Genomic DNA, 57,671 nt, shown 5'->3' with positions numbered 1-57,671 from the left:
TTGGAAAGTTCGATTTCAATGTTTATAATTTTCTGAATTAACTTATTGACACCATGTCATATTCTTTGGTACGATTCTCCTAGAATTATTAAAATACTAATATAGGAGGATGATTATGGTTTCTGAATATACATTGGATCACGCTAAACAAATGGATGAGAATGATACGCTTAAAGGTTTTCGAGAAGAGTTTTATTTAAAGCCGGATTCCATCTATATGGATGGAAACTCATTGGGGCTTCTTTCGAAAAGGGCTGAACGCACTCTTCTGGAGTCTTTGGAAGATTGGAAAGAGCATGGGATCGATGGATGGACGCAAGGGAATCACCCATGGTTTTTCATGGCTGAGAAATTGGGCACGAAGATGTCCCAATTGGTCGGAGCTTCTCCCGAGGAAGTTATTGTAACCGGCTCGACAACCGTGAATCTGCATCAGCTTGTAGCTACTTTTTATAAGCCTGAAGGAATGCGCACAAAAATTTTGGCAGATGAATTAACCTTTCCGACTGATATTTATGCTCTTCAAAGTCAGCTGCGTACACATGGATACGATCCGGAAACCGATCTCATCCGCGTCAAAAGCCGCGATGGCAGATTTCTTGAAGAAGATGACATTATCCAAGCAATGACCGATGACATCGCTTTAATCATCTTACCAACGGTCCTGTATCGCAGCGGTCAAATATTGGATATGAAACGATTGACTGATGAGGCTCATAAAAGAGGAATTGTAATCGGATTTGACGGATGCCATTCCATCGGTGCCATCCCGCATTCATTCAGCGAATGGGATGTGGATTTTGCGTATTGGTGCAATTATAAACATTTAAATGGCGGTCCTGGCGGTGTTGGCGGTTTATATGTAAATCGAAAACATTTTGGAACGATGCCTGGATTGGCTGGATGGTTCGGCTCCAAAAAAGATAAACAATTCGATATGGAACATACCTTAACACCAGCTGAATCAGCAGGAGCGTATCAAATTGGCACGCCCCATGTGTTAAGTTGTGCGCCTTTAATTGGGTCTTTGGACATTTTTATAGAAGCGGGAATTGAGAATATTCGCGAAAAATCCCTGAAAATCAATCAATATTTAATGGATTTAGTCGAATTCGAATTGGAAGACATGGGATTTTTCATTGGAACTCCTAGAGAAGACATACGCCGCGGAGGTCATGTAAGCCTCGAGCATAAAGAAGCTGCACGGATATGCAAGGCATTGAAAGAGAACGGTGTCATTCCAGATTTCCGGGCACCTAACATCATTCGTCTCGCTCCGGTTGCACTATATACTTCCTACGCAGAAGTTTGGGAAGTTGTACAAATACTCAAGAAAATCATGTCAGAAAAACAATATGAAAAATTCAAGAATGAGCGTGAAGTGGTCGCATAACATGGAATTCCGCCAAATGGGGCTCATCCCTCAAATGGTTAGTTAATTACGTCATGCTAAAATCATTTTTGATAAAAAGGGGATGAACTATGGAGAACAAAAATACTCAATTGAACTTTAAAGATGAGCCAGAAAAAGGATTAAAACGTGAGCTGAAAACAAATCAGCTTTCCATGATCGCGATGGGCTGTGCCATCGGGACAGGGCTATTCCTTGGCAGCGGGCTTGCGATTCAAGCGGCAGGGCCAAGTGTATTGCTCAGTTATGCTCTTGGGGCGTTCATTGTTTTACTGTTGATGGGCTGTTTAGCCGAAATGACGGTTGCCCATCCTACTTCCGGATCTTTTGGAGCCATTGCGGAAAAGTACATGACTCCTATGGCAGGCTATCTTGTCCGCTATTCTTATTGGATTGGCAATGTTTTGGCTGTTGGGGTTGAAGTAAGTGCAGTCAGCGTATATATGAATTATTGGTTTCCGAGCGTTCCGGGAATCGTATGGATTTTGCTGTTTGCAGGGGTCCTGATTTATGTAAATGCTACCAGCGTGAATACATTCGCGACATTTGAGTATTGGTTCTCCTTTATTAAAATAAGTGCCATTGTTGGTTTTATCCTTCTTGGAGCCTATGTACTATTCGGTTCATCCGAACAGCCACATATAGGACCGGAAAACTTCGTGAATGAAGGCGGTTTTTTCCCATTTGGTTTGAAGGGGATGTGGATAGCCGTATTTATTTCTTTATTCAGCTTTCTTGGAACTGAATTGATAGCGGTTACATCAGGGGAAGCAAAAGATCCAGATGCAGCTGTCCCAAAAGCATTAAAAGCAACCGTGTTCCGTTTATCCACTTTCTATGTGCTGACAATCGGCATCATGCTGATGATCGTTCCTTGGAAAACGGCTGGGATCGAGGTAAGTCCATTCGTAAAAGTGATGGAAATATTGAACATTCCAGGTGCATCCGGGATCATGAACTTCATTATTTTAACGGCTGCCATATCTGCCATGAACGCTCAGCTTTATGCTTCAACACGGATGATGTTTTCATTGGCACGTGGGAAAAATGCACCTAGCTTTTTAGGAAAGTTAAACAAAAGGGGTGTTCCTACAAAAGCACTTGCAGTCTCTTCAACGGGAATTTTCATCGCTGCAGGCGTTCATGCGTTACTTCCTGGTTCATCCTATGCCTTCATGATGGGGATTTCCATGTTCGGTGCCATGTTCACATGGCTCATGATCTTCATTTCCCATTTGTTTTTCAGGGTTACATGGGATAAAACAGGCGGACGCAAGTTACCGGTAAGGATGATTGGTTTTCCCTATTTAACGATACTAGGAGCCGTTCTTCTATTTAGTTTGATGATTACGTCATGGTTTACGGATTTCAAAATCATGCTTCAATTCGGGATTCCTTGGTTACTATTTTTAGCTGTTGCTTATTTTATTTCAAAAAGAAGAAATATTAACCATAATGTAATGGAAGAATCTCTGGAAAAGAAGATAGAATAGAATGACGAAATAAATAGTTTTTTGCATATGGAAAAGTGAGGAGATTGCGGAATGAAAAATGTGGATAACAATGAAAAAACAATAACGGGTCTAGAGAAAGAAATTCAAACCGACTTTCAAAAATCGATGTCTTACGGAGATTATCTCCACCTTGATAAGATTTTAACCAGTCAACATAGATGTTCCGATCATCATGATGAAATGCTATTTATCATTATCCACCAAGCGAGTGAGCTATGGATGAAGCTCATTTTACATGAGTTGACAGCAGCGACTGAGTCTATCCGCCAAAACAAGCTGGAACCTTCGTTTAAAATGCTGTCTCGCGTTTCAAGGATCCAGCAGCAATTGATTCAGTCATGGAATGTCCTTTCAACTTTAACGCCGGCTGAATACATGGAGTTCAGGGATAAACTGGGACAATCTTCCGGATTCCAATCTTATCAGAATCGTTTGATTGAATTTGCATTAGGAAACAAAAATGTCCATACGCTATCAGTCTATCAGCACCAAACAGAGTTATACGAGCAAATGCAGCAGGCCCTTCATGAGCCAAGTATTTATGACGCGGCGATTAATGCTCTTGTAGCCCGTGGATTACCTATTGATCAAGGAGCCATCAGCAGGGATTGGTCACAAAGATATGAACCAAATGCCAGTGTAGAAGAGGCATGGCTGACTGTTTATCGCGATGTTGAGCAATATTGGGACTTATACGAGCTGGGCGAAAAGTTAGTGGACATTGGCCACCAACAGCAATTATGGCGTTTTAATCATATGACCACAGTGGAAAGGATTATTGGTAATAAGCAAGGTACTGGCGGATCATCAGGTGTAACGTATTTAAAAAGAGCACTTGATCAACACTTTTTCCCAGAACTATGGAGTTTAAGAACGAAGCTATGATGTAATAAGCAGCAAAGAAACAGCCAGCAGAGATGGAGGTAAATGCATGGGGACATGGATTGATATTTCACAACGTCTGGATGATAACGTTGCAGTTTGGCCTGGAGATACACCTTTCTCTTATAAAGTAAATTGGAGTAAAGAAGAAAGTGGATCTGTCAATGTTGGTCAAATCAATATGAGTATCCATACCGGTACCCATATTGATGCACCTTTTCATTTTGATGACGATGGAAAAAGAGTGATTGATTTGGATCTCGACTTATATATGGGAATTGCCCGAGTTATCCATTTAGCAAACAAGACAAGCATCGGAGTCGATGAATTATCCAGTATAGATCTAACTGGCGTTACCCGTCTGTTAATACGGACAGATGCATGGCAGGATCGAAGTGTGTTTCCACAAACGATTCCTCCTATCCAGCCAGAATTAGCGGCATATCTTTCAGAAATGGGCGTCCGTCTTATTGGTCTTGATTTACCATCAGTAGATCCACTGGATAGTAAAGAACTGTCTGCCCACCATGAACTTGCCGGTCATGGAATTCACATTTTGGAAGGACTTGTATTAGACGATATAGGACCGGGTAATTATGAGCTGGCAGCCCTCCCTCTTCCTTTAGTTGAAGCAGATGGAAGTCCGGTACGTGCTGTGTTGAAAAAGTTACCCTAACAAAATTTTTCAAAAAAGCGAGCCAGATCAAAAAATGATTTGGCTTGTTTTTTTATTTCCTCCCTTTCTATTGAGGTAACCATTAACTATCAAATTTATCTCCCTAAACCAAGTGTATTTATGTTATAATTTTCAGAATTCATCACTAAGAGTGGAGGTCCGAATATGGAAAACTTTTATTTGTTCATCATCATGTGCATTCTTCTCATCATCTTACCCGGTCCAGATACAGCAATAGCCACAAGGAACACCGTTACCGTGGGGACGTCGGGAGGTTTTAAAACGATGTTCGGCACGTGCTGTGCCCTGCTTATTCATACATCAGCTGCCGTGTTCGGACTTTCGGCAATCATTGTGAAATCCGCTTTACTATTTTCCATCTTCAAATATGTCGGTGCCGTTTACTTAGTATATCTAGGCTTCAAGACCCTATGGGGATTAAGGAATAAACAAGTGGCCGCAGCGGCGGAAACATCAGTCAAAAGTAAGTACGAAAACCAGTCTTGCTTTAAGCAAGGCTTCCTTACCAATCTGCTGAACCCTAAAGTGGCCGTCTTCTTTTTAACGTTCCTGCCTCAGTTCGTGAACCCGGGAAATGATACGTTTTTACCGTTCCTGATCATGGGCATGACGTACACCGTTTTAACTGCGTTGTGGTTTGTATTTTATATCTATCTGCTGAACCAGATCAGTGCTTTCATGAAAAAGCCTAGAACCCAAGCGATTTTCGAGGGTATAACCGGGACGGTCTTGATTGGTTTCGGGTTAAAGCTAGCTCTGGAAAAAGCTCATAATTAATCTGAACTGCACCCTAATTGTTAGAAACACCTAACAATCAGAGGTGCAGTTTTTTGCAGAAACAGGGATTAAGGTACTTGCTGAGTTAGTGTCACAATAAATGAAACGATAATGTTTTCAAAAGAGAATCATATGTTCACTTCACTATTTCCCCCCCGTCACCGAACAACAGAATGTACAGTTTACCAGTTTTCCAATCTTCGCTTGCAGGGATTAAAAACAATGCACAAATACTTACTAAAGATAATCTTAGTAAAAGTTTCATTTCCATCCCCCTATTATTGTTTTTCTGCACTTTACCATAAACTACCACAAATAACGCTTTTGAACACAGTATATACGATACAAATATTATGAACTCCCCTAAGGGAGCCTTACATGCTTCTGAAAATTGGATTTTTTTAAATTCTTTGGTCATTCAACTTTTTGTTTAGGGTTGTCCAAACATCTTGAGGAATTTCTGCATTTATTATCATGTGGCAATTATAAAAAAAAGGATGAACGCTGTGTCAAAGAAAAAAGATGAGAAAATCAGTAAGAATAACAATGGTCAGAGTACTCGGTATACGACCGATGTTTGTGTTTTCATTTTAGGTAACGCTGCTGAAGTAAGAGAAGAAGATATAAGAACACAATTTAAATACGCCAGTGACATATGGGGAATTGATTTTCGGCCTAATATTTGTGATTTAAGAACTAAAGAAGGAGCACGGAAGTGTGGTTTGAAAACTGATGCCACTATAGCAAGGATCTCCGTACCTTTGCGGATGAGACAACGGGAGAAAGTTTTTAGAGCCTTAAGAAAAGGTAATCGTGGCCGTCAAACTGGACTTGCTGTGTTTTACATTAATGCACAAGACCTTAAAGATGGAAAGGCTATTGCTAACGTCAGCTGGGATAATAAAGGAACACTGGGTAATATCGTCATGACATATGATACATTCCAACAAAAAAATATGGATATCTTGGCTCATGAATTCGGACATGCCTTGTTAGTCAATGCACGTCATTTAAATGATAAAAACAACATTATGTATCCCTCAGGGACAGTAATCGTACCACCAATCTCACAAAGACAACTAAGGGCTATGACTACCTCCAAGCAAAGAGCAAAAGCCTATAAAAGACCTTATGTTTACAGAATTTGAAGCCCGATAGAAATGATGAATCCTCCCTCGTGATACATGTACAAGCTATATAAAAGTTATATTAAACGGGACCAGAAATAAGGCTATGAATGTTACAATATAAAAAACATATTTTGTTATTTTTATACAGGGAGAATAGAAATGAAAACTATTGAAGTTAGGAAAACAAAGGATATCGGATTAGGTTCCCTTTCTTTTGCACTATGTTTAATCGGAATATTGTTTACCTTTCAATTTGGCGATAAACCTTGCATAGGAGATGATATTTTAAATAATATCGGACTAAGCGCATGGTCAAATGGAGATTCAGGTATTCATTATACAATGTTCTATTCGGCTATATTTTTCATCCCTTCCTTTATCATTGGTCATATTTATCCCGATAACAGAGGAGCAAAAGCAGGGAAAATCATATCAGGTTTCCTATCAATTCTTATTGTTTCAGTACTATTAACTATTATTATCGATTTGGTGTGGGTACCTTGAATGAGCCTTTGAGAACTAAGGCCAAATTAAAGGGTATGAGCCCAGTATTACCGACCTCATACCCAAAGCCACCCCTATGGTCTTCAATCACTCAAAGTAACCATTCACGAAAAATCCAATTGTTTCACGTTCGTCCTCAGTTAGATCCCGCTTTAGTTCTTTAGCCAGTTCCTGCTCCATTAAAGCTCGGTTTCCCCGATGTTCGACCACCGCTCTGGCACATTCTTTCATTAGCTTAAGCTCCGCCTCCATTTCCAGTCTCGTGCAAGGCTTATCATGATGGGAGAGTATGTAGGTTTCGGCATCATAGGCTTCAATTTTCTTAATGAGCAGCGAAGCCTGTTCAGGCGTATAATTCCATTTTTCAGCATAAAGATTGGCATAAAGGCAGTCTCCCAGAAATAATGTTTTTTCCTCCCGTACATAGATGATGCAGGAATCTTTAGCATGATCGCCCCCTACATGCTCAATGACACAGGTTATATTGCCGAGATCGATCGTCATCGTTCTTTCAAAGATGATATCGGGCAGAGGAAAGGAAATCTCTCTATTCGTCCCATGCTCCAATTTGATTGCATCGGCGCAAAAGGTAATCTCCGTCCCTTCTTCGACCCGTTGATCAAGGGCCCGATCTTCCCATGAAAGCTGCTGCATATCTTTAATGTTGGTGTATGTTTTTTCCTGACAAATCACTGGAATCCCGATATTCTCCAGTCCGAAAACATGGTCCCAGTGTGAATGGGTAAGAACGAGGAAATTCCCGCTAATATCATTCCGAAGCAATTCGTCCTTAAAGAGCTGTGCATGCCTGACTGAGTTACCGGCATCGATGATAAGCGTTTTCTTGTTTCCCGTCACGGCGGCAAGAACCGGGCGATCCGTTTCCTGAACTGGCGGCAGGTAGACAATACGTTTCGATAGGTGTTGTAATGTTTGCATGTTTCTGTTCTCCTTACGATTGTTGTTGTGATTAGCTTGCTCAAGTATAGCAAATTACACATGTATTCATAACATAATCTCCGCTAAAGGCAAAAAAGACAACAATCTCCGTGATTGCTGTCTTTTTCGTCATCATTCAAATGAACCTATTCCAATATACCGTGATTTTCGAGAGGGCATTTAAAAAGGTGGCTTTAAAAAAAGACTCTTCCTTCTTCTGATCTTCAGGCGGTTGTATATATTTTTTATTGTCCGCAATGAGTGTACTTTTTGTGATTTTCGAATCGATGGCACCTATCAACTGCGTTGCAAATGCTTCACTATCGATGACCACCATCGATTCTGTATTCAAAAAGGCAGATCGGGAATCCAAATTATAGGAGCCCACTGCACTTAATCGTCGATCATAGACAACTGATTTACCATGCAAAGAATAAGGCTTTGAATATTCATAAAGCCTTGCCCCCGTCTCAACGACGCTATCCCTAAGCGCCAAATAACCGGAAAAGGCGATAACATTCGGTGTTGATGCCACCGAATTGGTAAGTATTGTCCAATCAGCCTTTGGATCCATTTGCCTCGTTACATAATCCTTCAAGGCATCCGCAGGAACAATATAGGGACTTTGGATGTATACCGATTGATTGGCGTTCGCAGCAATATCCAATAGGGATCTCCACACAATAGGGTGTTTGTTGAAACGTTCGATTGGATTATGAATGAAGGACACTTTCTTTGTAGGTGTTGTAGCCTTGTTCCAATCGACGACTGGATTAACGAAATCAGCTTCAGTTTGCAATGCTTTGCTATATTGTTTCGCTAATGCATCTCTTTCACGTTTTCCTTTTTTCGTTTGCCTTTTCGAGAGGTCCGAAAAAACATCGCTCGTATACGGATGATTCCATAATTGATTCAAATAGTCCTTCATTTCAACGATTACACTATCTTTCTCCTCTTTAGCATTGAAAATGAGTACATCCCTGTCATAGACAAAGTTCCTCGGCGGCTTGCTTGCTAAGTACTTATCTGCAATATTTCTCCCGCCGATGATGCCTAACTTTCCATCTACAGTGATAATCTTGTCATGAAGGCGATTATGCCAGGTCCACGGCTTAAATGGCTTAAAGGTTTCGTAATATCTTAATTCAATGTTTTCATGCGAGGCCAATGCATAACGGGCACTGCTTAATTGACCTCTGAGTCCATGAGATATTCCATCCAGAAGGATTCGGACTTTGACACCTCGGTCAGCCGCATCAATCAAGGCTCCAAGAAAAAGCTCTGTTGATTTGCCTTTTCCAAAAGCATAGTAGGCGATATCGATTGAATGCTGGGCTTCCTGGATCATTCGCATTCTGGCGAGTCCCGACTCATAACCGTCTTCGAAAAGCAGGACACGATCCACGGTGGCTTCCTTCTCTCCCATATATTCACTTACTTGTCTAATCGGCCTGTTTTCTTCTTTTTCTGCTTTGGGGAAAAGAACAACAGCCGTCACCACTACATAAAGGACATATAATAGAAGAACAAGCAAAAATCCTTTAATTGCCGTTTTTACAGACATTGAGCACTCCCCCCTTTAAGCGATATTTTATTACTATTCGTAATATGCAAAGACTCTATTCAAAATCTGCAGGCTTGATAAATCTGACTACCATCGAGCGATGCCATTTACCCATCTGCTTGATCCTGGGTGGAACTTGGAACATTTATTTTCCTTTTAAATGTGACAAAGTGGTGAACATGAAAGCAGTTGCATAATATGATATAGAAGGAGGGATTTCATGCTTAAACAACCTGATAGAATAAGTATCTTCAATTATTGTTTTGCATTAGGGGTATCTGAAGTTTTCTTTTTATCCAGCTTTTATCTTTCCATTCTTGACGTTTCATTATTTGCGATCGCTTTACCATTTTCCGCTTTATTTCTAATGTTCTCCTTGTACCTATTCCTTCGAACGCACAAAGCAGTAAAGACCTTACCGAACCAAGATGAAAAAAGAAGGGAAATTCATGCCTTCTATCATCAATCTTTCGGGATTTTCACGATCATTTTTTTCACTTTACTTTTTGTTGCTTTAGCCTATATTCCCTTGCTGGACAACGGAGGGCATTTCTATCTTCTTTATTGTTTACCGATGGCCTTGCTTTGTATGATTCCTTCAATTGTTTCTTATAAAGGAATGAAATTATTCAAACTGGATACCGGCAGGGATTTAACGAAAATCTAATTGATTTTACCAAAGACTTCGTTAAGCAATATCTCACCCATGTTTTTTAGTTGAATGTATAGGCAAAATGAGGATATAATATTGATAACTAATAAATAAAAAAAGACACTGGTTTAACCAGCGTCTTAATGAACAGCAAACTGCATAAAGAGCAGCGGCTTTCTGTGGTAAGTCAGTTGCTACTCGATCATGAAAGTAACCCTTTTCCTACATACATCTGGCCGGATGGTATGGAGGGGGTTACTTTTTTAATGTAACCGCGATTACTGCGACGATTAAAGAGGCGAATGAAATCATTAGCATCAGTCCGTCCATAATAGAAATCACCAGCGACACCCCCTTTCTGAAAAGGAGTGACCGCTGCCCACTATACCAAATTGCTGTCCATTTACTATTATATCTATATTTACTTGTTATTTATAGCCAAAAATAGATGTATTTAGTCTACTTTAATATCCATAAAAAAAATCCCACTTAAAGTGAGAACATTTTTTGCATGTATATCCCTTTATTGTTCGACTACACGGCCATCTTTATAAATGTAAAACCACCCAATCGTTCCTGTGCCGCCTTGATCGATCCAATCTTTATTAGCTGCTTTATAATTGTAATATGATTTTCCTTTGCCATCTTTCAGCAATCTGCCATCACCGCTGAATACGATGTTGTTACCCAGCTTCTTCTTACCTAACGCGATCGCGTCTTTCTCCGTGAACTGTCTTCTTTCCACCTTATTTTCATCTAAAGCAGCCCATGTCTTCGGTCCGACGATACCATCCGAACTCAAGTTATGATCCACTTGAAACTCCCTTACCACATTTTGTGTTTGGGTACCGAAAATCCCATCAACACCTACATTATATTTAACATCTTTAAGGCTTTGCTGTAAGTCTCTTACATAACTCGAACGTGAGCCTTTCCTGAGGGTCAGGCGTGTTTCCGCCTTCGTTTCGAATTTCTGGATTTCACTGCCCTTTGATGCTGCGTGGGTAATTGAAGTAACCGTTCCTAGAGGGGCCAACATCAAGGCAACTGTTGGAATCATGACCAATAATTTTTTCTTCAACACATATAACCTCCATTCATATGATCACTCCTGCAGGTTTCTGACACTTCCCTTGGAGCCCATTCATTATAACGTATGGAGTTATCTCATTGGTTATTTATTACTTTAATTATAAAAAATGGTAAATACGATCCATAGTGTCATTTTCAAAAGCCAGCATATGACGGAAGTCCCGTTTCTTGAATAAAAACAAAAGGGGGTTTACCTATAACTTCAAAACATAGTTAATTGGGCGGGTGTACGAGACTCTTGCGGGAAAAGCGAGTCGAGGGGCCAAGAGCACCGAGGAGGCTCCTTGACCACCCGCGGAAAGCGAGTGCCTGGAGTGGAAATCACGTTCATATTTTACACTCCCTCAAAAAAACTAGGCAATCTTAATTTATATCGAGCTTGTTTACAGTCTAAAGAAAATCACCCCATTCAGTTTGTATACAAAAGGTTTTGGAAAACATATCTTTCATCAAATGATGATGTTCCCAAACCAACACCTCAACTCCTCAGGTATAGTTTCTAACTAAACGATATAACATAGTTGATTGGAGAGGAAGGTGCGAGACTCCTGCGGGAAAAGCGCGTCTAGGGAGACCCCGCAGGCGCAAGCCGAGGAGGCTCCATGACCGCCCGCGGAAAGCGAGTGCCTGGAGCGGAAATCAACGTTCAAATTGTACAAACCGCAAAAAACTGTAGACAAACTCGATTTTCATCAAGTTTTGTCTACAGTCTGAAATCATCCCCTATAGGAGATGATTTTCTTTTTTATTGATTTTCTGGCTGTTGTTGATTCTGCCCTGGCATCCCTGTTCCCATTCCCATCAAATTAGTGGCAAGCGGCACCATATTTTTCATTTTCCCGCCATTTCCACTCAACATTTGATAAGTGGCGATACCCACTCCGACCGAAGCGACTACTGGTAAAATTTTATCCATGTTTGCTCTCATTTACATCACCTTATTTTATATATTTTTGTTCATTTCCTGAACTCTTATATCTTGTTCAAAAAAAAACCAAAAATTCAGATTGTATGTTACCAAAACAATTAGTAATAAAAATACGTTTTAAAGGGAAAATTCTTTCAAGAGGGATATTAGCACTCTTGAAATGAAGATATTTATTTTCATGTCGATAAAATCCAAACGCTTATCTTAAATTGTTTTTTAAATAGTATAGCCATTCAATGATTGAAAATGATTTAAGATTATTGAGGTGAATATTCATGCCCATGTTAGATGTGGACGGTAATAGCTTGTATTATTCTGTTAAGGGAAAAGGGGTTCCTATTGTTTTTATTCATCCTCCTGTACTGACTAGTGTGAATTTCCAATACCAAATGGAGGAATTATCCGAAGAATTCAAAGTTATAACCTTTGATATTAGGGGACACGGTAGAAGTCAGTATTCAAGACTGCCAGTAACTTATCCCCGGATCATAGAAGATATCAAACATCTGTTGGATCATTTGAAAATTAAAAAAGCAATCATATGCGGATACTCGACCGGAGGATCTATCGTATTGGAATATTTGCTGAGTTGTGCCGATAGGGCTCTAGGAGGCATTGTTATAGGTGGAATGTCTGAAGTGAGGGATAAATATTTAAAGCAAAAGATTTCTTTAGGAATATCACTTGCCAAGAAAGACGCAGTTCCAATACTTGCGCTTTCCATTTCATGGAGCAATTCAAATACCGAAAAGTTGTTCAACAAAATGTTTAATGAAGCCCTAAAAGGAGATGCCAGAAATATCGAGCAGTATTACCATTATAGTTTGCATTATAACTGTACCCATCAGCTTGAGAAAATCAACCTGCCCATTTTATTGATCTATGGTAAAAAAGATAAACCATTGTATTATTACGCTAATTTATTGCATGAAAAATTGCCATGTACGGAATTAAAATTCATTGATCATGCAAAGCATCAGATCCCTACAAAAGCGGCTAATCCTTTAAATGAAAGCATTAAGAATTTTATCCATTCACAAACTGTTTGATTTTTAGATTGCAAAAATTTCAAACTGGTATATATCCTGAATGTAGGGAGTGAAAAAATTGGGAAGAGATAAAAGTACACTGATTCATTTAATATTACTATTGCTAGTAACTGCAGTTTTTATTTGGTCAGTTATTAAGCCTGAAGGATACTTGATATGGACAATGGAAGTACTTCCTGCCGTTGTGTTTCTGATTTATGTAATCGCTACATATAATAAATTCCGCCTTACTACATTATCCTATTTCGTTATTGCCGTTCTTTCAATTACCATGTTCATCGGTGCCCATTATACGTACACAAAAGTTCCTCTATTTAATTGGATAAAAGATCATTACGATCTAAACCGGAATCATTATGATCGGTTTGGTCATTTTCTAAAAGGTTTACTTGCAATTGTGATTAGAGAAATAGTAATACGTAAAACTCCTCTAACAAAAGGACCCTGGTTATTTGCTGTAACATTAAGTTTTGCACTTGCCATTGGAGCACTATATGAAATAATCGAATGGATAGCTGCCATCATTTCAAAAGGCAGAAAAGTTTCAAAGGACTTTTTAGGAACACAAGGTGATATTTGGGACGCACAATGGGATATGGCGTTAACATTAATCGGCTCTACCCTTGTATTGTTTACCTTGTCCAAACTTCATGACAAGCTGTTACGAAAAGTGAAAAATTGAATTTAAAAATAGTGACCTATATAGATCGCTATTTTTAAATTAGGATTTGATTGTTAATATGATGTTCCATATGTTCTAGATAATCTTTTACTAGCCACTCCAATGATTTTAGTTGATTATTTCCTATATCACAAAGATTAGATAATCTATCATTTGGTGTATTCGTTATTATATGTATGATTTGCTTATTTAAAGAACAAAAAAGATTAACGATCTCATCCAATGGCCGCTCTTGATAATTCTGAACCAATACCCATTGGTCTTGATTATATGGTTGTATAACATATGGCTGTAATTCGTACTGAATCTTGATAAACCTATTCATATTGTTCAATGCAGAATCGCATAGATGTCCTAAAATCTCTTTTTTGGACCATTTGTGTGGCATTGGTCGATGATTTAATTCTTTTTCTGTCCTCCGGTTGAACTCTTCAGGTATAAAACCTTTCCAATGATTGATTCCATTTATTACATTTTTCAATTTGCACTCCCCCTAAGATTTACCTAAAGAATTTTTATTCGGCAACCAACCGGAAAATACCTTCTTCTTCAACTGACTGCATTGTTTGCTGAATATGGAAACCAACAGCATTCAATTATAGACCCAAAAGAAAAAACCGAAATCAAAAATGGATTTCGGCTCAGACTTCAGGCAAACTTGAAGAAAAGTCAGTTTGCCTGAAGTTTCAAAAATACTCGAGTTGATTTCAGAAATCCGCTCCTTTCCGCTGACTGTCTGCCAAGCCTCCTCGACGCAAGCAACTCCGGGGTCTCGGCTAGCCAGTTTTCGGCAGGGGTGTCGCAAATCCCCTCAATCTAGCGAGCGTTTCATAAAAGAACCACAGGCGCAAAAAGCTCCGAGTGCGGGACCGCCCGTGGAAAGCGAGTGCCAAGTTTCAATCAACGTTCAAATTTTAACCAGTCATGATTGTACTTGCTTACCGCCCTTTTTTTCATTGATGGCTTTTTGATCGATCTTTGTATAGATGCGTTCCACTTCAATTTTGTCATGCAACAGAAGTTCGCGGTTTTCTTTTAGAAGTTCAGTATATGATTTCCTTCTCCTAGACATTTTTTAATTCACCTCTCAAGTGATTGAATTCCTTCTGTAAAACTACTATCGGAAGCTCGTAAAGTTGTTTATTATATTTTTTAAAAATCCCGAATTTCAGAAGTTCTTGTATAAGTTCCTCTTTTTTTGCTTCTCCCTTTGTACTTAATTGGGTAATCATCAAGGACCCTCCTTAACAAAAATACAGACTTTTGGTATTTGGGGCTGCCTAGCATCCGATCCCACATGAAGAATCTCCACTTCTTCCTATTGCTTCCCCATATAAGGGCATGCTCTGCAAAGTCTTCGCATTTGCTTAATTGTTCGTATGTCCTGCTTTCATGGTGTATTTTCAACACTTGATCATATACATCAAATCCAAATTGCTTCATTTTATTGGAAAGGATATCTATCCCGGCGCAGGGTTTCGAATGGGTCAGGTCGCCGGCACCAAAGAATGCAACTTTCACTCCAGTAAAGTCCACTTGATCAATTTCTTCATAAAACTCGTTTGCTTCATACGGTAACTCTTCTAGATTCCATGTATATAAACCGATAAAGGCCAAATCAAAATCCCTTAAAGCATCAACTTCAACAGTATCCAATCTTTCCATATATACTTCACAGCCGACAGCCTTCATTCTGTTCTTTATGTTTATAGCCATTTTCTCGGTATTACCGGATAAACTGACATAACCAATGAATACCTTCATCTATATCACCTTCCTAATTGAGAATTAATTTCATTACACATCTCACTATAAATGAAAATGATTCTCATTGTCAATTATTTACCTCCGTTAATTATATTAAACAGTCCGTTCCTCATCTTAAAAATAATATAAATGTCCTAAAAATCAAGTGAAAAAACCAAAAAACTTGGGTAAAAAAGCCTATTTTTTCACAAACAACCATGATACACTATGTAATAATTTAACTTATTCAGCCATTGCAAATGGTTATAGTTATTTGGAGGTTAAATAAAAAAACACTAGGTGGGCTACTAATGGAATGGTTGAAATCTTTTGAAGCTAATAATCAGTTCTTAGACAATACAGACAGTTTTTCAGATTTCAAGATCAGGGAATTTATCCCCAATTCCAATGTCCAAAAAAAATATTCACTATTAACTCAATTCTTTTTACTGTTGGGTTGCCAAGATGAAAATAGTGTTACTTCGTTATTTGTCGATACTAGAATTGATTATCAAGTAATCGAAGAAATTATTATGCATTTTGACAACACAAAGATTGTATTAGAAAACGAATTACCATCAGAAATAATGTTAAGTAAGCCGAATCAAGAATCTCTCTCCTTGATCAGGTCGAATCATTTAAATCCAATAATAAAAAATCTATATGGGACAATGAGCAAGTCACAATATGAATGGAAACCACAAAAATCATACAAGATAATACCTGAATTTATAGAGAAATACGAAGATATGGAGTTCGATAAGGTGTTAGATTTTTTAAAAAACACATCAAAGGGGCCAATAATCTCGCTCTCATTATACAATTGGACTTTAAAAGATTATTTAAAAGATACTTTTGCGATTAGATATTTCACACATAAATGTAAAAATGCTTATTTATGGGTTGATGATTCTAATATTGTTACTACAATTCAACTAGAGTTATAGAATTACATTAAAATACCCCTTTTATATTAAACAGTAAAAAGAAAGGCTTTATTGTTTGATAAAAGGGGTTATTCTGTAATATTTAAGTACTCTAAAAATTAATCAAGCCTAATTTAAGGAGGGGCGTGAAATGACATTACAGTAGTAAATCCGTATTTATTGGCAATTCCCCTTAACATCACATTGTAAGCCATCAAATTCATTCCGTTTATTTTTTGCTTCTTCCTTCTCAATGACTTGCGCAAGCCTTTCTTTGCTGGCTAGTCCTTGAATTACTTCATCACCAATAATAAACGTTGGGACAGCCCTGATATCTGCTTCTTCATAAGCATGTTTGAGTGCTTGTTGGTGCACTTCCCGATACTTTCGTGACACTAACGCTTCTCTAAAGGCTTCTACAGGAAGATCAACTTCACCCGCTAATTTTGTCAATACTTCAATATCTTCAATATTTTGTTCCTCTTGAAAAAACGCGGTAAATACTCTGTTGTGGAATTCGTTCCCTTTTCCGTGCTCCTTTGCAAAATGGCAGCCTTCGAATGCAAAATGTGTATATGGATGCGGGGAGACACGGGGTAAACGCATATCAACCCCTAGCTTTTTCGCAGCAGGCAGAATGTAAGAGTCCCATGAATTCAACTTATCGGGTTCCTTCCATGGATCGATTTTGGCATGTGGACTCGGACGCAATTCAAATGGCATCCATTCCACTTCTACATCCTTATCCTTCACGATTTCGTCCAAAGGACCTTTACCTAAAAAACAAAATGGGCAAATAAAATCAGAATACGCTTTAATTTTCACTGTCATAATATATTCCCTCACTTTTCATTATCAGCTCAACTTGTAACCGTAACAGTTACAATACAAAGCAAAAAAAATATTAATATAAGAACATGGCATTCAGTAGTCGATAGCTTTTGGCAATTGTTTTACCACCTGATGTAATCATTTTAGTTACAGGTTAGAGGAAAGTCAACCATTATTTTAAAAGAAAAAAAGTTTGTAAAGAAAATGTTGCTTTTCTCTACAAACTTTTTATTAAGCTTCCCTACATCTCGATTTGTTCGTTAACGGGTTCTTTCTTTTTCCTTCTCTGTTTTTTCGATTTTTTATAGTACAGCAATTCGTATATACATGGAATGACGATAAGTGTGAGCAGTGTAGACACAGCTAACCCGCCAATGACAACGATCGCTAAACTTTGTGAAACCAAGCTTCCTGTTTCCGCTTTTTTATATAAAAGCGGCAGCATGGCACAAATCGTTGCTACAGCCGTCATTATGATCGGACGGAATCTTGTAGCCGTCGCTTCGACGATCGCATCACGGATGATCATTTTTTCTTCGTTTTGTTTGACTCGATCCAGAAGCACAATCGCGTTTGTCACAACAATTCCTATTAACATGAGAGCACCCAGCAGTGCTGTAATATCAACTGGAATTCGACTGATAACCAATCCTAATACCGCCCCAATGGCAGCGAATGGCAAGGAAAATAGAATGGCGATCGGTGCTTTGATTGATTTAAATGTTATAACCATGATTAAAAAGACGATGCCGATCGATATTAACATCGTAAGGAATAAATCGGAAAAATCATCTGTCTGCTGAGCACTGGCCCCGCCGACTAAAATCTCTACATCATTCGGAATATCAAGACCTTTGTTCTCTTTATCTCCAAATATCTCAAGATTTATTTTGCTTGCAATATCGGAAAGCTTAGTCGGATCGACCGTTGCCGTTAATTGAAGATACGTTTCTCCATCTTTATGGAACTGCGTTGTTGCACTCTCTTCACTATTTATAGATGCAACCTTAGACACCGGAGCTAGACCGCCGTCTGTCATGATCGGGATACTTTTTAAATCCTCTGGTTTTTTAGGATCCAAGATGGGTTCAAGGACGACAGGTGTCTGCTTATCCTGCAAGGTTATATTGCCAATAGGAGTTTTATTAAGCATGATACCTAATTGTTGACCGATTTGTTCTGTATTGCCTTTAGCCGGATCTACCTTGAATGAATAAATCGTTTTCTTTTCGTCTTGGTTTGTTGTAACCTCTTCGATTCCTTTAATATCTTGAATACTTTCTTTGACTTTATTGGCCGTCAGTTCCAAATCTTCAACATTACTGCCGATCACATCTATCGTAATGTTCGTCTTTGATGCCCCCATCATAAATGAAGAGGCTTGGGCCGTAAGCTTCGCATCAGGATAGTTTTCTTGTTCCTTTTCCATTTTCTCCAGGATTGAATCTACATGTGCTTTATCCTTCACGAGGATGCCGAAAGTTGCTTCTGTAGGTGATGTGACTGCCCCATATTGGGCCGTCTCGGCTGAGTTTCCTAATTGCATGAAAATATTATCCACTTCACTCATATCCTGCATCGTTTCTTCGAGTTCAATCGCTTTTTCCTTTACTTTCTCATAAGGCTGATCATTTGGATAAGTTAATGTCACGGAGACATAGTCTGCTGAAGAATTATCAATCGCCCCTTTTGGCATGGCAAAATATGTACCAATGGAACCGACAAACAACAGCATCGCAATAATCAGGACTACCCATTTATGATTTAATGACCAAGTAACCAGTTTGGTAAAACGCTTGGCCGGTCGATGTTTTGGCAGCTCCGTCCTTTTCAGCAATCCTGCGCTCATTAACGGAACAACCGTCAATGCCACAATTAAAGAAGCCAGCAAAGAATAAGTTACCGTCAAGGCGAAAGGAAGAAGAAACTCTTGAAGCCCTCCATTCAATAAAGCAACTGGCAAGAAAACGGCTACAGTAGTAAGGGTTGAAGCTGTTATCGCCACTCCCACCTCTTTCGTTGCATCCATCACCAATTCCTTTGAAATCTTCTCCTGCTGCATTTTCCGGAAAATATTTTCAATAACAACTATACTATCGTCCACCAAGCGCCCGATCGCTACAGCGACACCGCCCAGCGTCAAAATATTCAGCGTCACTCCCGACAATGACAGCAAAAATAACGTAAATCCAAGAGATAGCGGTATGGATACGATTGTAATGAATGTAGATCTTACATTCCGTAAAAAGACCATGATTACAATCGTAGCGAATAACGCACCTAGCAGAACTTCTTTTACCATCGTCTGAACGGAAGTCTCCACCATATCAGCTGTAGATAAATAAATGGTCGATTTCTGGTCGCTATACTTTTCATTAATTTCTTTTGCTACTTTTTCAACCTCTTTACTGATTGTGACCGCATTTGATTGACTGTCCTTGATAATGCTTAAATCAATGCTTTCCTTTCCATTAAAACGACTGATGAGGTTGCCATCCTTCGCTTCTTCAACTTTTGCTATCTCTCCAAGTGCGACATTCTGAGTGACCTTTAGTGCTTCTAATTTTTCAATACTTGTTAAATCACCGATAACCTTGATGTTACTTGCCTTCCCATCAATCACTTTTTCGCCTACAGCCAGAGCTGCATTCTGACCGTTAAGGACGCTCATGACATCTTGAATGGAGACTTTCTTTTTAGCCAATTCTTCATTATCCACTTTGACTGAAAGAACGGATTGCGAAATTCCAAATGTCTGTACATCCGAAACCCCTTTAATATCTTTATACAGAGGCTCTAATTCTTTCTTGGTAAAGTCTATATTTTCAGCTGTTAATCCATCCTTAAAAGTAACAGCTACAAATGAGATGGGAATCATTGATGTATTTAACTGTGTAACAGTTGGCTTTGCCATGCTTTGTGGCAGCGCTACACTGCCAAGAGCCTCTTGAACATCAAGTTTCGCTTGTTTCATATCCGATCCGGCTTCAAAGAATAGATCTACTTTTGAAAATCCATCTCCAGTGGTGGAGTATATTGAACTCTTTCCTTTAACTCCCGTAACTGCTCTTTCAATTGGATCTGTAACTTGTGCTTCCATCGTTTTCGAATCAGTGCCCTGACCCATTGTGATAATCGTAACTTGAGGATTATCGGCAGATGGTAAAAATTCCATCGGCAGTTTAAAATAACTGACAACTCCTATCAACAAAATAAATATGGTTACCAATGAAACGGCAGCCTTGTTCTTAAACGCCCACTTAGTAAAAAACTCCACGTACATATCACCCCTGATTATAATTTATAAGAAAATAATCCCATTTCAAATATTACCATATATTACTAATGTCGTAGTGTTAATTTTTTATTGATTTTTATATTTTTTTATGTATCTCTATACATAGAAACAAAAAAAGGCTGCGCAGCAGCCTCAGTTTGTAGACAAAAGGGGTTCTATCTAAATTTAAAAACCAAGTTGATTGGAACGTAAGGAACGAGACTCCTGCGGGAAAAGCGCGTCCAGGAGACCCCCGGACCGCCCGCGGAAAGCGAGTGCCTGGAGAGGAAAGCAACGTTCAAATTGTACAAATCCTTAAAACCAGTAGACAGACTCGATTATTTATATCCTTTGAAAAAAAGCATAACGATAGCAAAAACCATTACCCCGATAAGTAATAACGGGCCGATGCCCGAGCTATACACGAAGTATACCGTGATGTGGCGAAAAATGAGCACCACAAGAAATAGGAATAACAGGAAACATAAAATCATGATCAGAGCGGTGTTTTTATTCCGATACAAGTAACCAGCCCCATTTTAATAGCTTTATTTCCACTAAGGAAAAATTCATGCGAATGCATGCCCTAACAACAACCTTCCATTAAGAAACAATATGCAGCCCATGTTTTGTACTATTCTGTATATCAAATAAAAAAGAGCTGCCGCAGCAACCCGATTCTTCGAAAATCGTCTGGACGAAAAATGAAACTACATTTCCTGAAGTTCATTGACCGTTACAAACCTATACCCTTCGTTCGTTAACTCTTGTAAGATCCCTTCAATCGCTTGAAGTTCTTTACCCGTATCATCGTACATCGGATGCATCAGGATGATCGAACCTGGTTTTATATTTTCCTTCACATACTTCACTTTGTCAGAAGCTGAAGTGTAATAGCTATCTGGTTCCAGATTCCAAGTAATGGTCTCTCTATCATTTTTATTTAAATAATAAGGCAAACCTAAGATTTTTTTCCCGTTTGGCGGCCGGACATCAATTTCACCCTTATATCCGGAGATTTGAATTAATGTATCCGTTTTCTCGATTTCCGCCTTGATATAAGAGGGCGATTTAAAAACCATTCGCCTGTGGGAATACGTGTGATTGCCAATCTGATGTCCTGCTTCCGCTATTTTACCCGCTTCCTCTGGATACTTTTCGATTTCGTTACCAATCAGGAAGAATGTAGCCTTTACATCGTATTTATCCAATAACGGAAGGATTTGATTTACATTGTTCGATGGGCCATCATCAAAAGTCAAAGCGACCACTTTTTCATTCGTCTCGACATTATCCGTTAATCCACCGAATAACTGATATGTTCTTGAATTCATTAATTTATACGTACCAAACAATAGCAGGAAAACAACCAGGATTCCCAATCCAATTAATATCAGTTTCTTTTTCATGCAAATACCTATCTTTCTATAAGTTTTTTAATCCAATGACCTATTATAGCAAATCACTGAAAGAAAGCACTTATTGCTAGCCGTCTACACTCACTTTACATGAATCAATTCAAAACGCTCACACACTAGCAGCATATCTACTTGAAAGGTGTGTCCGATTCTGTCCAATTCTTCTTTAAAAAATTTTTCATGTGCGTCCCACCAGTATGTATATGTTCGATCGCCTTCCCCTTCTGCAATTGCAAACTCTTCGCTCACTTCATTCATGGGCAATACTTCGACTTTCACTGTTTGGATGATGGCTAAGGGCTCATCCTCACCGCTTAAAATAATGCTGTAATCACCCACGGATGGTAATGGTTCATTTTCTTCTTCATAAAAAACATACCCAGAGCATGTAGCCGTTTTTATCCCAGCCATCACTAATCGAGCCAATTGATCGGGATCGGCCCCGAATTGCCACGCACTGACTGACTGGGGTTTTTCTTCTTCTTTCCCTTGCCAAAATTCATTCCAATATAACTCCGCTTTGACATTCATTCTATGATTCTCCATTCTATTTTTCAGCTCCCCTGAGCATCACGAAAGGTTCAATTGGTTCAACTCCAAACTACCTTCAAGCAAAACTCATTAAACTCTATCACTGCAGCTGCTAATTTGATCTACGTGGCCATTCTATTTCACCAGTTAACAGCAAAGTGATGACGATAACCCAAAATATAAAGAAAGATGAGGAAAAAACCAAAGAAACGATAGAAATCACTTTTTTCTCTGTTTTCTTCAAAATTCCCATGACAGATAGGACGATACCGGTAATCGTAAGGAAAAATGTGATATAATCACCCGTCAGGCTCCCGAAATTTGCGATTCTGATAGGTGTAATAAAAACAGTAAAAAAGCAAACGATTCCAATGATGAATGAAGTAAAACTGATTACACCATACCTCTTCTGAATACATGCTTCGTTTTCCATCGAGCTCACCCTTTCATAAGTTTTTAAATCCTATACATCTATTAATATCTCACGAATAATTTTAACATATAATACCAGACAAGTTGTTGTACACAAAAAAAGGGGACAAAAGACCGTGAATTTAAAGCTTCATTTTCATGCCTTCATGAGTGGCTTTAAATCCTAAACGTTCATAAAAACGCAACGTTTCTTCCCGCTTTTTATCGGTCGTCAGCTGAATGATATGGCAGCCCCGCTTCCTTGCACGGTCAATCGCATATTGAATCAACTTGCTTCCAATACCTTTCCCTCGTTCTGTAGATGCCGTCCGAACCCCTTCGATCGTAGCTCTCCAACCGCCTTGATGGGTAATGTAAGGAGTGAACGTGATTTGCTGTACCCCAACGATTTCCTCACCAAGACATGCTACGATCAATTCATTATTTCCATCTGCATCAATGGATTCAAATGCTTTTATATAGCTTTCAGGAAGGGGATTTTCATAGCGCTCCCTTTCCTTCCCCAAAACATCATCCGCAAGCATCTGTACTATTTCACTTAAATCTTTTGCCGTCGCATTCCTGAATGTGACCATGCTATCCCTCCTGATATGTACTTCAGTATCTCGTCATGATGAAAACCAAACGTTCATTAATAACTTCTGCTAATAGTCCAGCGGTCCTCTTTTCTGGAAGAAAAAAAGGACGGACTTCCTCTATTAAAAGGAAGTCCGTCCAGTAAATCATTATTAAGTAATTGGAGCAGGATTGAACAATGCCAAATCATTATGCAGGCCCCAATGCTCTGCCCAGGTTTTCTTTTTACCGCTGGCCACTTCCAAAATAAGGTGAAATATTTCCCATCCAACATCCTCAATCGTTGCTTCACCAGTAGCGATAGTTCCAGCATTTATATCGATCAGATCTTTCCATTGCTCTGTCAATGTATTTCGTGTAGATACTTTGATGACGGAAGCCATTGCGAGATTATAAGGTGTGCCTCTTCCAGTTGAAAAAACTTGAAGGTGCATACCGGAAGCGAGCTGCAGTGTTCCGCAAACAAAGTCACTAGCTGGTGTAGCTGCAAAAATCAGCCCTTTTTCAGTTGCTTTTTCACCTGGAGCCAATACGCCTGAAATGGGGCTGCCTCCGGATTTGGCAATGGAGCCTAATGATTTTTCCACTACATTGGCCAATCCGCCTTTTTTGTTTCCAGGCGACGGATTGGCACTTCGATCAGCATCACCTAAAGCAAGGTAGTTATCATACCAATCCATTTCCTTTATTAAGGCTCTTCCTACTTCTTCATTCACCGCTCGAGGCGTCAATAGATGAATCGCATCCCGTACTTCTGTGACTTCAGAGAATAGAACGGTTGCCCCAGCTCTAACTAACAGATCTGTAGCATATCCTACTGCAGGGTTAGCTGTCACACCGGAAAATGCATCACTTCCTCCACACTGCGTACCGATGACTAATTCGGAAACTGGAAACGTCTCCCGCTGCCTGCGGTTCAACTTGATTAAACGTTCCTCGGCCATTTCCATAATGGATTGGACCATTCCCGCAAATCCCTGCTGATCCTGAAGTGAAATGATATCTGAATCGTCCCCGCTTGGATTTATCCTCATTGGAGACAGTTTTTCACACCCCAGTCCAACTACCAAAGCTTCCCCGCCGAAATTCGGGTGTTTCGCAAGGTTCTGTATCGTGCGAATGGGAATAACCGCTTCAGGTGCATTGATTGCGACTCCGCACCCATAGTTGTGATTTATGGCGACAACATCATCAACATTGGGATACTTCGGAAGAAGCTCTTTTTTTATCCGGTTCACGACAAAATCCAGAACGCCCACAACACATTGAACGCTAGTTGTAATGCCTAATATATTCTTGGTTCCAACACTGCCATCTTCATTGCGGAATCCTTGAAATGTATATCCTTCAAGTGGGGGCAAAGTTTTCGGTATATCATTTGCTACCGGTAATGCCTTTAAATCTGGAGAAGCCGGCAGTATCACCAACGACTCGTCAATCCAACTGCCCTTACTGATTGATTCAGCCGCATAACCGATAACTTCCCCATAGCGTATGATGGCTTCATTCTCGACTATATCCGTCAAAGCCACTTTGTGACCTTGTGGTACTCTTTCTTTCAATTCAAGCCCACAAGAGAAAACGGTTCCTTGATCCAAGCCCCCCGTATTAACCACGATGGCGACATTATCAATCTTATTTACCTTAATATAAAGCGGAACCTCCGTCAGTTGCGTTTTCGTATCCACTTTACCACTCCTTCATTCTAAAAAAGCAAACAGTCATCACTAAAGATACACGATACACGAGAGGGTTATTATTTTACAAACACCGTTTTAATGGATGTAAAAAACTCTTTTGCTGCTTCTCCTTGTTCCCTGGAGTGGGAGCTGGAGTTTTTCATGCCGCCAAATGGCGCCTGCAATTCAACGCCTGCGCTCTCAGCGTTGACCCTGATCAATCCCGCTTCCATATCGTTAACAAATGAAAGCAAATGTTTGATATTCGCTGTGAAAATCGAAGCACTAAGGCCGTATTCCACGCTGTTCGCAAGTTGCAGGGCCTCTTCAACTGAATCAGCTTTCAATAAAGCAATTACCGGACCAAAAATTTCTTCCTGTACAATCGTCATATCTGACGTGCAGTTATCAAAAATAGTAGGCTCTACATAAAAGCCATTTGCCTGAGGGCCTTCTTCAGCACGCTTCCCGCCAATTAGAAGTTCAGCGCCTTCTTCCACTCCTTTTTTAATATAGGAAAGAACCGTATTCAATTGATTTTCGCTAGCACATGGACCCATCCATGTTCCGCTGTCCAATCCATCCCCGATGGAAATGCCTTTCGTTTCTTTCACCAGCAGCTGCTTGAACTCTTCATAAACTTCCGCTGCAACGATGACACGGCTTGTCGCGGTACATTTTTGCCCCGTTGAACGGAACGCACCTGTAATGACGGCTTCTACAGCCAGATTAAGATCCGCATCCGCTGCAACGATGACCGGGTTTTTCCCGCCCATTTCAAGCTGGTATTTCGCTCCGCGTGCTAACGCCGCTTGTCCAATCCTTTTTCCAACGCCGTTTGAGCCGGTAAAGGTAATGCCGTTTACATCTTCGTGATCAGCGATGCCCTGCCCGATGACACTGCCCGGTCCTGTGACCATATTGATTACACCCGCCGGTAAACCCGCTTCTTCAAAACACTCCATGATCTTCGCACAGGTGATGGCCGTCTCGGTGGCTGGCTTGACCACAATCGTATTCCCATATACGAGAGCAGGAGCCATCTTCCAAATTGGGATGGCGATTGGGAAATTCCAAGGTGTTATGACGCCCACAACGCCAAGCGGGACTCGCGTCGTGAACATAAGCGCTGAACTGTCGGTGGATGGAATGACATCCCCCACTTTACGCATTCCTTCTCCTGCATAGTATTTCAGGATCGCAATGCCGCGTGCCGTTTCCCCTTTTGTTTCAGCAAAGGTCTTTCCCATTTCCCGTGTTGCACATTCTGCGATTTCATCAATCCGCTTTTCAAGAATTTGCGCTGCTTTATATAGATACTCCCCGCGCTCTGAACCAGCTAGTTTGCGCCATTTTTCTTTCGCCTTTTTCGCAGCTTCCACAGCCAGGTTCAAGTCATCCTTGGTAGATTTTTGTACATATCCGACAATTGCCTGTTTATCTGCCGGGTTTAAACTTTTTTCAACTTCATTTGAAATAGAAGCAACCCATTCACCGTTAATATAGTTAAGATACGTTTTTGTTTGAACTGTAGTTATCATATATAATCCCCACCCTTATTAGATTGATTGAATTGGTGTTTCTTTTGGAAAACGATTTAAAGCATTCTCTAATATCGTTTGCATTTCTGCATAATGTTCTTTTTCCACCGGAAGAATTGGTAATCTGACTGTTTGCCCAACCGGCATTCCCATAATCTCCATACCTGCTTTAATGAGCGAAACGGCATATCCCTTTCTCTGACGGCGAATATTGTTGATTGGCATGATGACCTGTTGGTAAATTTCATTGACCGTTTCCTGATCTCCGCTCAAAATGCCATTATAGAATTTTCGTGAGATATGCGGGATGTAATTGGATATCGCCGATGAATATGAGTCAAAGCCAAGTGGAACGTAGGCCGACATGGTAACTTCCGCAAGCGGCATTCCGTTAAGCCAGCCGAAACGTTTTCCGAAGGTTTGTGTAAGGAGTCCATTCAACTCCATATTGCCCAGGCCGTCTTTGACGCCGACCACCTGCGGGACCTCAGCAAGCGCTTCCAAAGTTGAAAGTGAAAATGAAACATTATCACGCTGATATACTATGGAATTTAAGTCTGTACTTTCTGCGATGGTTTTGAAATAAGCAGCTAGACCTGCCTGTTCTCCAGTAACGAGATATGGAGGTAATATTAAATAACCGTCTGCCCCTCTATCCGCTGATATTCTGGCAAGTTCGAGGGAAGTTTGAATATTCCCGCCTACCCCTGTGTATACAGGTACTTTTCCAGCCGTGACGGATACGGCTACCTCTACCATCGCTTCATATTCCTCTTTACTTAACGAAGGATATTCCGCTGCTGCACATGCCACGAAAATAGCCTCGAGTCCCTCATCTAATAAAAATTGGATATTTTGGGCGAGTGCTTGTTCATCAAGCTTATTACTCGTTGTGAATGGTGCCACGGGAAATCCGAGTATTCCTTTAGGTGCCTTGCGAGTCTTATTCATTATTTATTCCCCCTTGTGTATTATTGTTTTATTGTAAGACAAACAGACCTTCTGGTCAATCGTATTTTTTTTATTTTCTGAAAAAACTAACATTACCTTAAACCTCAATAATTTCACTTCTACTATATACAAAAAAACACGATAATTAAGGAGCTAAAATGAAAAATGATTTACGAAAAAAAGCCATTGACAAACAATTTTATTTGTCTTACCATTGGACAAAACTAAATATTAAGAATTTTCACGAAGGAGGAAACAGTTAACATTGTAAGCGGTATCAAATGAAAATATAATTAAATACGATTAAGGAAGTGAGTATATGAACGCTGAAGAAAAAGTTTTTCAACCATCTCCTAAACTACCAAGTGCCCAGAAAAAAACACGCACACGATGGTTCATTGTCTTTATGCTCTTTTTGGTCACTGCTCTGAATTATGCGGATCGTGCGACGCTATCAATTGCGGGTACGGACATGTCTGGTCAGCTTGGTCTCGATTCAGTCATGATGGGCTACGTTTTCTCCGCTTTCGCTTGGTCTTATGTAGCAGGACAAATTCCAGGCGGATGGCTTTTAGACCGTTTTGGCTCAAAAAAGGTTTACTTTTGGAGTATCACGTTATGGTCTGCCTTTACGCTTTTACAAGGGTTTCTAGGTTTTTTCGGTTCTGCCGGAACAGCTGTCATCGTATTGTTCGGCCTGCGTTTTTTAGTTGGATTGGCAGAAGCGCCTTCCTTCCCGGCCAACAGCCGCATCGTCGCTACATGGTTCCCAAGCCATGAACGCGGAACCGCGGCTGCCACTTTCAATTCCGCCCAGTATTTTGCAACCGTTCTCTTTGCACCGATCATGGGTTACATTACGTATAAATTTGGTTGGGAATATGTCTTCTTCTTTATGGGTGCTTTAGGAATCATCGTTGCTTTCATCTGGCTGAAAACGATTTATGGCCCGAAGGAACATCCTCGTATCAACAAAGCTGAGCTTGAATATATCGAAGCTGGCGGCGCTTTGATCAATATGGATCAAACCAGTGCAAATAAGGAGGAAAAGAAAGGCGTCAACTGGAATCATATTAAGCAGCTTTTATCAAACCGCATGCTGTTAGGTGTTTATCTAGGACAATATTGCATTACGACGTTAACGTACTTTTTCCTGACATGGTTTCCTGTGTACCTTGTACAAGAAAGAGGCATGACCATTCTTGAAGTTGGATTCGTCGCTTCCCTTCCCGCCATTTGTGGATTTTTTGGCGGTATTCTCGGAGGTACATTCTCGGATTTCTTGTTACGGAAGGGATTCTCATTGACTGTCGCCCGAAAAATGCCAATTGTTGTTGGGATGATTCTATCGATGAGCTTGGTAGCAGCAAACTATGTAGATACGGAATGGGTTGTCATTTTCGTTATGGCCCTTGCGTTTTTCGGTAAAGGATTTGGGGCATTAGGCTGGGCGGTTGTGGCCGATACCTCACCAAAAGAAATGTCCGGTGTCAGCGGCGGGCTTTTCAACACATTCGGTAACATTGCCGGCATTACAACACCGATCATCATCGGATATATCATTGCCACGACAGGGTCGTTCAATGGGGCGCTAGTCTTCGTATGTGCCAATGCTCTTGTCGCTATTTTAAGTTACTTATTCCTGGTTGGTGAAATTAAACGTGTAGAGTTAAAATCATAATCAACTAAATATTCTAGTAGGGGGAAAAATTATGAACAATCAATTGCTTAAGGATAATGTAAAAGTCGGCACACCGGTAATTTCAGAAATGAGCGTTATTCCAGTTGCGGGCCATGACGGCATGCTGCTGAACTTAAGTGGTGCCCATGCTCCATATTTCACCCGGAACATTGTCATTCTAAAAGACAATGCGGGTAATACAGGTGTAGGTGAAGTTCCTGGGGGCGAAAAAATCCGCCAAACTCTAGAAGATGCCAAACAATTGGTTGTCGGCCAGTCCATTGGGGCATACAACAACATTCTGAATACCATCCGTAAGCAGTTTGGGGACCGCGATGCTGGAGGGCGCGGCCTTCAGACGTTCGATCTCCGTATTGCCATTCATGCCGTAACAGCATTGGAAGCGGCACTTCTTGATTTAGTTGGCCAATATTTAGGTGTTCCTGTCGCAGCCCTTCTCGGTGAGGGACAGCAGCGTGATAAGGTGGAAATGCTGGGCTACTTATTTTATGTAGGTAACCGCAATAAAACAGATCTTGGTTATTTAAGCGAACCGGAAGCGGAAGATGACTGGCTTCGCCTCCGTCATGAGGAAGCGCTGACACCCGAATCGATTGTCCGCTTGGCAGAAGCCGCCCATTCTCGCTATGGATTCAATGATTTTAAATTGAAAGGCGGGGTTTTACGCGGGGAGGAAGAAATCGAAGCGGTGACGGCACTTGCGGAACGCTTCCCTGAAGCCAGGATCACGCTTGATCCAAATGGCGGCTGGCTGCTTGAGGATGCGATTAAACTTTGCAGGGATCAGCATCATGTTTTAGCTTATGCGGAAGATCCATGCGGAGCGGAAAATGGTTTTTCCGCCCGGGAAATCATGACGGAATTCAGGCGTGCAACGGGCCTTCCAACCGCAACGAACATGATTGCAACGGACTGGAGGCAAATGGGGCACTCCATTCAACTTCAATCCGTGGACATCCCTCTTGCCGATCCGCATTTTTGGACGATGCAGGGCTCCGTCCGTGTCGCTCAAATGTGCAACGACTGGGGATTGACATGGGGATCACACTCGAATAATCACTTTGACATTTCACTTGCCATGTTTACACACGTTGCAGCAGCCGCACCAGGAAAAATCACTGCAATCGATACCCACTGGATTTGGCAGGATGGGCAGCGTTTGACGAAAGAACCTTTTAAAATTGTCGGCGGTATGGTCGATGTCCCTTCCAAACCTGGACTTGGAATTGAAGTGGATATGGAACAAATCGAGAAGGCACACCAGCTTTATAAACAAAAAGGACTTGGTGCCCGTGATGATTCAATGGCGATGCAATACCTGGTTTCCGGATGGAAGTTCAATCCAAAATCTCCTTGCCTTGTGAGATGATTTTTTTCCTACATTGCGTGCGTCTCTCTCTTTAGAGAGGCGCATTTTACTTTTTTTGGACGTAGGTCTTCTCATACTCACATGCAAATAAGTGTATTATATTATATAATTAGTCTTACAGTATGAATACATATAGGATTTAACAGAAAAGGGGTTACACAATGGAAGAATCGTCAAAGAAATTAGGCGTACAATCGGTACATCGCAACACTCTTTCACAACAAGTCGTGGATCAAATTGTGCATCTGCTCGTCAGCGGACAAATGAAAGCGGGCGACAAACTGCCTCCTGAAATGGAACTTATGAAAGAACTTGAAGTAAGCAGGCCTGTTTTACGTGAGGCGCTCAGTGCACTTGATACACTAGGTGTCATTACTCGAAAAACACGTGAAGGAACCTTTTTTAACGATAAAATCGGTACACATCCATTCTCTGTCATGCTGGCGCTGGCTACAGATAATTTACCAGCGATCATCGAAGCGCGAATGGCTTTGGAGTTGGGATTAGTAACGATGGCTGCCGAGAAGATCACAGACGAACAATTGGAGAAACTGCAAGTTACGATTGAGACGATTGCCAATAGTGAAGACAACGATTATGGAGAGGCCGATAAAGAATTTCACAAGATCATAGCTTTAAGTGCAAACAATCCCATTATTGAAGGCATGATCGATTCTTTATTGATTACACATAATAAAATTAATAGCCTGATTCAATTCAGAGAACGGGAACTGACTGTAAAGTATCATAAAGCCATCTATGCGGCACTTGCAGCACATGATCCGCATGAAGCATTTAGCCAAATGTACAAACACCTTGATTACGTCCGTCAGAAAGTCCTTCAATATTCTCACGCCAATTAATATATCGTTTGAGAGGTATCGCAGCAAACTGATGGATCACTCAGTGATCCAATTTCATAGGGAAAGTGGATTTTTTCTGGGAACCTATTTTGCTTCCAAGATTTCAGAGTTCAACTTATCTTTTAAATCCAATTGATAGCATAATTCTTTTTGAGAGAAAAACTGGATAGTAGTTCGAACTATCCAGCCCCCACTTATCCACTTTCGATTGAACTGAAAATGTCAGGACTACCGAATGAAGTAAAAACTTCCTCTAGCAAATTGTCTGGCTAACCAAATTCCCCCTACAATGATCCTGCCTATGCTCCACTCAAAAAAATGCATCCCTGCTAACTAGCAGGAATGCATATATCAGTCACTAAGTTCTTGACCATTCTTTTTAATTTACGGGCTTAATATGCACTCCAACCAGCATCTGCGGTGATGACAGTACCATTAACAAAACTGGAATCGTCTGAAGCAAGGAATAATGCCACTTTAGCGATTTCCTCAGGTTTGCCATTGCGTGGATTGATAGCCATACCCAATTGTTGGCGAGAGAAGCCAAACTCATTGATATTCGTCATGCTGGAACCAATATTGGTTTCAACTCCGCCTGGTGCTATTGCATTGCAGCGAATCCCTTTATTGGCATACATAAAGCCCGTGTTTTTTGTGAACCCAACGACTGCGTGCTTAGAGGCAGTGTATGCTGCACCTGCTCGAGCACCGTACAAACCGCCAGCAGAAGCAATATTGATGATGACCCCTTTTTGTTTTTCTAAAAAGATCGGCAACACCTTTCTAGTCGAACGCATGACGCTAGTCGTGTTAATGGCAAAAATCCGATCCCATCTAGAGTCTTCAATGTCTCCAGCCGGTTCCATGCCATCCATGATACCCGCGTTATTCACCAAAATATCCACCGTACCGTAAGTACTGACCGTGGTATCGATCAAATGTTGAATATCTTCCTCCACCGCCACGTTCGTTTTAATGGCAAAGGCCATTCCGCCATTCGCTTTTATTTCTTCTACCGTTTCGTTCGCACCATCAAGATTTAAATCCGATACGACGACTTTCGCACCTTCTCTAGCATAATCTATAGCAATTTGTTTTCCCATGCCTGATGCTGCACCTGTCACTACTGCAACTTTGTCTTGTAATTTCATTATGAACTCCCCCATTCATTCTAGTGAAGTGATACTTATTGTACAGATGTTCATTAACTACTTTCCTTTATAGTATAATTAGTTTCAGTAGGCTTATACAATCAGCAAATGATGACCTCGATGTTGAACAATGAACAGATAGTGATCATTATGTTCATTAAAAGCACAATAACGAACAAAGGGTGAAGAAAATGACTGATAATAACACTGGGATTGATAGAAGGATCAGGAAGTCCAAAATGGCTTTGAAAGAATCCCTCATATCATTAATGCAAAATAAGGATTTCAGGGATATATCGATTACTGACATTGTAGAACTCGCCGACCTTAATCGGGGTACATTTTATAAACACTATCAGTACAAAGAGGAACTGCTTGAAGAGGCCATGGAAGATGTCATTGCGGATTTGATCATATCTTACCGGGAACCTTATAAGAACGTTGATACTTTCACCATCAATGAACTAACCGCTTCAGTCATCAAAATATTTGAACATGTAGCTAACTATGCAAACATTTATACCCTTATCCTAAAGACGAATGCATGGCCTACATTACTGGAAAGGATTTGTAATGAGTTAAAGAAACTTCCATTGGAGGACCTCGAAGATTACCGGCCCAACCCTAAGATCAATATAGAACTTGCCTCCAGCTACCAAGCGTATGCGATATTAGGCATGATCATCGAATGGGTCAACACTGGCTTTAAATATAGCGCTGGCTATATGGCTGAACAGTTGCTTGAAATCCTGAATAATAAATCGGTAAATTCCGTCTTTAAAATAAACCATACATTTTAAAGCAGGAATAAGAGGGCTGCATCGGCAACCCTCTTATTCCTGCTTTAAAACGCCTGTCCTTTGGAAAGAAACCTTGTTACGGCAGCCAAGAAAGCTGGTAAATTATCTTCATGGACAAAGTGTCCGGCATCCTCTATCGTCACCAATTCGCAATTCGGAATAAGCTCGGAAACCTCCTGCAATTTGTTTTGGGGAATATGGCTCGACCCGCCCCCTATAACAAGCGTCGGCATCATAATATCGGTAAGGCGCGCCCACCATTTGGGATCGGGTTCATTAAGCTGCTGTAGAATCGAAGGCACTACCTGCCAATCAAACGGCAGTGGGACAGCAGGTTTGGAAGGAACCTCCATTGGCTTATCCGAAAAAGGAGGAGGCGTGTCTTCGACAATCAACCTATCTATCCTCGAAGGATAAGTTTGCGAGAACAGATAGGAAACTGTTCCCCCCATGGAGTGCCCCATTAGCGAAAACCTTCCCAAATTAAGCGCATCCGCAAAATGAAGCAAATCATCGCACATCAATTCAAAAGTGTATGTATTAGTTCTCGCACTCCCACCGTGGCCCCGTTGATCTAAGGCTAAAACACGATAATTTTCTCCTAATGCGGCAGCCGCTTGATCCCATGAATCTGCACTTTTCCCCAGCGCGTGAAGAACAACAAGCGGCGGTGCAGAAACATCCCCGCTCTCCCGATATTGAAACGTGAGGCCATTCAACTCAATTTGATTAACCCGTATTTCCATCTCCATTCATCTCCTAGGATCGGATTCGTCATTTTGAACCCGATATATTTAATAAAAACCTCCTAGAATACTATGTTCTCTATAATTAAATTATACTTTTTATGCCTTCACCCATTTATTCGCCCTAACCGGCGATTTATTCGACCTTTACCACATTTATTCATCCTTTAGCCTAGCGGAATTGACGGCAGCGAAGTAATCCATGACAAATAACCGAAATTGCTTGGCTACTGCGGTGAAGTAGCGTTTTTCTGACCAGCCAAGCCCTATTGTTCTTTGACAAACAGGTTCTGTTATTCGGATTTTATGGGATAATGATCCGGTTTGATGAAGCCATGTCAATTCGGATACGAAGGCGATCCCCAACCCTTTCCTGACAAGGTCCGAGATGACAGCTGGTTCATCTCCTTCGAAGGCGATGTGCTGGACGAATCCCGCTTCGAGGCAAAATTGGTCGGTTAGGCTGCGGAACCCGAAGCCTGTATTCATACTGATGAATGGTTCATCTTTCACTTCTTTGAGTGTTATGCTTTCCCTGCCAGCCAGCCGGTGATTGGGAGGCACGATCAAGTATATTTCTTCGGTGATCAGCGGTTCCCACCTTAAGTCTGGTCCTTCGATCGGAACGGACGATATGCAATAATCGATTTCTCCTTCAATTAAAAGCTGCTTCATTGATGATATGGATTTTAGGAATTGTTGAAAACGGACATCCGGGTACTGAGATAAAAATGCACTCAATAAATCAGGCAGGACCCTTGGAATGGTAACGGCCAAAGTGATGTTCTTTTGGTCTTGATCTGCTAATTCCACTATTTCGCGCCTTCCTTCATTCAGTTCCGCAAAAGCGCGTTCGACCCGGTTCAAGAATATTCGGCCGGCTGCATTGAGCTTGATTTTCCGGTGTTCCCTATCGAAAAGTGCGACACCCAAATCCTCTTCAAGCCGGGATATGGTTTTACTGAGGGATGGCTGAGCTATTTGAAGTTGTTCCGCAGCCTTCGTCATATGTTCCAGTCGTGCTACGGTTTGAAAGTACTGCAGCTGTAATATTTCCATTTTCCCACTCTTTTCGCATAGATTTAAATCTATTATTACATAATCAATTATGTATTATACAGTATCTAAAAAAGCCATTATCATGAAATAATCTCTTATTTAGAAAGGGCAGGCTCAATAATGAAAGGTTTACAACTTGTATTGCAAGATATTAAAGCAATGTGGAAACATAAACACGGGAGAATCGCCTTGATTTTCCTTTTGGTCGTTCCATTGATTTACTCTGGTTTCTTCTTGGCTGGATATTGGAATCCTTATGGACAGTTGGATCAGCTCCCTGTAGCAGTGGTCAATCTCGATAACGGTTCGGAAATGGATGATAAGCCAGTCCAAGCTGGAGATGATTTCGTTAAAGAATTAAAAAAGCAAAAAGAATTGGACTTTCACTTTGTCACGGCAAAAAAGGCTAATACAGGTCTTGAAGAAGGTACCTATTATATGGTTGTCACGATTCCGGAGGATTTTTCGGAAAATGTCACGACTTTAATGGATGAAAAACCGGAAAGAGCTAAACTTTTGTATACTGTCAATCCAGGTAAAAACTTCGTTGCCTCACAAATCAGCTCAACTGCTGTTGAAAAGATGACTGCAAAAATCAACGCAAGCATTACGAAAGTCTATTCTGAAGGCATCCTTTCAAAATTCCAGGAGGTTTCTAAAGGCTTGGCGAATGCCGGGGATGGAGCAGAAGAGCTTCAACAAGGAACGGCGGAAGCGAAAAGCGGCAGTGAAAAATTGGATGATGGCATTCAGGATTTAAATGATGGCGCCCAGAAACTGCAAACAGGAAGCACCAAGCTCTTGGATGGACAAGAAGCCTTAGCTGATGGTGCGAAAGGATTAACATCAGGTTCGCAGAACTTGTATTCCGGCATGAAGCAGCTATCGGATGGACATCACTCATTGGAAAGTGGGATGAATGAAGTAAGTCAGGGTGTTGAGGACTGGTCAGCCGGAAATAAAAAATTGATGCAAGGGCAAGAACAGGCTGCCGATACAGCGAATACTCTTAAGAAACAATTGGATGCCTATATGAAAAGTCATCCTGATGCAATAAAGGATCAAGACTTCAAGCAAATCATTGCCCTATCAGAAGGGTTATCCAAAACAGCCGCCACTTTAAATGCCAGTCAAAGGCAATTGGGAGAAGGTGCTGAAAAAGTGGCTGATGGACAAGAGACCATTCAAACCGGGATGAATGCCTTTGGTGATAAAATGGCACAGGCTACCTCAGGTGCCAAGCAATTAAACGAGGGATCACTAGAATTCGCGAATGGTTTCTCTAATTGGACAAATGGTTTCTCCACTTTAAATGCCGGAATCGTTTCGCTAGCTGGCGGAAGCAGCCAGCTAGCCAGTGGATCGACGGAACTACAAGAAGGACTGGCTTCGCTGGAAACGGGCTCAAGCAAGTTATCCTCCAAGCTTAATGAAGCTGCCGATAAAACGGCTAGTCTTCAGTACGACGATTCGACCACTTCAATGTTCTCTGAACCCGTGCAATTGGTCCAATCCAATTTATCCGAAGTTCCTAACTATGGAACCGGAATTGCCCCTTATTTTCTGTCTTTGGCCTTTTATGTAGGCGGCATCATGGCTTCCAATATCTTGCCGCTTGGCCGCAGGCAGAATCTTAGGGTTACCGGAACCGTTCACTTCACGAATAAATTAATGCTAGTATATGTAATCGGCTTGATTCAGGCACTTCTAGTGGATGCAGTGGTCCTGCTTGGATTCCATTTACATGTAGCAAGTGTCCCTGTATTCATTCTATCTAGCATCATCGTTTCATTTACCTTCATGACGTTCATTCTTATGCTGGTGACCGTATTCGGAGTGGTCGGAAAATTCGCGGCCGTGACCCTTCTCGTGTTCCAATTGGCTACATGCGGCGGAACATTCCCAGGCGAACTGGGCATGTCGCTATTGACGAAAATCGGTCAATTTTTACCTATGGCCCATTCACTAAAGGAACTTCAAGAGGTCATCTCCTTAGGCGGCTGGGAAAACTTGCAGGCTCAGATGTGGATCCTACTTGCCTATCTCGTTTCTGCCGCGATCATTGGCTGGATAGCCAGTCATATCCAGCATGCAAAAGTAACTTCAGAGGAAGTGACATCTTGATGTAAAAAAAGCGCAGTGCAAATGGCACTGCGCCTTTTTTGTATAAAAGTGAAATCACCGGGTAAAACATATTTGATTCATGGGTCGATTTAAATAGGTGATAGGTCGAATATTTCCAACGTGGGTCGAATTTAATCGGTGATAGGTCGAATAAACTCCAACGGGGGTCGAATTTAATCGGTGGTAGGTCGAATTACTCCAGCGGGGGTCGAATTAAATCGGCGGTAGGTCGAATTTACTCCAGCGGGGGTCGAATTTAATCGGGGGTAGGTCGAATTACTCCAGCGGGGGTCGAATTTAATCGGTGGTAGGTCGAATTTACTCCAGCGGGGGTCGAATTTAATCGGTGATAGGTCGAATTATTCCAGCGGGGGTCGAATTAAATCGGCGGTAGGTCGAATTTACTCCAGCGGGGGTCGAATTAAATCGGCGGTAGGTCGAATTTACTCCAGCGGGGGTCGAATTACTCCAGCGTAGATCGAATAATTCGCTGTAGCCTGAATTAATTCCGCTGTAAATCAAACTAGATGGCTGATGTTATTAAAAAAAGCCCTATGCTGCCTGACGATTCAGGCGGCATAGGGCTTTTTAATGTTTCATTTAAGCGGTTTGATCTTTTTTCATAGCTGGTTTTTCTTCAGCTGGCCATGCACGCTTAATGAATAATGCCAGAATCAGCGCCACACCGGCAATGAAGGTAGATACAAAGAAGGAGAAGTTAATTCCATCCAGCATTGCCTGCATCCCGATTTGGGCTTTCATTTGGCCCATCATCTCAGCGGTGGGCTGGCTTGTTAATTTGCTCATCGCTTTCGTCATTAAATCTTCGGCAGTAGAAGCTGCACGGTTAGACATGACCGTAACGAGCAATGCCGTACCGATCGCACCGGAAATTTGGTTCAGTGTGTTATTCATGGCTGTACCGTGCGGGTTCATGCGGGCTGGCAGCGAGTTCAAACCATTTGTCATGATCGGCATCATGGACATTGACATCCCGAAGGAACGAACGGAAAACAGGATTACAATTTCTGTATACGTAGTTTCCATTGATAATTTACTTAGCAAATACGTAGTTACCACGGTGATAAGCAAACCGATTGAAGCAAGGATGCGGGCACCGAACTTATCGAAAAGCTTACCGGTAACCGGTGACATGAGGGCCATTAATAACGCACCTGGAAGCATCAGTAATCCAGAATCGAATGGTGAAATGCCACGTACTGTTTGTGTGTACATCGGAATTAAGATCATCCCCGAGAACATCGCCATGTTCAGTACGATTGAGATCGTTGCGGATAAAGCGAACATCGGGTGCTTGAAGATCTTGAACTCAAGCATTGGTGTTTCCATTTTAAGCTGGCGTGTTATGAAAAGGATCAGGGAGATGGCACCGACAATCAGTGTGCCGTATACCTCAAGGCTATCCCAACCTTTGCTGCCTGCCGAACTGAATCCGTAAAGCAAACCGCCGAAGCCTAAGCTTGAAAGAATGACCGATATTTTATCAATTGAGATATCTACTTTTTCCTTGTGGTCTTTAAGTTTAAAGAAGCCGAAAATAAGCACTAGTAAAGCTAGCGGAGTAATGAAATGGAATAGCATTCTCCAATCATAATGTTCGATGATCCAGCCTGAAAGCGTCGGCCCGATTGCAGGGGCAAACATCATGACCAAACCGAATAGTCCCATTGCCGAGCCCCGTTTTTCAACAGGGAAAGAAGTTAAAAGTACGTTCATTAATAATGGCATCATGATTGCCGAACCGGCAGCCTGAACCATACGTGCGCTCAATAATAGCGGGAATACATGCGCTACACCTGCCACGATTGTCCCGATTGAGAATAGGAGCATGGCTGTCAGGAACAGATTACGTACCGAATATTTCCTTATTAAGAAGGCAGTTGTCGGAATCATGATTCCGTTCACGAGCATGTAGCCAGTTGTCAGCCATTGAACTGTGGAAGTCTCTATTCCCAGGTCTATTTGAATTGATGGCAGTGCAATATTTAAAAGGGTTGAATTCAGTATCGCTATGAACGCCCCGACCATCAATATGGCCAAAATGCCATACGAACCCTTTTTCTCATTTATTTGTGCAGTACTCACTTTTTATCTATTCCTCCATTCAAACTATTGGTTCATTTAATTAGACGAGCGGTATATTCCAATCTCACAAAATCAATAATATACCCCTAGTTCATTTTTTGCAATAGAAATTTACTGGTTTAAATAAGGGTTTGTGCTGTCATGAAAAATAGAGTACGATTAAATTTATACAAGCAGTATAATGAAAATTAGGTGATATGATGAATAATCGAAGGCAGAATGTCATCGATACGGCTCATAAGCTTTTTATTGACAAAGGCTACCAAGCGACGTCCATCCAGGACATTCTAGACGGCAGCGGTATATCAAAAGGTACATTTTATAATTATTTCCCTTCGAAGGGTGAATTATTTATAGCCATTTTCCGTTCCTTTTATACAAAGATTCGCCATGAACGGGAAAAACTGTTGATTGGTCAAGATTCCGCCGATATTGAAATTTTCATCCGGCAGCTAGAACTGCAATTAATGGTGAACAAGCAAAGCAAATTGCTTATCCTGATCGAAGAAGTCCGTGTTTCCAACGATGAAGAATTAAAACAATTCATCAATAAAACGCTATTGTTGAGCTTACGCTGGATGTATAACCGTTTTATCGATATCTTCGGGGAAAGCAAAAAACCCTATCTTTTAGATAGCGTCATTATCTTTCATTCGATGATGACCCACATGAATCATTTTAGTTATCGTGCTAATCCCGCCGGTACACCGGACATACAAATTATCCGCTATTGCATGAACCGCATTGTCCATTTAGTCAATGAAGTGGCTGAAAGCGGGGAACAGATCATTGATCCGGAACTAATGGACACATGGTTTCCAAACTTTACAAACCACCTTGAACCTTGCCATAATGATTTGCTTCATTCCACCACGGAATTGAAAAAAGCGATAAACAAAGCTTTTCCTTGCGATGAAAATCGAACAAGAGCCATTGAATTGGTCGACTTCATCCAAGATGAGCTAATGCAGTCTGACAAACCGCGAGAATTCTTGATAGAAAGTTTGCTGGCCACTTTGAAGACTAGATATGCTTCTCAGGTCCAAGCATACATTGATTCTTTTGAAGAAAGCATCAACTCTTGCTTGAGCCGTTGAAGATTGAAGACACACGCACCTACCGAAATCGGCAGGTGTTTTTTTACGGCTTCTTGCATTGCCCCGATTTTATAAAAAGAGTGGTTTTATAAAAGGTGCCTAAGGAAACACTATCCTTATCATAATATAAAGGGAGGTCTACCCACTTGAGTGTGAAAGAGAATGCTTTGTCCATACTGGCTCTGGGCGGAGTGAATGAAATCGGTAAAAACATGTATGTGGTTCAATATGCAAACGATATCGTCATTATTGACTGTGGTGCCAAGTTTCCTGATGAAAGTTTATTAGGAGTCGATTTAATCATTCCTGATATTTCCTTTCTCCAGGAGAATAAGGAGAAGATCCGGGCTTTGATTGTTACTCATGGGCATGAAGATCATATTGGCGGTATCCCCTATTTCTTAAAAAAATTGAATGTACCCATTTATGCCACACGTTTAACACTAGGTTTGATTGAATTGAAATTAAAAGAACATAACCTTTTGGGTGATACGAAGTTAATCCAGATCGACTCGGATTCAAGATTGGAATTTGGAGAGATGGTTCTCGACTTTTTCAAAACGAATCATAGTATACCCGATTGCCTTGGTGTCACCATGCGAACGCCAGAAGGCACGGTCGTTCATACAGGGGACTTTAAGTTTGACTTGACTCCCATGAATGATCAGTATCCCGATATTCATAAAATGGCCAAGATCGGGAGTGAAGGTGTTTTGGTTTTATTATCGGAAAGCACGAACGCTGAACGTCCCGGCTCCAGTCCCTCGGAGCATCTCGTTGGCAGCCATATCGAAGAGGCCTTCATGCAGGCAAAACAGAAAGTCTTTCTTTCGACCTTCGCTTCAAATGTAAATCGAGTTCAACAAGTTGTGAACGCTGCACAGAAGACAAACCGGAAACTTGCCCTAATTGGACGTAGCATGGTGAACGTCGTATCCGTTGCCATTGAACGTGGCTACCTCGAGGTACCTGATGGGATGCTTATCCAACCACATGAAGTCGATAATTATGCTCCTGAAAGGATCGCGGTTTTATGTACAGGAAGTCAAGGAGAGCCGTTTGCTGCCCTTTCCCGCCTTTCCAGTTCAAATTATCGGGATATGAGTATACTGCCTGATGATACAGTGATTCTTGCCTCCACTCCAATACCCGGAAATGAACGGGATGTTTCACGAATCATCGACAACCTATTTCAACTTGGTGCCAAAGTCATTTACGGTTCTGGGACTGTAACAGGCATGCATGTATCCGGACATGCCTATCAGGAAGAGTTGAAGCTCATGCTTACCCTGATGAAACCGAAGTATTTCATTCCAATTCACGGTGAATATCGGATGTTGCACCAACATCGATTACTGGCTGAGTCTGTCGGGGTAGAGAAGGGCAATACTTTCATTATCAGTAATGGCGATGTGGTGGATATTGAAAACTCCGTTGCCCGTCAAACGAGAAAGGTGGCTGCCGGCAATACCTTTGTTGACGGTGTCGGCGTTGGTGATGTTGGAGAAATCGTTCTGCGGGACCGTAAGCAGCTTTCCGAAGATGGCATGCTCGTAATCGTCATAACATTAAGCAAGTCGGAACGAAAAATAGTATCAGGACCCGATACTATTTCCCGTGGATTTGTATATGTTCAAAATTCCGAGGACCTCCTTAAACATGTGAATCGTCTTGTCACGAAAACGGTCAACGACTTACAAAGTGAAAAGATATACCGTTGGAACATCATCAAACAAACCATAAAGAAGGAATTGGGGCACTATCTCTTTACTCAAACTAAGAAAAAGCCAATGATCCTTCCGATCATCATTGAAATTTAGCACCAAATCGAAAGCACACAAAAAGGAACTAGACTTCGTTAGTCGAGTTCCTTTTTTTCAATCAAGTTCTGATTTACTGGCTTTTGCGGCCATCGCCTTGTTCTTATTCCAAACCTTAAATTTCATGAAAACGGCGGCAAGACCGATAATCACGATGAATAAAAGGCTGATGAAAAAACCTGGACGTATTTCTTTTTCAAGCAAAGTGCCACTGACCGCCGCTAAAATTAAAAGAAGTCCGAAAACGGCCGTGATCTTACTCCAAATCTTATTTTCCAAGATTTTAAATGAAGAAAGAATGATGAATGCCCAGTTATACAAAAGTAATATTCCAGCAGATGTTGTGATGTATTCATAAATCTTGCCTGGCAGGAGCAAGGCAGTGATGATTGACCCTAAAAGTCCTAAGGCTCCAAGACCAAGTGAAGGCAGTGGAAGGTCCTTGAATTTCTTGATCTTTTGCATGAATAATGAGGGTGCGTTCCCGTCATTGGAGAGTGTTACCAAAAGATTGGTTACACCAAAAAGTGAAGCGGTCATCGTCGAGAAACCAGCTATTATAATTGCACCATTAAATACGTGCGGGAAAAATGCCAGATGATAGCTGTCCAATGCCGAAACGAATGGACTTTCTTTTTCACTGAATGCCCCTAACGATATCATGGTTACGGCTAACCCCAATGAAACCACATATATGATGGTTAGAACCAAGAGCATGATCGTCCCTGCCTTTGGCGCATCTTCTTTCTTTTTAAGCTGCATCGCCATCAGTCCAATGACCTCAATGCCGCCAAACGCATAAAAAGCATAGATTAGTGATGTCCAAAACCCTTTTAACCCTTTTGGGAATAATTCATTGAACTTATTCGGAAAGGATGGCGGTTTCCCTCCATCAAGACCAAACCAGCCGAAAACGGCACATATTGCTATAATGATAAACATTACGATTGCTGCTGTCTTAATTACCGCAAGGATGTTTTCCACCCTGTCGAACCCTTTTGTTCCCAACAATACCACCACGATTGAAACAATTGCGAATCCGGATGCAAATAGCCACAGCGGTACTTTCGGGAACCAAAATTGAGATAATAGCGAAAGCGCAGTAAGCTGGCTTCCCATGATCAATATATTGGAGGACCAATAATTCCAGCCACAGCTAAAGCCAGCCCATCGTCCAAATGCTTTATTGGCATAATAACAAAAAGAACCCTCTTGAGGATCGGCCGCAGTCATCTTGGCAAGCAGATTATAAACGATGTAGGTACCTAGTGCAGCCAATACAAATGAAAATACAATGGATGGCCCCGTCGTTTTAATCCCTATAGTCGATCCAAGGAAATACCCTGTCCCGATCGTACAGCCTACACCGACCAATGATAGCTGCCACCATTTCATATCGCCTTGTTGTTCACCCGATGCATTAGAATCTTGGACAGCCTTCCCTTTCGCTGAACTGCAATTGGCTTTTGTCGTCATGACATTACCTCCTCCTTCCATCATTCATAGTGTTGATATTGCCACAATGAATTATGCAAGGAAGAAGTTTTCAAATACCCTACCTTATGTAATAAACTAAAGCATGGTGCTTTATGATATGAATGCAGAAATACCTTGATATGCAAAATAAACCCCAAAGCCTACCAATGATAATCCAGAGATGATCGAAATGGCCATTAAGCTTTTTTCATTTAAGAACCTGCGAAATCCATTCGTTAATGCCGCTACAAAAAAATCCCAACAGGTAAGCCCAAGGAAGATCATCCCGCTATAAATGAAAAGTTGGGATGTCCCGTAACTTGAAGCTGTTTTAGCTAAAACAGATCCATATATCCCCAACCAAAATAAAATGGATAATGGACTGGTCACAGACATGATGAACCCTGTCAAAAAACAGGAAATTAAAGAATCTTTATTCCTATATTCATTTAATAATATCGTATTGACCCGTAAAACACTTTCGACCCCAGAATAAATAAGCACGAATCCCCCAAAAAGCCATAGAAAAATCTGGACAATCGGAATTTCTAAAAACCTTACCATACCTATATACACTAAAATCATGAACAAGGCATCTGCAATCATCGACCCTGCCCCAACGATCCAGGCATGCCAAAACCCGTTCTTGATTCCTTTATCGATACGAGCAGAGTTCACCGGACCGATCGGTGCTGCAAGGGTAAGTCCCAAGAAAAAGTAACTCAGCAGTAAATGTACACTCAAAAAGCATCACTCCTTCGAGCTAGTTCATGACTTGTACATTTTATGTGACAACCCTCGGCCTATAACCACTTGCCAAAAAAAATTTCCCGATTTACAAACAAAAAAAGCCGTGGGAAAGCCCGGCTTTTTCGGAGAACTTCTATAGAAACCTATTAGGCAGCAGCTTCTTTTTTGTCTGAACTAATGAATTTCATAACAATCAAAACGATGCCTATACCAATGATCCCTGAAATGATATAGGTCAAATTGATATGATTTTTCATGACAAGGGACATGACCGGAGGGCCTGCCGCAACTCCAATGAACCTTGATGACATATAGAAGGAAGTTATCGTACCCCGCTGTTCCTTTTTTATATTTTGAGTGATGATTGCGTCGAGTGTCGGCAATAACGCACCAATCGCTATGCCAACCAAACTTGTTACGAGTAATAAAAGGAAAACCTTGTTTTTTGTAAAACCGACAAATACAAGGCTGATTGAAAGAACAGCTATACTGATCATGATGATTTTTTTCATGATTGGTAATTCACCCTTGATTTTTTTCCCGGCAACATAAGAAGATACACAAAGGAAAAACAGCGGGATCGCTATTACTAAACCTTTTTTAACTCCATGCAAATCATGGATTTTTTCCAGATTATCAGACAAAAAGAAAAGAACACCAAACAAAACCAACATGACAAATACACCAATTAGGAAAACTGTATATAACCATTTCCCTTCCTGCTTGAATATTTTTTTCGTATCATGCCAGAATTCTTTGAATTTCTTCGGATCATCCTTCTCCTTTGGTACCTTTATAAAGAAAAAGACCAAGACAATAGATATTAAACTGAAGAATGAAATTGAGAAGAATGGTAAAAACCAGATAAATGCAGCAAACAGGGAACCCAGTATTGGACTCAGTACTTTCCCAAATGTATTCGAGGTTTCTATGATTCCTAAACAAGAACTGGTTTTTTCATCATCATCCTTGTATAGATCCCCCACCAGAGGCAAAATAATGGGCGAGGCCCCAGACGCCCCAATCCCTTGCAATACCCTTCCAATGATGATCCATGTGTATGGATTCTCCATTTTCCATGATGCATAACCTGCGATCAAGCCGCCGATAAGGGCAAGGATCAAGCTTGGCAGAATCACCATTTTCCGTCCAAATCTATCTGATAAATAACCCGCTATAGGAATTAAAAAAATGGATGCTACGGAATAGCTTGTTATAACCATACTTGATTGAAATGAAGATATTCCCACCTTTTCCTCGAAAATGGGCAAAACCGGGATAAGCATTGAATTTCCAAGTGTCATTACCAATGGAATCGATGCCATACTGATCAGGCACCATACGCTTACATCTTTATTTTGCTTCTCATGACCTTCCATACTTACACTCCTCATCCATTATAAAAGCAACTTATTGCATAAAAGGTAACATTGTGAAACTAATTTGTTTTGCATCATTATAGATGTCTTCAATTATTATGTTATAGCGCAGAAAGATTTATTCAGTAGCGCTTTACCCAAAATTACCCCTATTACCTTTAAAACAAAAAAAACCATTCTGTTTAAGAATGGGTCAGACTGTTGACAACTCGATATTAATTTAGATTGCCTACATTTTAGAGAGTGTAAAATATGAACGTTGATTTCAATTGGAGCCCCTTTTGACTACAAACTCAACCCATTCTGTTTAATAATGGGTTTCCTCCTTTCGTCTTTATAAAAGAATAATATTCCTTTTTTCACAATCCTTTAATATTTGGTCATTCCATACCGAAACCTGAACCTCGCCAATATGTGCTTTCTTCAGCAGAAACATGCATAATCTGGATTGCCCTATTCCTCCACCTATTGAATACGGAAGCTTTCCTTCCAATACGGCCTTATGATAATCGAGCACCTTACGATTTTCGTTTTTGGATAATCTTAATTGTTTTAACAGTGACTTTTCATCTACTCGAATTCCCATTGAAGAAACTTCAAAAGCACATTCCAAGAGTGGATTCCATAAAACGATATCTCCATTTAGGTCCCAATCATCATAATCCGGTGAACGTCCATCATGCTTTTCCCCCGATTGTAACTCTCCGCCAATTTTCATGATGAAAATTGCACCATATTTATTCGCTGCCACATTCTCCCTTTCCTTCGAAGTCAGATTCGGGTATAAATCCTCCAACTCCTGGGTCGTAATGAAGTGAATGTCATCAGGTAACACAGGCTTAAGCAGATGATGGAATTCAAACATATAACGTTCGGTCGATTTAATGGCTCTATATATTTTTTTTACTTCAGATTTTAATGTATCTACGTTACGCTGTTCCTTCGTTATGACTTTCTCCCAGTCCCATTGATCCACAAATAAAGAGTGTAAATGATCCAGTTTTTCATCACGTCTTATTGCATTCATATTTGTGTAAATGCCTTCATCACACGCCAAACCATACCTAGATAGAGTGATTCTTTTCCACTTCGCCAAAGATTGAACCACTTCGATTTGTTTATTCTTAATATCCAGAGCTTCAAAGGTAAGAATCCGATCCACACCATTTAAATTGTCATTTATGCCATTACCTTCATTTAAAATGATAGGTGCTGATACTTTAATCAGGTTTAACGCATTTGAAATTCCTTCTTCAAAATGATTCTTAATTTCATTTATTGCAATATCCGTATGCATGATATCAAGAATTGTTTTGTATTTATTCGGCATCGATAATTCAGGCATAATTATCCTCCAATTCCGCTTTGAATAGCGCATGCATTAAAATTGGCGTCTTTCCATTTGACTAAATTACATTATGAAGGAGTTTTCTGTGTTGTTACAAAAACACCATGTCACGACTAGGTACATCCATAAGCAGCAAACCGGACAATGATTCACCATATCCACTCAAAAAAAGGGTCAAAAATGTGGTACAAGTCCAATTATCTGAATACATTCAAATAAGTGAAGATGTAACAAACGATGAGGTGATGAATTGGGTGTTTTTTTCAGCTATGTATTATTAGGCTTATCACTGGCGGCTCCTATCGGTCCCATAAATGCTGCTCAATTGGACAAAGGAATCAAGAAGGGTTTTTGGCATGCCTGGGTTTTTGGCTGGGGTGCCATTTTAGCTGATTTTGTATTTATAGCCCTCGTCTTTTTCGGTGTCGTCCACTTTTTGGACAACTCCTTCATGAAGACATTTTTATGGCTGTTTGGATTTTTCGTCCTGACCTATACCGGAATCGAAAGTCTGTTAAGTGCAGGTAAGATTGAAGTGAATGCACGAAAAGCGAAAGATTCCCTTATTTCTTCATTCCTGACAGGATTCATCATGTCCCTTTCGAATCCTTTATCCATTTTGTTTTGGCTTGGAATTTATGGATCCATTCTGGCAAACTCCGCTTCAAAATATGATATGGATCAATTGCTTTTATACAGTTCAGGGATCCTTGTCGGCCTCTTAACCTGGGATTTCGCAATGGCCATCATCGCCAGCACCTTCAGACGCATTTTATCCAAACCCATTCTAATGGGCATTTCGATCATTTCAGGAATATCCCTTATAGGGATTGGCATTTACTTTGCCATCCAAGCAGCCAAGGCTTTATTTACATAAAGAGTTTACTCTTACATTCATTAAATATATAAAATAGGCAACCCATTTTAATGTCCATCTTTGTCCATGTCGGACACTTATCCCTCTTTGTTCATAGCTTGAAAGGGTAAACACAAAGGGAGGATTTCTTAAATGTATAATAATTATTACCCTTATAATGTTCCATATAATAATGATCCATATTATTATGATAATTCTTATGCCAATTTGCCTTATTATGATTACAGAATGCCAGTACAAACACTGGTTCCATTAGCTACTATTCAGAGTCATTTAAACGCAGGCCGACAAGGTCATTGTTTCAGAGGTTTTTGGGGTAACACCGAGCACACCTTTATTTTGATGGGGTTCAATGCTGCTACTGGTATGGTACAGATACTCGAAGGTGGCATCCCGAATGAGATTCATCATACAGATATAGTCGGATTACAATATCTAGGATTAACTTGCCCTGTCGGTGGCGGCGGTCAAGGCGGCGGTCAGGGCGGCGGTCAAGGCGGCGGTCAAGGCGGCGGTCAAGGTGGCGGTCAAGGCGGACCGGGCGGTAACTGTTTCCAGCAGTTCGTTCAGGGCGTTGGCTGGGTATGGATTTGTAGATAGAAAAAAGACAGCCGAAATATTCCGGCTGTCTTTTTTTATCCAAACCTAATCCAATGGGCATTTACTCGTGAGTTTCACACATTTACTCGTGAGTTCCGCGTATTTACTCGTGAATTTCGCACATTTACTGGTGAGTTCCGGATTAAGCTGCTTTTTTGTTAGTTGCCGCGTTCTTTTATTTGCTGTACCATTTTCTTAATGAACATTTCTATTGCGACATTTTCAAATTCTTGTTCCCCGTATTTCCGGACATTCACTTCATTTTCTTTCTCTTCTTTATCTCCAAGAACCAGCATATATGGGATTTTCCCCATTTGTGCTTCCCTGACTTTATACCCCAGCTTTTCATTCCGATCATCAATTTTCACTCTTATGCCTTTATTCTTCAGTTCTTTTTGAACCTTTAAACAATAGTTCAAATGAACCTGTGAGACAGGGATGATCTGTACTTGCACCGGAGCGAGCCAGACGGGAAATGCACCGGCAAAATGTTCTATCAGAATTCCAAAAAAACGATCGATCGATCCAAAAATGGCACGATGAATGACGACCGGACGGACTTTTTCATTATTTTCATCAATGTAAGTCAGATCAAATTTATCGGGCATTTGAAAATCAAGCTGGATTGTTGCACATTGATGGCTTCTTTTTAATGCATCTTTAATATGAAAATCAATTTTCGGTCCATAAAATGCCCCGTCCCCTTCATTTACTTGATAATGTATCCCGATGCTTTCCAGAACATTTTTCAAGGCTGTTTCAGAAGCTTCCCAAAGGGAATCATCGCCCATTGAATCCTCTGGACGAGTCGAGAGCTCCACGGAATACTCGAATCCAAAAGTGCGATACACTTTATCAATCAGATGAAACACTTGTTTAATTTCACTTTCGATTTGATCCTTCCGAACATAAATGTGGGCATCATCCTGGCAAAATGTACGGACACGCAGCATCCCGTTCAATGCACCGCTATATTCATGACGGTGGACTTGACCGAATTCGGCCATCCGGATGGGTAAATCCCTGTAAGAATAAAGACTGTTTTTGAATATAAGCATATGACCCGGACAGTTCATTGGCTTCATCGCGAATTTTGTTTGATCCACCTCAGTGAAGTACATATTCTCATGGTAATGATCCCAGTGACCCGATTGTTCCCATAACCGCTGGTTCATCATGAAAGGAGTGCGAACTTCGTCGTAGTCAGCTTCAGTTTGAAGCTCCCGTGAGAACTTCTCCAATTCATTTCTAACAATTTGTCCTTTCGGTAAATAAAACGGCATTCCAGGGGCTTCCTCCGAAAACATGAATAACTCCAACTGCTTCCCTAATTTACGGTGATCGCGTTTAGCCGCTTCTTCCAGAAATTCAAAATGCTCCTGTAAATCTTTTTTCTTTTGGAAAGCAACGCCATACACCCTTTGAAGCACTTCATTTTGATTGTCTCCCCGCCAGTAGGCACCAGATACACGAGTCAATTTGAACGATTTTACAAATGAAGTGGATGGAAGGTGCGGCCCTCTGCAAAGATCGACGAATTCCCCTTGTTGATAAAGCGTTAATTTTTCACCATTAGGGATGTTCTTTGCTATATCCAACTTGAATGACTCCCCTCTGCCCACGAATAACTTTACAGCTTCATCATAAGTAGCTTCGATCCTTTTAATTTCCAGATTTTCACTTATGATATACTCCATCTCTTTTTCAATGGCTTGTAGATCTTCTGAACTCAAAGGATGGTCTAACTTAAAATCATAGTAAAAGCCATCTTCCACTACTGGCCCCATCCCTAATTCCACGTTTTGGTATAATCTTTTCACAGCCTGCGCCAAAACATGTGCCGATGTATGTCGTAACACTTGTAATCCTTCATCCGAATCCAGAGTCAAGATCGACAGTTCGGCATCCTTATTAAGCTTGTGACTTAGATCAACCAGTTGCTTACCCAGTTTTCCTGCTACTGCCTTTTTCCTTAAACTTGAGCTGATGGACCCTGCCACACTTTCCACCGTCACCCCTTGCGGATATTCCCTTTGCTGCCCATCCGGGAATTGAACTTTAATCTTTTTTTCACTCATCACATAACACCCCTTTTTTAATAATAAAAAAACGCACTCATCCCTATGCGAGGGACGAGTGCGTTTACCCGTGGTTCCACCCAATTTCCCATAAGCAAAAAACACTCATGGCTCTGGAGCTTGTAACGCAGCTTAGACGATATCGGTTACTCTTGTTCACCGATATAGCTCAAAGGCGGTAAATCAGTTTCCTAAGCCAGGAAGTTCGCAGCTGCCCTCCCCTCTCTGCAGACCGTAAAAATGATTCATGTCCTTATCATGGCAAAAATTATAATAATAAAAAACGCACCCATCCCTAAGTAAGGGACGAGTGCGTTACCCGTGATTCCACCCAATTTCCCATAAGCAAAAAACACTCATGGCTCTGGAGCTTGTAACGCAGCTTAGACGATATCAGTTACTCTTGTTCACCGATATAACTCAAAGGCGGTAAATCAGTTTCCTAAGCCAGGAAGTTCGCAGCTGCCCTTCCCTCTCTGCAGACCGTAAAAATGATTCATGTCCTTATCATGGCAAAAATTATAATAATAAAAAACGCACCCATCCCTAAGTAAGGGACGAGTGCGTTACCCGTGATTCCACCCAATTTCCCATAAGCAAAAAACACTCATGGCTCTGGAGCTTGTAACGCAGCTTAGACGATATCAGTTACTCTTGTTCACCGATATAGCTCAAAGGCGGTAAATCAGTTTCCTAAGCCAGGAAGTTCGCAGCTGCCCTTCCCTCTCTGCAGACCGTAAAAATGATTCAAGTCCTTATCAATGCTTCTAAAAATGTAAATGGATTTTTATATTGTTATATATATTACAATATATTCCCATAAGTGACAACCTCAAATTTATTAATTTCATTACAAACACTAAATTGGTATAATTAGTAAAAAAGGAGTCTCTATGAAAAGTTTAAGCAATTGGTCTATCGTATTTGCAGTGATTGGTACACTATCATTTGCTGTTCCCTTGCTTTAGCAAAAGCCTCCGAGCTGCTTATGATTTCAGGATTCGGTGCGTTGCTTATTGGTATGTTTTGCAGTTTCGGGGCCATGTATAAAAATGAAAAAGGAAAGTCGAAATTTTTGGCTGTGGCTGCATTCTTTCTTTTAAGTTTCATTCTCGTTTGGAATGAACCATTTCAAATTGTCAGGCTCTTGACCTGGATGAAAAATTAATCAAAATGAAAAACCCGTTCACCATGACGGGTTTTTTGATTGATTCAATCTTCATTGGCTAGCGTTCGACTTGAATTCTTTATTCCAAGCCATAGCATAAGTCCAGTGGTCCAGAGAATTAGCGCGCATCCAAAGCCAAGCAAGGATAACGGTGCAAGGATTTGATGCTCTCCAAACATGACGGCGTCTGGCACAATAAGCAATGTGATAAGCGCTAATAAACAGAGAAGCACACCTGTTGCATAGTAGATCTTGATTTGGAAAAGTGACGCCAAAGGTAAAAAATGAATCCCAACAATAATGGCGATGACTCCCGGTATAAGATCGGTCTGATTGATCAAGTTACAGATGGCAATGGCAATCCCGATCAGTAAACCTTCGGCAATGAAGACCATATTAAACAAAAATCCGATACGCTTAAGACGCCTAGCCCCATTTTCTGAAACTTGATTGGACATTTTTTGTGATGCATGAATTAATGAAATGCCGCCGATAACCATTATGATTCCTACGAGTATGGCTGCGAGTTCCACATAGGGAAACCCCCACCCCTGCAATCCCATTACACCAATACCAGCCCAAAGTGTACCGAAGAATGCCATGAAAATGACTCCAATTCCAGAACCGCGAAACGCCTCTTTCATCATCAGTTTCCTTTCATCCACAGTAATATCGTACATAGAATAATAGTATTGCACACCCTTCCCAATTATTCAGCTATAAAAAATGATTTATTGAAAAAATTACCATACTGCGAACTTTAATAGATAATTTCCGCTTTCGGAGATATAACTGGATTTCCGAAGATATATTTCGATTTTCGGAGATATAACTGGATTTTCGGAGATATAATTCGATTTTCGGAGATATAACTGGGTTTCGCAGATATATTCCGTTTTTCGGAGATATAACCGGATTTCCACAGATATAACCGGATTTCGATACAAATCCCCATAAAAAACCTGAGTCCCCAAAGGGGTCTCAGGTTTTTTCCATTGGTATCAAGCCACATCTGATTTATCGAATTGACAATCTTTTAATGATATTAATTTGGTCTTGTGATAAAACTTGTATCCTAACCAGACTACCAGGAATATCGGCAATCCGATATAGGAGACAGCAACGCCATACCAGTCGATGCTGCCGCTTAGGAATGCTTCATAATTCTGTCCTGCAATGACGAGCATGCACAGTGCGAATGAAAGAATCGGACCGAATGGAAACCATTTTGCTTTATATTTCAATTCGTTTAGGTCACCACCTTGTGCAACATAGGCACGTCTAAAGCGATAATGGCTTATGGCGATTCCAATCCAGGCGATGAAACCAGTCAGCCCGGATGCATTCAATAGCCATGTAAATACATGGTCCCCGAAAATGGAGGTCAAGAAGGCGAGTCCTCCAATTAAGGACGTGATGATCAAAGCATTCATCGGGATTCCCCTGCGGTTGACTTTGGCCAGGAATTTGGGAGCTTGTTTATCTTTTGCCATCGACCATAACATCCGCGTTGATGCATATAGCCCCGAGTTCCCTGCAGATAGTAAGGAGGTTAACACGACAGCATTCATGACTGATGCCGCAAATGCCAGTCCTGCCCGTTCAAAGACTAGTGTGAAAGGGCTTACAGAAATATTTTCGACATCTCCGTTCAACAAACTTGGACTCGTATAAGGTATTAAGAGACCGAGTATCAGGATGGCCCCGATGTAAAATAAGAGGATGCGCCAAAATACTTGGCGGATCGCATTCGGAACATTTTTTTCGGGTTCTTCACTTTCTCCGGCAGCAATACCAACCAGTTCTGTGCCTTGAAAAGAAAATCCCGCGATTAGAAAGATTGAGATGATCGATAAAAATCCTCCCTTGAATGGTGCCTCATCCATGGTGAAGTTTTCAAATCCGATCACCTTTCCGCCAAAAACCCCCAATATGGTCAATAAACCAATAATGATAAAGCAAATGATGGCGACGACTTTTATTAAGGCAAACCAATATTCAGATTCACCATAGCTTTTAATGGATAGGGCGTTGAGGGTGAAGACGATTCCAAGAAACAATGCGCTCCATATAAGGCTGGGTACATCAGGGAGCCAGAATTTCATGATGATGGCTGCAGCGGCTATTTCGACGGCAAGGGTGACTGCCCAGTTAAACCAATAATTCCAGCCAAGTGCAAAGCCGAATGCGGGATCAACAAAGCGTGTGGCATAGGTGGAAAATGATCCCGACACAGGCATATATGTCGCCATTTCCCCTAAGCTCGTCATAAGGAAATAAACCATGATTCCAATGCAGGCATATGCAGCAAGGGCACCACCAGGCCCTGCGCTCTGGATGGTTGCCCCGCTTGCCAGGAATAATCCGGTTCCTATTGAACCGCCAATGGCAATCATGGTCATATGCCTTGCTTTCAGTTGCCTTTTAACTGTCGGTTCTTGATTATCGGGATGCCTTTTAACTGTCGGTTCTTGATTATCAATGAGATTCATATCCATATGGTTCCTACCTCATTTTCTTTTATAGTTAAAAGTTCAAGAAATATAAGAGTTTTTAACAACCGCTTTGTGAAAGACTGAAATATTTCGCTTTACCTGCTGGGATGCTATCCAGTTTAATTGCCATTGCCTGGTATCGTCTCTCTATTCCCTGCCTGTGTGACCCCATCCTGCTCAGTCTCCATTCCGCACCATTGAATTAAAGTAAGGGCAATGATCTCCGCTGTGGAGAATACGTTGTCCAGCAAGATATATTCATTTGGATAGTGGGCAACCTCGGTTACTCCTGGCCCGAAAACGATTGCAGGCGTTTCACCGACATGTGTCAGCAATCCCCCGTCCGTTCCCCAAGGGGATGCTTCAATGACTGGGTCCTGTCCGGCAACTTGCCGATATTGATGAACAAGCGCATTCATCAGTTCATGCTCTACATCAATTGCACCTGGTACCCAGCGTGCCCCGAACCATTCCAATACGGCCGGGTTTTCCTTGAACCATTGGTCCACTTCCTCCAGCTGCAATAACCAGGCGGCCATTTCTTCCTTCGCCTGCTCCATCGTTTCCTCTGGCGCAACGCCCATCCTTCCTTCGACCTTCACAAGGTCGGGAACGGATGACGGCCAATTACCGCCTTCAATGACACCTAGATTGATCGGAATCGGAATAGGAGTGTTCTGATAAAGCGGATCAATGATACGTGCATTTCGCTTTTCTTCCAAGGCACGAATATGATTGATGACGGTCATGCTTTTTTCAATCGCACTAACGCCTTCATACCTTGTTCCGCCATGGGCTGACCGTCCTTTAACAGAGATTCGGAACCACATCGAACCCTGCTGTTTCGGGAAAATCCTCATATTCGTCGGCTCAGGGATCAGGGCAGCATCGGCTTTATATCCCCTCAGTACGGCCGCTAATGTTCCGGCCCCGCCGCTTTCTTCTTCAATCACACTTTGAAAAATGACATCTCCCTTTAATTGGATGCCATTTTCCTTCAATGCCTGCATCGCAAGGATCAGCGATACATTTCCCCCCTTCATATCGGTTACTCCGCGTCCAAACATTCTTCCATTCTTAATGGCTCCGCTATATGGGTCGTCGTCCCACTGATCCCGGTCTCCATCCGGAACCACATCGATGTGTCCGTTCAGTATGATGGAACGTCCGCCTCCAGTCCCTTTCATGATACCTACCACATTGGGGCTGTTGGAAAATTCACTGCGCGGAGAATAAAAATAAGAATGCTTTTTCAGCTCGCCGCCGTCAGGTTCCCAACTATCGATCTGCAAACCCATTTCCTGCAGCTTTTGGGCGACGATGGCCTGTGCCCCTGCTTCATTTCCTTGCGTACTCGGGGCTTGTACCATTTTTTGCAATAGGTTTGTTCCTTCTTCCCGATGATCCTCTATCCATTGGTTTATCCGTTTTTTTATATCCGGCACATTTATCCTCCTTAAATACACATATTCTCATAGATTACTGAAAGTCCCATTCCACCTGCCATACACAACGTTACCATTCCGTACTTAACTTGTGAACGCAACATTTCATGCATCAGTGTGACTGTCAATTTTGCACCTGTTGCTCCTACAGGGTGACCAAGTGCAATTGCCCCTCCATTGACATTGACAATATCCTGATTCAAATCTAACTCCTTGATCACTGCAAGTGCTTGGGCAGCAAAGGCTTCATTAAGTTCAATCAGTCCGATATCCTCTAACGATAGACCTGCTTTTGCCAATGCCTTTCGAGTCGCTGGTACGGGTCCAATCCCCATAACTCCAGGTTCAACTCCTGCACTGGCGAAAGCTTTTATTTTCAAGAGCGGTTTTAATCCCTTTTCTTCTGCTTGCTGCTTGGACATTAATAGTACAGCTGCAGCTCCATCATTCATAGGACAGGCATTTCCTGCCGTAATGGTTCCTTCATTTTTGAATACTGCTGGAAGACTGGCTAGTTGATCTAGATGAATGTCCTCGCGTACCCCTTCGTCATGGTTGAAGATTTGAAGTCCTTTTCGATCCTTGATTTTAAGCGAAATAATTTCTCTATCAAAGCGACCCTCTACTATAGCTTTACAAGCCTTCTTGTGGCTTTGATAAGCAAATTGATCCTGTTCTTCACGACGGATACCGTATTTTTCAGCCAAGCGCTCGGCAGTTATTCCCATATGCTCATTTCCCAAGGAACATATTAATCCATCTGCCAGCAGAGCATCCTCCATCGTTACGTTTCCAAATTTACCGCCCCATCTATTTTTCACGATATAAGGCACATTGCTCATGCTCTCCACTCCGCCGGCAATGATTACGTCTTCTTGACCAGCAGCGATAGTTACAGCGGCGTTGGTAATGGCCTTTAAACCTGATCCACATGCTTTGATTACAACGTGGCCTGGGACACTGTGTGGGAAACATGCCATCTGCGACGAAATTCGGGCCGAGTTTAGTCCGCCTCCGTGGACATAGCCATGTCCGAAAATCACTTCATTTACCTTCTCTTTATCTAACCCAGAATTATCCATTAAACCTTCCAATACTTGACGGCCCAATTCGGTAGCTTTAACATTCCGTAGTGATTTGCCAAAGGATCCAACTGCAGTTCGCGCTCCAGCAACGATGACAACCTCATTCATGCTTTTTTCCTCCTCTTACCTATTCAATGGTGTTGACAGCAGCATGGATTTTCAACGTTGCCTCTGTATTCCTTATCACATCATCCACGGTATATGGCGTCATGACTTCCTTCAGCACCAATCCCTCCGGTGTAACTTCCATGACTGCCATTTCCGTAATGATTAAATCCACACTCTGCTTTGCCGTCAATGGAAGCGTACATGTCTTCAAGATCTTCGATTCACCCTGCTTATTCACGTGATTCATCAGGACGATCACCTTTTTGGCTTTCTGGGCAAGTTCCATTGCCCCGCCC

General features: G+C 41.2%; 53 protein-coding genes and 1 other annotated feature. Of the genes, 21 read left to right on the top strand and 32 right to left on the bottom strand.

Features of this window, described 5'->3' with window-relative positions:
* Window positions 1-115: 115 nt before the first annotated feature.
* The 5 genes from kynU to LQ188_RS08860 all read left to right on the top strand — a co-directional run bounded on the left by kynU (window position 116) and on the right by LQ188_RS08860 (window position 5,281).
* Window positions 116-1,393, top strand: coding sequence for a kynureninase (kynU, locus tag LQ188_RS08880; protein WP_101223133.1), 1,278 nt, complete (start codon window positions 116-118; stop codon window positions 1,391-1,393).
* Window positions 1,394-1,482: 89 nt separating this feature from the next.
* Complete coding sequence (locus LQ188_RS08875) at window positions 1,483-2,904, top strand: amino acid permease (RefSeq protein WP_230176625.1); 1,422 nt, start codon at window positions 1,483-1,485, stop codon at window positions 2,902-2,904.
* 51 nt (window positions 2,905-2,955) lie between these two features.
* Entirely contained in the window at window positions 2,956-3,810 is an 855-nt protein-coding gene (gene kynA, locus LQ188_RS08870) for a tryptophan 2,3-dioxygenase (protein ID WP_101223135.1), read from the top strand.
* Between the two features lie 46 nt (window positions 3,811-3,856).
* Entirely contained in the window at window positions 3,857-4,483 is a 627-nt protein-coding gene (gene kynB / locus LQ188_RS08865; RefSeq protein WP_101223136.1) for an arylformamidase, read from the top strand.
* Window positions 4,484-4,648: 165 nt separating this feature from the next.
* On the top strand, window positions 4,649-5,281 hold the full coding sequence (locus LQ188_RS08860; protein ID WP_214770607.1) for a LysE family translocator: 633 nt from the start codon (window positions 4,649-4,651) through the stop codon (window positions 5,279-5,281).
* 136 nt (window positions 5,282-5,417) lie between these two features.
* Here the strand turns inward: LQ188_RS08860 and LQ188_RS26830 are convergent, their stop codons facing one another.
* A complete protein-coding gene (locus LQ188_RS26830) occupies window positions 5,418-5,546 on the bottom strand; it encodes a hypothetical protein (RefSeq protein WP_290370113.1) in 129 nt (42 codons plus the stop codon).
* A gap of 241 nt (window positions 5,547-5,787) precedes the next feature.
* On the opposite strand from LQ188_RS26830, the gene LQ188_RS08855 reads away from it, so the two are divergent.
* Window positions 5,788-6,429, top strand: coding sequence for a hypothetical protein (locus LQ188_RS08855; RefSeq protein WP_230176624.1), 642 nt, complete (start codon window positions 5,788-5,790; stop codon window positions 6,427-6,429).
* A gap of 141 nt (window positions 6,430-6,570) precedes the next feature.
* On the top strand, window positions 6,571-6,915 hold the full coding sequence (locus tag LQ188_RS08850) for a hypothetical protein (protein WP_230176623.1): 345 nt from the start codon (window positions 6,571-6,573) through the stop codon (window positions 6,913-6,915).
* A gap of 87 nt (window positions 6,916-7,002) precedes the next feature.
* On the opposite strand, the gene LQ188_RS08845 is transcribed toward LQ188_RS08850, so the two are convergent.
* On the bottom strand, window positions 7,003-7,854 hold the full coding sequence (locus LQ188_RS08845; protein ID WP_101223141.1) for an MBL fold metallo-hydrolase: 852 nt from the start codon (window positions 7,852-7,854) through the stop codon (window positions 7,003-7,005).
* A gap of 136 nt (window positions 7,855-7,990) precedes the next feature.
* Window positions 7,991-9,418 (bottom strand): phospholipase D family protein, encoded by a 1,428-nt coding sequence (locus LQ188_RS08840; RefSeq protein ID WP_230176622.1) that lies wholly within the window; start codon window positions 9,416-9,418, stop codon window positions 7,991-7,993.
* Between the two features lie 220 nt (window positions 9,419-9,638).
* Between LQ188_RS08840 and LQ188_RS08835 the strand changes: the two genes are divergently transcribed.
* On the top strand, window positions 9,639-10,085 hold the full coding sequence (locus LQ188_RS08835) for a hypothetical protein (protein WP_230176621.1): 447 nt from the start codon (window positions 9,639-9,641) through the stop codon (window positions 10,083-10,085).
* Window positions 10,086-10,593: 508 nt separating this feature from the next.
* Here the strand turns inward: LQ188_RS08835 and LQ188_RS08830 are convergent.
* A complete protein-coding gene (locus LQ188_RS08830) occupies window positions 10,594-11,154 on the bottom strand; it encodes a peptidoglycan-binding domain-containing protein (RefSeq protein ID WP_230176620.1) in 561 nt (186 codons plus the stop codon).
* Between the two features lie 753 nt (window positions 11,155-11,907).
* Window positions 11,908-12,078 (bottom strand): hypothetical protein, encoded by a 171-nt coding sequence (locus LQ188_RS08825; protein ID WP_225989034.1) that lies wholly within the window; start codon window positions 12,076-12,078, stop codon window positions 11,908-11,910.
* A gap of 287 nt (window positions 12,079-12,365) precedes the next feature.
* Here LQ188_RS08825 and LQ188_RS08820 point away from each other — a divergent pair, with 287 nt between their 5' ends.
* Together LQ188_RS08820 and LQ188_RS08815 are read left to right on the top strand one after the other, a co-directional pair.
* The gene (locus LQ188_RS08820; protein ID WP_230176619.1) at window positions 12,366-13,139 is read left to right on the top strand and encodes an alpha/beta hydrolase; all 774 of its coding nucleotides are present in this window, start codon (window positions 12,366-12,368) and stop codon (window positions 13,137-13,139) included.
* 58 nt (window positions 13,140-13,197) lie between these two features.
* Window positions 13,198-13,821: a DUF2238 domain-containing protein gene (locus tag LQ188_RS08815; protein ID WP_230176618.1), complete on the top strand. Its 624-nt coding sequence runs from the start codon at window positions 13,198-13,200 to the stop codon at window positions 13,819-13,821.
* 34 nt (window positions 13,822-13,855) lie between these two features.
* Here the strand turns inward: LQ188_RS08815 and LQ188_RS08810 are convergent, their stop codons facing one another.
* From LQ188_RS08810 to LQ188_RS08795, 4 genes are all read right to left on the bottom strand, one after another.
* Window positions 13,856-14,302 (bottom strand): DinB family protein, encoded by a 447-nt coding sequence (locus LQ188_RS08810; RefSeq protein ID WP_230176617.1) that lies wholly within the window; start codon window positions 14,300-14,302, stop codon window positions 13,856-13,858.
* Between the two features lie 441 nt (window positions 14,303-14,743).
* The gene (locus LQ188_RS08805) at window positions 14,744-14,893 is read right to left on the bottom strand and encodes an FbpB family small basic protein (RefSeq protein WP_098186234.1); all 150 of its coding nucleotides are present in this window, start codon (window positions 14,891-14,893) and stop codon (window positions 14,744-14,746) included.
* Entirely contained in the window at window positions 14,886-15,053 is a 168-nt protein-coding gene (locus LQ188_RS08800) for a Fur-regulated basic protein FbpA (protein WP_084786080.1), read from the bottom strand. The genes LQ188_RS08805 and LQ188_RS08800 overlap by 8 nt, the downstream gene beginning before the upstream one ends.
* Window positions 14,974-15,585, bottom strand: a complete 612-nt coding sequence (locus LQ188_RS08795) for a flavodoxin domain-containing protein (RefSeq protein WP_230176616.1) — start codon at window positions 15,583-15,585, stop codon at window positions 14,974-14,976. Before LQ188_RS08795 ends, LQ188_RS08800 begins: the two co-directional genes overlap by 80 nt.
* 293 nt (window positions 15,586-15,878) lie before the next feature.
* Here LQ188_RS08795 and LQ188_RS08790 point away from each other — a divergent pair, with 293 nt between their 5' ends.
* Window positions 15,879-16,514, top strand: coding sequence for a hypothetical protein (locus tag LQ188_RS08790; protein ID WP_230176615.1), 636 nt, complete (start codon window positions 15,879-15,881; stop codon window positions 16,512-16,514).
* 156 nt (window positions 16,515-16,670) lie between these two features.
* On the opposite strand, the gene LQ188_RS08785 is transcribed toward LQ188_RS08790, so the two are convergent.
* The 9 genes from LQ188_RS08785 to kdgD form a co-directional block, all read right to left on the bottom strand.
* A complete protein-coding gene (locus LQ188_RS08785; RefSeq protein ID WP_230176614.1) occupies window positions 16,671-17,324 on the bottom strand; it encodes a DsbA family oxidoreductase in 654 nt (217 codons plus the stop codon).
* A gap of 241 nt (window positions 17,325-17,565) precedes the next feature.
* Window positions 17,566-20,601, bottom strand: coding sequence for an efflux RND transporter permease subunit (locus LQ188_RS08780; protein ID WP_230176613.1), 3,036 nt, complete (start codon window positions 20,599-20,601; stop codon window positions 17,566-17,568).
* A 710-nt stretch (window positions 20,602-21,311) separates the two neighbouring features.
* The gene (locus tag LQ188_RS08775) at window positions 21,312-22,010 is read right to left on the bottom strand and encodes a polysaccharide deacetylase family protein (RefSeq protein ID WP_101223152.1); all 699 of its coding nucleotides are present in this window, start codon (window positions 22,008-22,010) and stop codon (window positions 21,312-21,314) included.
* Between the two features lie 90 nt (window positions 22,011-22,100).
* Window positions 22,101-22,550 carry an ASCH domain-containing protein gene (locus LQ188_RS08770; protein WP_230176612.1) on the bottom strand — a complete coding sequence of 150 codons (450 nt, stop codon included), beginning with the start codon at window positions 22,548-22,550 and terminating at the stop codon, window positions 22,101-22,103.
* Window positions 22,551-22,662: 112 nt separating this feature from the next.
* Window positions 22,663-22,983, bottom strand: a complete 321-nt coding sequence (locus LQ188_RS08765) for a hypothetical protein (protein WP_101223154.1) — start codon at window positions 22,981-22,983, stop codon at window positions 22,663-22,665.
* Window positions 22,984-23,104: 121 nt separating this feature from the next.
* Entirely contained in the window at window positions 23,105-23,557 is a 453-nt protein-coding gene (locus LQ188_RS08760) for a GNAT family N-acetyltransferase (protein ID WP_101223155.1), read from the bottom strand.
* Between the two features lie 153 nt (window positions 23,558-23,710).
* Window positions 23,711-25,246: a galactarate dehydratase gene (garD, locus tag LQ188_RS08755; protein WP_101223156.1), complete on the bottom strand. Its 1,536-nt coding sequence runs from the start codon at window positions 25,244-25,246 to the stop codon at window positions 23,711-23,713.
* Window positions 25,247-25,314: 68 nt separating this feature from the next.
* Complete coding sequence (gene gucD / locus LQ188_RS08750; protein WP_101223157.1) at window positions 25,315-26,778, bottom strand: alpha-ketoglutaric semialdehyde dehydrogenase GucD; 1,464 nt, start codon at window positions 26,776-26,778, stop codon at window positions 25,315-25,317.
* A gap of 18 nt (window positions 26,779-26,796) precedes the next feature.
* Complete coding sequence (gene kdgD, locus LQ188_RS08745) at window positions 26,797-27,729, bottom strand: 5-dehydro-4-deoxyglucarate dehydratase (protein ID WP_101223158.1); 933 nt, start codon at window positions 27,727-27,729, stop codon at window positions 26,797-26,799.
* 319 nt (window positions 27,730-28,048) lie between these two features.
* On the opposite strand from kdgD, the gene LQ188_RS08740 reads away from it, so the two are divergent.
* The 3 genes from LQ188_RS08740 (at window position 28,049) to LQ188_RS08730 (ending at window position 31,663) form a co-directional block, all read left to right on the top strand.
* The gene (locus LQ188_RS08740) at window positions 28,049-29,410 is read left to right on the top strand and encodes an MFS transporter (protein ID WP_101223159.1); all 1,362 of its coding nucleotides are present in this window, start codon (window positions 28,049-28,051) and stop codon (window positions 29,408-29,410) included.
* A 31-nt stretch (window positions 29,411-29,441) separates the two neighbouring features.
* Window positions 29,442-30,800, top strand: a complete 1,359-nt coding sequence (gudD, locus tag LQ188_RS08735; RefSeq protein WP_230176611.1) for a glucarate dehydratase — start codon at window positions 29,442-29,444, stop codon at window positions 30,798-30,800.
* 161 nt (window positions 30,801-30,961) lie between these two features.
* Window positions 30,962-31,663 carry a FadR/GntR family transcriptional regulator gene (locus LQ188_RS08730; RefSeq protein ID WP_101223161.1) on the top strand — a complete coding sequence of 234 codons (702 nt, stop codon included), beginning with the start codon at window positions 30,962-30,964 and terminating at the stop codon, window positions 31,661-31,663.
* Between the two features lie 392 nt (window positions 31,664-32,055).
* Here LQ188_RS08730 and LQ188_RS08725 read toward each other — a convergent pair whose 3' ends face one another.
* Window positions 32,056-32,814 (bottom strand): SDR family oxidoreductase, encoded by a 759-nt coding sequence (locus LQ188_RS08725; RefSeq protein WP_101223162.1) that lies wholly within the window; start codon window positions 32,812-32,814, stop codon window positions 32,056-32,058.
* A 191-nt stretch (window positions 32,815-33,005) separates the two neighbouring features.
* Between LQ188_RS08725 and LQ188_RS08720 the strand changes: the two genes are divergently transcribed.
* Window positions 33,006-33,614, top strand: a complete 609-nt coding sequence (locus tag LQ188_RS08720) for a TetR/AcrR family transcriptional regulator (RefSeq protein ID WP_230176610.1) — start codon at window positions 33,006-33,008, stop codon at window positions 33,612-33,614.
* Between the two features lie 44 nt (window positions 33,615-33,658).
* Here the strand turns inward: LQ188_RS08720 and LQ188_RS08715 are convergent, their stop codons facing one another.
* Entirely contained in the window at window positions 33,659-34,360 is a 702-nt protein-coding gene (locus tag LQ188_RS08715; protein ID WP_230176609.1) for an alpha/beta hydrolase, read from the bottom strand.
* A 156-nt stretch (window positions 34,361-34,516) separates the two neighbouring features.
* Window positions 34,517-35,419 (bottom strand): LysR family transcriptional regulator, encoded by a 903-nt coding sequence (locus LQ188_RS08710; protein WP_230176608.1) that lies wholly within the window; start codon window positions 35,417-35,419, stop codon window positions 34,517-34,519.
* A gap of 120 nt (window positions 35,420-35,539) precedes the next feature.
* Between LQ188_RS08710 and LQ188_RS08705 the strand changes: the two genes are divergently transcribed.
* Window positions 35,540-37,543 (top strand): YhgE/Pip domain-containing protein, encoded by a 2,004-nt coding sequence (locus LQ188_RS08705; RefSeq protein WP_230176607.1) that lies wholly within the window; start codon window positions 35,540-35,542, stop codon window positions 37,541-37,543.
* A gap of 600 nt (window positions 37,544-38,143) precedes the next feature.
* On the opposite strand, the gene LQ188_RS08700 is transcribed toward LQ188_RS08705, so the two are convergent.
* Window positions 38,144-39,592 carry a DHA2 family efflux MFS transporter permease subunit gene (locus LQ188_RS08700; RefSeq protein ID WP_230176839.1) on the bottom strand — a complete coding sequence of 483 codons (1,449 nt, stop codon included), beginning with the start codon at window positions 39,590-39,592 and terminating at the stop codon, window positions 38,144-38,146.
* A gap of 254 nt (window positions 39,593-39,846) precedes the next feature.
* Here LQ188_RS08700 and LQ188_RS08695 point away from each other — a divergent pair, with 254 nt between their 5' ends.
* A complete protein-coding gene (locus tag LQ188_RS08695) occupies window positions 39,847-40,746 on the top strand; it encodes a TetR/AcrR family transcriptional regulator (RefSeq protein ID WP_230176606.1) in 900 nt (299 codons plus the stop codon).
* A gap of 146 nt (window positions 40,747-40,892) precedes the next feature.
* Window positions 40,893-42,566 (top strand): ribonuclease J, encoded by a 1,674-nt coding sequence (locus LQ188_RS08690; protein ID WP_101223168.1) that lies wholly within the window; start codon window positions 40,893-40,895, stop codon window positions 42,564-42,566.
* Window positions 42,567-42,623: 57 nt separating this feature from the next.
* On the opposite strand, the gene LQ188_RS08685 is transcribed toward LQ188_RS08690, so the two are convergent.
* The 4 genes from LQ188_RS08685 to asnA all read right to left on the bottom strand — a co-directional run bounded on the left by LQ188_RS08685 (window position 42,624) and on the right by asnA (window position 47,516).
* The gene (locus LQ188_RS08685) at window positions 42,624-43,961 is read right to left on the bottom strand and encodes an amino acid permease (RefSeq protein ID WP_230176838.1); all 1,338 of its coding nucleotides are present in this window, start codon (window positions 43,959-43,961) and stop codon (window positions 42,624-42,626) included.
* Window positions 43,962-44,153: 192 nt separating this feature from the next.
* Window positions 44,154-44,786: a LysE family transporter gene (locus LQ188_RS08680; protein WP_230176605.1), complete on the bottom strand. Its 633-nt coding sequence runs from the start codon at window positions 44,784-44,786 to the stop codon at window positions 44,154-44,156.
* A gap of 152 nt (window positions 44,787-44,938) precedes the next feature.
* Window positions 44,939-46,171, bottom strand: coding sequence for an MFS transporter (locus tag LQ188_RS08675; protein WP_230176604.1), 1,233 nt, complete (start codon window positions 46,169-46,171; stop codon window positions 44,939-44,941).
* 334 nt (window positions 46,172-46,505) lie between these two features.
* A complete protein-coding gene (gene asnA / locus LQ188_RS08670) occupies window positions 46,506-47,516 on the bottom strand; it encodes an aspartate--ammonia ligase (RefSeq protein WP_363320585.1) in 1,011 nt (336 codons plus the stop codon).
* 253 nt (window positions 47,517-47,769) lie between these two features.
* Between asnA and LQ188_RS08665 the strand changes: the two genes are divergently transcribed.
* Together LQ188_RS08665 and LQ188_RS08660 are read left to right on the top strand one after the other, a co-directional pair.
* Window positions 47,770-48,396 (top strand): LysE family transporter, encoded by a 627-nt coding sequence (locus tag LQ188_RS08665; RefSeq protein WP_101223172.1) that lies wholly within the window; start codon window positions 47,770-47,772, stop codon window positions 48,394-48,396.
* A 132-nt stretch (window positions 48,397-48,528) separates the two neighbouring features.
* Entirely contained in the window at window positions 48,529-48,996 is a 468-nt protein-coding gene (locus LQ188_RS08660) for a hypothetical protein (protein ID WP_230176603.1), read from the top strand.
* A gap of 158 nt (window positions 48,997-49,154) precedes the next feature.
* On the opposite strand, the gene thrS is transcribed toward LQ188_RS08660, so the two are convergent.
* On the bottom strand, window positions 49,155-51,074 hold the full coding sequence (gene thrS, locus LQ188_RS08655) for a threonine--tRNA ligase (RefSeq protein ID WP_230176602.1): 1,920 nt from the start codon (window positions 51,072-51,074) through the stop codon (window positions 49,155-49,157).
* 550 nt (window positions 51,075-51,624) lie between these two features.
* Window positions 51,625-51,845: a binding site (T-box leader), on the bottom strand.
* A 139-nt stretch (window positions 51,846-51,984) separates the two neighbouring features.
* Between thrS and LQ188_RS08650 the strand changes: the two genes are divergently transcribed.
* The gene (locus tag LQ188_RS08650) at window positions 51,985-52,242 is read left to right on the top strand and encodes a hypothetical protein (protein ID WP_230176601.1); all 258 of its coding nucleotides are present in this window, start codon (window positions 51,985-51,987) and stop codon (window positions 52,240-52,242) included.
* 44 nt (window positions 52,243-52,286) lie between these two features.
* Here LQ188_RS08650 and LQ188_RS08645 read toward each other — a convergent pair whose 3' ends face one another.
* The 5 genes from LQ188_RS08645 to LQ188_RS08625 all read right to left on the bottom strand — a co-directional run.
* Window positions 52,287-52,889, bottom strand: coding sequence for a hypothetical protein (locus LQ188_RS08645; protein WP_230176600.1), 603 nt, complete (start codon window positions 52,887-52,889; stop codon window positions 52,287-52,289).
* A 354-nt stretch (window positions 52,890-53,243) separates the two neighbouring features.
* Window positions 53,244-54,740: an amino acid permease gene (locus tag LQ188_RS08640; RefSeq protein WP_286141415.1), complete on the bottom strand. Its 1,497-nt coding sequence runs from the start codon at window positions 54,738-54,740 to the stop codon at window positions 53,244-53,246.
* Window positions 54,741-54,856: 116 nt separating this feature from the next.
* On the bottom strand, window positions 54,857-56,182 hold the full coding sequence (locus LQ188_RS08635; protein ID WP_230176599.1) for a peptidase: 1,326 nt from the start codon (window positions 56,180-56,182) through the stop codon (window positions 54,857-54,859).
* Between the two features lie 11 nt (window positions 56,183-56,193).
* Window positions 56,194-57,375, bottom strand: coding sequence for a thiolase family protein (locus tag LQ188_RS08630; protein ID WP_230176598.1), 1,182 nt, complete (start codon window positions 57,373-57,375; stop codon window positions 56,194-56,196).
* Between the two features lie 19 nt (window positions 57,376-57,394).
* Window positions 57,395-57,671: CoA-transferase (locus LQ188_RS08625; RefSeq protein ID WP_290370112.1), on the bottom strand; the 277-nt coding region annotated here is incomplete at its 5' end.

The sequence above is a fragment of the Peribacillus sp. Bi134 genome (genome assembly GCF_918698065.1).
Classification (GTDB): domain Bacteria; phylum Bacillota; class Bacilli; order Bacillales; family DSM-1321; genus Peribacillus.
Note: the sequence above shows the minus strand (reverse complement) of the source record. Positions and strands in the feature narration are given on the sequence as shown.

Coding starts and splice junctions, on each gene's coding strand:
- kynU (WP_101223133.1), top strand. CDS start 116: ATGGTTTCTGAATATACATTGGATCACGCTAAACAAATGGATGAGAAT.
- LQ188_RS08875 (WP_230176625.1), top strand. CDS start 1,483: ATGGAGAACAAAAATACTCAATTGAACTTTAAAGATGAGCCAGAAAAA.
- kynA (WP_101223135.1), top strand. CDS start 2,956: ATGAAAAATGTGGATAACAATGAAAAAACAATAACGGGTCTAGAGAAA.
- kynB (WP_101223136.1), top strand. CDS start 3,857: ATGGGGACATGGATTGATATTTCACAACGTCTGGATGATAACGTTGCA.
- LQ188_RS08860 (WP_214770607.1), top strand. CDS start 4,649: ATGGAAAACTTTTATTTGTTCATCATCATGTGCATTCTTCTCATCATC.
- LQ188_RS26830 (WP_290370113.1), bottom strand. CDS start 5,546: ATGAAACTTTTACTAAGATTATCTTTAGTAAGTATTTGTGCATTGTTT.
- LQ188_RS08850 (WP_230176623.1), top strand. CDS start 6,571: ATGAAAACTATTGAAGTTAGGAAAACAAAGGATATCGGATTAGGTTCC.
- LQ188_RS08845 (WP_101223141.1), bottom strand. CDS start 7,854: ATGCAAACATTACAACACCTATCGAAACGTATTGTCTACCTGCCGCCA.
- LQ188_RS08840 (WP_230176622.1), bottom strand. CDS start 9,418: ATGTCTGTAAAAACGGCAATTAAAGGATTTTTGCTTGTTCTTCTATTA.
- LQ188_RS08835 (WP_230176621.1), top strand. CDS start 9,639: ATGCTTAAACAACCTGATAGAATAAGTATCTTCAATTATTGTTTTGCA.
- LQ188_RS08825 (WP_225989034.1), bottom strand. CDS start 12,078: ATGGATAAAATTTTACCAGTAGTCGCTTCGGTCGGAGTGGGTATCGCC.
- LQ188_RS08820 (WP_230176619.1), top strand. CDS start 12,366: ATGCCCATGTTAGATGTGGACGGTAATAGCTTGTATTATTCTGTTAAG.
- LQ188_RS08805 (WP_098186234.1), bottom strand. CDS start 14,893: ATGTCTAGGAGAAGGAAATCATATACTGAACTTCTAAAAGAAAACCGC.
- LQ188_RS08800 (WP_084786080.1), bottom strand. CDS start 15,053: ATGATTACCCAATTAAGTACAAAGGGAGAAGCAAAAAAAGAGGAACTT.
- LQ188_RS08795 (WP_230176616.1), bottom strand. CDS start 15,585: ATGAAGGTATTCATTGGTTATGTCAGTTTATCCGGTAATACCGAGAAA.
- LQ188_RS08790 (WP_230176615.1), top strand. CDS start 15,879: ATGGAATGGTTGAAATCTTTTGAAGCTAATAATCAGTTCTTAGACAAT.
- LQ188_RS08785 (WP_230176614.1), bottom strand. CDS start 17,324: ATGACAGTGAAAATTAAAGCGTATTCTGATTTTATTTGCCCATTTTGT.
- LQ188_RS08775 (WP_101223152.1), bottom strand. CDS start 22,010: ATGAAAAAGAAACTGATATTAATTGGATTGGGAATCCTGGTTGTTTTC.
- LQ188_RS08770 (WP_230176612.1), bottom strand. CDS start 22,550: ATGAATGTCAAAGCGGAGTTATATTGGAATGAATTTTGGCAAGGGAAA.
- LQ188_RS08765 (WP_101223154.1), bottom strand. CDS start 22,983: ATGGAAAACGAAGCATGTATTCAGAAGAGGTATGGTGTAATCAGTTTT.
- LQ188_RS08760 (WP_101223155.1), bottom strand. CDS start 23,557: ATGGTCACATTCAGGAATGCGACGGCAAAAGATTTAAGTGAAATAGTA.
- gucD (WP_101223157.1), bottom strand. CDS start 26,778: ATGATAACTACAGTTCAAACAAAAACGTATCTTAACTATATTAACGGT.
- kdgD (WP_101223158.1), bottom strand. CDS start 27,729: ATGAATAAGACTCGCAAGGCACCTAAAGGAATACTCGGATTTCCCGTG.
- LQ188_RS08740 (WP_101223159.1), top strand. CDS start 28,049: ATGAACGCTGAAGAAAAAGTTTTTCAACCATCTCCTAAACTACCAAGT.
- gudD (WP_230176611.1), top strand. CDS start 29,442: ATGAACAATCAATTGCTTAAGGATAATGTAAAAGTCGGCACACCGGTA.
- LQ188_RS08730 (WP_101223161.1), top strand. CDS start 30,962: ATGGAAGAATCGTCAAAGAAATTAGGCGTACAATCGGTACATCGCAAC.
- LQ188_RS08725 (WP_101223162.1), bottom strand. CDS start 32,814: ATGAAATTACAAGACAAAGTTGCAGTAGTGACAGGTGCAGCATCAGGC.
- LQ188_RS08720 (WP_230176610.1), top strand. CDS start 33,006: ATGACTGATAATAACACTGGGATTGATAGAAGGATCAGGAAGTCCAAA.
- LQ188_RS08715 (WP_230176609.1), bottom strand. CDS start 34,360: ATGGAAATACGGGTTAATCAAATTGAGTTGAATGGCCTCACGTTTCAA.
- LQ188_RS08710 (WP_230176608.1), bottom strand. CDS start 35,419: ATGGAAATATTACAGCTGCAGTACTTTCAAACCGTAGCACGACTGGAA.
- LQ188_RS08705 (WP_230176607.1), top strand. CDS start 35,540: ATGAAAGGTTTACAACTTGTATTGCAAGATATTAAAGCAATGTGGAAA.
- LQ188_RS08700 (WP_230176839.1), bottom strand. CDS start 39,592: ATGGTCGGGGCGTTCATAGCGATACTGAATTCAACCCTTTTAAATATT.
- LQ188_RS08695 (WP_230176606.1), top strand. CDS start 39,847: ATGATGAATAATCGAAGGCAGAATGTCATCGATACGGCTCATAAGCTT.
- LQ188_RS08685 (WP_230176838.1), bottom strand. CDS start 43,961: ATGAAATGGTGGCAGCTATCATTGGTCGGTGTAGGCTGTACGATCGGG.
- LQ188_RS08675 (WP_230176604.1), bottom strand. CDS start 46,171: ATGGAAGGTCATGAGAAGCAAAATAAAGATGTAAGCGTATGGTGCCTG.
- asnA (WP_363320585.1), bottom strand. CDS start 47,516: ATGCCTGAATTATCGATGCCGAATAAATACAAAACAATTCTTGATATC.
- LQ188_RS08660 (WP_230176603.1), top strand. CDS start 48,529: ATGTATAATAATTATTACCCTTATAATGTTCCATATAATAATGATCCA.
- thrS (WP_230176602.1), bottom strand. CDS start 51,074: ATGAGTGAAAAAAAGATTAAAGTTCAATTCCCGGATGGGCAGCAAAGG.
- LQ188_RS08645 (WP_230176600.1), bottom strand. CDS start 52,889: ATGATGAAAGAGGCGTTTCGCGGTTCTGGAATTGGAGTCATTTTCATG.
- LQ188_RS08640 (WP_286141415.1), bottom strand. CDS start 54,740: ATGGATATGAATCTCATTGATAATCAAGAACCGACAGTTAAAAGGCAT.
- LQ188_RS08630 (WP_230176598.1), bottom strand. CDS start 57,375: ATGAATGAGGTTGTCATCGTTGCTGGAGCGCGAACTGCAGTTGGATCC.